Source organism: Kitasatospora sp. NPDC057936 (assembly GCF_042887525.1).
Lineage (GTDB): Bacteria > Actinomycetota > Actinomycetes > Streptomycetales > Streptomycetaceae > Kitasatospora.
In genome coordinates this window covers 1-40,927 of the sequence record NZ_JBHVPD010000058.1, presented here as the reverse complement: position 1 = coordinate 40,927, position 40,927 = coordinate 1, and the positions used below count along the sequence as shown (strand labels likewise).

At 72.1% G+C, this 40,927-nt stretch carries 38 protein-coding genes, 5 pseudogenes and 1 riboswitch; of the genes and pseudogenes, 24 read left to right on the top strand and 19 right to left on the bottom strand.

Going from position 1 to position 40,927, the window contains the following annotated elements; genetic code table 11:
• Window positions 1–174 precede the first annotated feature (174 nt).
• The gene (locus ACFVU9_RS27195; RefSeq protein WP_387597712.1) at window positions 175–660 is read left to right on the top strand and encodes a hypothetical protein; all 486 of its coding nucleotides are present in this window, start codon (window positions 175–177) and stop codon (window positions 658–660) included.
• 17 nt (window positions 661–677) lie between these two features.
• Here the strand turns inward: ACFVU9_RS27195 and ACFVU9_RS27190 are convergent, their stop codons facing one another.
• Window positions 678–2,081 (bottom strand): short-chain fatty acyl-CoA regulator family protein, encoded by a 1,404-nt coding sequence (locus tag ACFVU9_RS27190; RefSeq protein ID WP_387597710.1) that lies wholly within the window; start codon window positions 2,079–2,081, stop codon window positions 678–680.
• Between the two features lie 346 nt (window positions 2,082–2,427).
• On the opposite strand from ACFVU9_RS27190, the gene aceA reads away from it, so the two are divergent.
• The 3 genes from aceA (at window position 2,428) to ACFVU9_RS27175 (ending at window position 6,422) form a co-directional block, all read left to right on the top strand.
• The gene (gene aceA, locus ACFVU9_RS27185; protein ID WP_387597707.1) at window positions 2,428–3,720 is read left to right on the top strand and encodes an isocitrate lyase; all 1,293 of its coding nucleotides are present in this window, start codon (window positions 2,428–2,430) and stop codon (window positions 3,718–3,720) included.
• Between the two features lie 109 nt (window positions 3,721–3,829).
• Window positions 3,830–5,440, top strand: a complete 1,611-nt coding sequence (gene aceB / locus ACFVU9_RS27180) for a malate synthase A (RefSeq protein ID WP_387597704.1) — start codon at window positions 3,830–3,832, stop codon at window positions 5,438–5,440.
• 124 nt (window positions 5,441–5,564) lie between these two features.
• On the top strand, window positions 5,565–6,422 hold the full coding sequence (locus ACFVU9_RS27175; protein WP_387597757.1) for a 3-hydroxybutyryl-CoA dehydrogenase: 858 nt from the start codon (window positions 5,565–5,567) through the stop codon (window positions 6,420–6,422).
• Window positions 6,423–6,511: 89 nt separating this feature from the next.
• On the opposite strand, the gene metE is transcribed toward ACFVU9_RS27175, so the two are convergent.
• From metE to ACFVU9_RS27160, 3 genes are all read right to left on the bottom strand, one after another.
• Window positions 6,512–8,827, bottom strand: coding sequence for a 5-methyltetrahydropteroyltriglutamate--homocysteine S-methyltransferase (metE, locus tag ACFVU9_RS27170; RefSeq protein ID WP_387597701.1), 2,316 nt, complete (start codon window positions 8,825–8,827; stop codon window positions 6,512–6,514).
• Between the two features lie 151 nt (window positions 8,828–8,978).
• Window positions 8,979–9,216: riboswitch (cobalamin riboswitch) on the bottom strand.
• Between the two features lie 175 nt (window positions 9,217–9,391).
• Window positions 9,392–11,392, bottom strand: a complete 2,001-nt coding sequence (locus ACFVU9_RS27165) for a putative Ig domain-containing protein (RefSeq protein ID WP_387597698.1) — start codon at window positions 11,390–11,392, stop codon at window positions 9,392–9,394.
• Between the two features lie 443 nt (window positions 11,393–11,835).
• The gene (locus ACFVU9_RS27160) at window positions 11,836–12,249 is read right to left on the bottom strand and encodes a carboxymuconolactone decarboxylase family protein (RefSeq protein ID WP_380490876.1); all 414 of its coding nucleotides are present in this window, start codon (window positions 12,247–12,249) and stop codon (window positions 11,836–11,838) included.
• Between the two features lie 185 nt (window positions 12,250–12,434).
• Here ACFVU9_RS27160 and ACFVU9_RS27155 point away from each other — a divergent pair, with 185 nt between their 5' ends.
• The 3 genes from ACFVU9_RS27155 to ACFVU9_RS27145 all read left to right on the top strand — a co-directional run bounded on the left by ACFVU9_RS27155 (window position 12,435) and on the right by ACFVU9_RS27145 (window position 15,023).
• Window positions 12,435–13,415, top strand: a complete 981-nt coding sequence (locus tag ACFVU9_RS27155) for a pirin family protein (RefSeq protein ID WP_387597695.1) — start codon at window positions 12,435–12,437, stop codon at window positions 13,413–13,415.
• 462 nt (window positions 13,416–13,877) lie between these two features.
• Entirely contained in the window at window positions 13,878–14,516 is a 639-nt protein-coding gene (locus ACFVU9_RS27150) for a hypothetical protein (RefSeq protein ID WP_387597692.1), read from the top strand.
• 99 nt (window positions 14,517–14,615) lie between these two features.
• Entirely contained in the window at window positions 14,616–15,023 is a 408-nt protein-coding gene (locus ACFVU9_RS27145) for an ATP-binding protein (protein WP_387597689.1), read from the top strand.
• A gap of 214 nt (window positions 15,024–15,237) precedes the next feature.
• On the opposite strand, the pseudogene ACFVU9_RS27140 reads toward ACFVU9_RS27145, so the two are convergent.
• Window positions 15,238–15,408 (bottom strand): annotated as a pseudogene (locus ACFVU9_RS27140) (plasmid stabilization protein); the annotation flags it as partial.
• Here ACFVU9_RS27140 and ACFVU9_RS27135 point away from each other — a divergent pair.
• From ACFVU9_RS27135 to ACFVU9_RS27105, 7 genes and pseudogenes are all read left to right on the top strand, one after another.
• The gene (locus ACFVU9_RS27135; protein ID WP_387597686.1) at window positions 15,386–15,835 is read left to right on the top strand and encodes a sigma-70 family RNA polymerase sigma factor; all 450 of its coding nucleotides are present in this window, start codon (window positions 15,386–15,388) and stop codon (window positions 15,833–15,835) included. The pseudogene ACFVU9_RS27140 and the gene ACFVU9_RS27135 overlap by 23 nt on opposite strands.
• An 85-nt stretch (window positions 15,836–15,920) precedes the next feature.
• Window positions 15,921–16,115 (top strand): annotated as a pseudogene (locus tag ACFVU9_RS27130) (thiamine pyrophosphate-requiring protein); the annotation flags it as partial.
• An 87-nt stretch (window positions 16,116–16,202) separates the two neighbouring features.
• A complete protein-coding gene (locus ACFVU9_RS27125) occupies window positions 16,203–16,550 on the top strand; it encodes an STAS domain-containing protein (RefSeq protein WP_387597683.1) in 348 nt (115 codons plus the stop codon).
• A 220-nt stretch (window positions 16,551–16,770) separates the two neighbouring features.
• Window positions 16,771–20,865: a HAMP domain-containing protein gene (locus ACFVU9_RS27120; RefSeq protein WP_387597681.1), complete on the top strand. Its 4,095-nt coding sequence runs from the start codon at window positions 16,771–16,773 to the stop codon at window positions 20,863–20,865.
• Entirely contained in the window at window positions 20,862–23,114 is a 2,253-nt protein-coding gene (locus tag ACFVU9_RS27115; protein ID WP_387597678.1) for a SpoIIE family protein phosphatase, read from the top strand. Before ACFVU9_RS27120 ends, ACFVU9_RS27115 begins: the two co-directional genes overlap by 4 nt.
• A gap of 98 nt (window positions 23,115–23,212) precedes the next feature.
• Window positions 23,213–23,641 (top strand): hypothetical protein, encoded by a 429-nt coding sequence (locus ACFVU9_RS27110; protein ID WP_387597675.1) that lies wholly within the window; start codon window positions 23,213–23,215, stop codon window positions 23,639–23,641.
• A 75-nt stretch (window positions 23,642–23,716) separates the two neighbouring features.
• Window positions 23,717–24,142, top strand: a complete 426-nt coding sequence (locus tag ACFVU9_RS27105; protein ID WP_387597672.1) for an ATP-binding protein — start codon at window positions 23,717–23,719, stop codon at window positions 24,140–24,142.
• A 335-nt stretch (window positions 24,143–24,477) separates the two neighbouring features.
• Here ACFVU9_RS27105 and ACFVU9_RS27100 read toward each other — a convergent pair whose 3' ends face one another.
• Complete coding sequence (locus tag ACFVU9_RS27100) at window positions 24,478–25,068, bottom strand: trehalase-like domain-containing protein (protein ID WP_387597669.1); 591 nt, start codon at window positions 25,066–25,068, stop codon at window positions 24,478–24,480.
• Between the two features lie 15 nt (window positions 25,069–25,083).
• Window positions 25,084–26,037: a TIGR03557 family F420-dependent LLM class oxidoreductase gene (locus ACFVU9_RS27095; protein WP_387597667.1), complete on the bottom strand. Its 954-nt coding sequence runs from the start codon at window positions 26,035–26,037 to the stop codon at window positions 25,084–25,086.
• A 418-nt stretch (window positions 26,038–26,455) separates the two neighbouring features.
• On the opposite strand from ACFVU9_RS27095, the gene ACFVU9_RS27090 reads away from it, so the two are divergent.
• From ACFVU9_RS27090 to ACFVU9_RS27080, 3 genes and pseudogenes are all read left to right on the top strand, one after another.
• The gene (locus tag ACFVU9_RS27090; protein ID WP_387597664.1) at window positions 26,456–26,764 is read left to right on the top strand and encodes a hypothetical protein; all 309 of its coding nucleotides are present in this window, start codon (window positions 26,456–26,458) and stop codon (window positions 26,762–26,764) included.
• 107 nt (window positions 26,765–26,871) lie between these two features.
• Window positions 26,872–27,114 (top strand): DUF6296 family protein, encoded by a 243-nt coding sequence (locus tag ACFVU9_RS27085; protein WP_387597661.1) that lies wholly within the window; start codon window positions 26,872–26,874, stop codon window positions 27,112–27,114.
• 18 nt (window positions 27,115–27,132) lie between these two features.
• Window positions 27,133–27,516, top strand: a pseudogene (locus tag ACFVU9_RS27080) (SRPBCC family protein); the annotation flags it as partial.
• Between the two features lie 72 nt (window positions 27,517–27,588).
• Here the strand turns inward: ACFVU9_RS27080 and ACFVU9_RS27075 are convergent.
• The 3 genes and pseudogenes from ACFVU9_RS27075 to ACFVU9_RS27065 all read right to left on the bottom strand — a co-directional run bounded on the left by ACFVU9_RS27075 (window position 27,589) and on the right by ACFVU9_RS27065 (window position 29,508).
• Window positions 27,589–28,290, bottom strand: coding sequence for a catalase-related domain-containing protein (locus ACFVU9_RS27075; protein ID WP_387597659.1), 702 nt, complete (start codon window positions 28,288–28,290; stop codon window positions 27,589–27,591).
• Window positions 28,287–28,877: pseudogene (locus ACFVU9_RS27070) on the bottom strand (catalase); the annotation flags it as partial. The pseudogene ACFVU9_RS27070 and the gene ACFVU9_RS27075, both read right to left, overlap by 4 nt.
• The gene (locus ACFVU9_RS27065) at window positions 28,870–29,508 is read right to left on the bottom strand and encodes a catalase (protein WP_387597754.1); all 639 of its coding nucleotides are present in this window, start codon (window positions 29,506–29,508) and stop codon (window positions 28,870–28,872) included. The pseudogene ACFVU9_RS27070 and the gene ACFVU9_RS27065, both read right to left, overlap by 8 nt.
• Between ACFVU9_RS27065 and ACFVU9_RS27060 the strand changes: the two genes are divergently transcribed.
• From ACFVU9_RS27060 to ACFVU9_RS27050, 3 genes are all read left to right on the top strand, one after another.
• Window positions 29,492–30,001, top strand: a complete 510-nt coding sequence (locus ACFVU9_RS27060) for a hemerythrin domain-containing protein (protein ID WP_387597656.1) — start codon at window positions 29,492–29,494, stop codon at window positions 29,999–30,001. The genes ACFVU9_RS27065 and ACFVU9_RS27060 overlap by 17 nt on opposite strands.
• A gap of 28 nt (window positions 30,002–30,029) precedes the next feature.
• Window positions 30,030–30,590 (top strand): hemerythrin domain-containing protein, encoded by a 561-nt coding sequence (locus ACFVU9_RS27055; protein WP_387597653.1) that lies wholly within the window; start codon window positions 30,030–30,032, stop codon window positions 30,588–30,590.
• Between the two features lie 258 nt (window positions 30,591–30,848).
• Window positions 30,849–31,007 carry a MarR family transcriptional regulator gene (locus ACFVU9_RS27050; protein WP_387597650.1) on the top strand — a complete coding sequence of 53 codons (159 nt, stop codon included), beginning with the start codon at window positions 30,849–30,851 and terminating at the stop codon, window positions 31,005–31,007.
• Between the two features lie 97 nt (window positions 31,008–31,104).
• Here the strand turns inward: ACFVU9_RS27050 and ACFVU9_RS27045 are convergent, their stop codons facing one another.
• Window positions 31,105–31,293, bottom strand: a complete 189-nt coding sequence (locus ACFVU9_RS27045) for an STAS domain-containing protein (RefSeq protein ID WP_387597648.1) — start codon at window positions 31,291–31,293, stop codon at window positions 31,105–31,107.
• A complete protein-coding gene (locus ACFVU9_RS27040) occupies window positions 31,253–31,447 on the bottom strand; it encodes an STAS domain-containing protein (RefSeq protein WP_387597645.1) in 195 nt (64 codons plus the stop codon). Before ACFVU9_RS27040 ends, ACFVU9_RS27045 begins: the two co-directional genes overlap by 41 nt.
• A gap of 108 nt (window positions 31,448–31,555) precedes the next feature.
• On the opposite strand from ACFVU9_RS27040, the gene ACFVU9_RS27035 reads away from it, so the two are divergent.
• The gene (locus ACFVU9_RS27035) at window positions 31,556–31,903 is read left to right on the top strand and encodes a hypothetical protein (protein ID WP_387597642.1); all 348 of its coding nucleotides are present in this window, start codon (window positions 31,556–31,558) and stop codon (window positions 31,901–31,903) included.
• A 234-nt stretch (window positions 31,904–32,137) separates the two neighbouring features.
• On the opposite strand, the gene ACFVU9_RS27030 is transcribed toward ACFVU9_RS27035, so the two are convergent.
• From ACFVU9_RS27030 to ACFVU9_RS27015, 4 genes are all read right to left on the bottom strand, one after another.
• Window positions 32,138–32,671: a DUF1360 domain-containing protein gene (locus ACFVU9_RS27030; protein WP_387597640.1), complete on the bottom strand. Its 534-nt coding sequence runs from the start codon at window positions 32,669–32,671 to the stop codon at window positions 32,138–32,140.
• Window positions 32,672–32,700: 29 nt separating this feature from the next.
• A complete protein-coding gene (locus tag ACFVU9_RS27025; RefSeq protein ID WP_387597637.1) occupies window positions 32,701–32,868 on the bottom strand; it encodes a hydrophobic protein in 168 nt (55 codons plus the stop codon).
• 162 nt (window positions 32,869–33,030) lie between these two features.
• A complete protein-coding gene (locus ACFVU9_RS27020; protein WP_387597634.1) occupies window positions 33,031–33,300 on the bottom strand; it encodes a hypothetical protein in 270 nt (89 codons plus the stop codon).
• 224 nt (window positions 33,301–33,524) lie between these two features.
• Complete coding sequence (locus tag ACFVU9_RS27015) at window positions 33,525–33,710, bottom strand: hypothetical protein (RefSeq protein WP_387597631.1); 186 nt, start codon at window positions 33,708–33,710, stop codon at window positions 33,525–33,527.
• A 463-nt stretch (window positions 33,711–34,173) separates the two neighbouring features.
• Between ACFVU9_RS27015 and ACFVU9_RS27010 the strand changes: the two genes are divergently transcribed.
• Window positions 34,174–35,214, top strand: a complete 1,041-nt coding sequence (locus ACFVU9_RS27010; protein ID WP_387597628.1) for a PHP domain-containing protein — start codon at window positions 34,174–34,176, stop codon at window positions 35,212–35,214.
• Window positions 35,215–35,654: 440 nt separating this feature from the next.
• Entirely contained in the window at window positions 35,655–37,274 is a 1,620-nt protein-coding gene (locus tag ACFVU9_RS27005) for a cytochrome bc complex cytochrome b subunit (protein WP_387597751.1), read from the top strand.
• On the opposite strand, the gene ACFVU9_RS27000 is transcribed toward ACFVU9_RS27005, so the two are convergent.
• Window positions 37,246–37,635 carry a cytochrome c oxidase subunit 4 gene (locus ACFVU9_RS27000; protein ID WP_387597625.1) on the bottom strand — a complete coding sequence of 130 codons (390 nt, stop codon included), beginning with the start codon at window positions 37,633–37,635 and terminating at the stop codon, window positions 37,246–37,248. The genes ACFVU9_RS27005 and ACFVU9_RS27000 overlap by 29 nt on opposite strands.
• Window positions 37,632–39,323: a cytochrome c oxidase subunit I gene (ctaD, locus tag ACFVU9_RS26995; protein WP_387597622.1), complete on the bottom strand. Its 1,692-nt coding sequence runs from the start codon at window positions 39,321–39,323 to the stop codon at window positions 37,632–37,634. Before ctaD ends, ACFVU9_RS27000 begins: the two co-directional genes overlap by 4 nt.
• 379 nt (window positions 39,324–39,702) lie before the next feature.
• On the opposite strand from ctaD, the gene ACFVU9_RS26990 reads away from it, so the two are divergent.
• Window positions 39,703–40,347, top strand: coding sequence for an HAD-IIIA family hydrolase (locus ACFVU9_RS26990; protein ID WP_387597619.1), 645 nt, complete (start codon window positions 39,703–39,705; stop codon window positions 40,345–40,347).
• Window positions 40,348–40,702: 355 nt separating this feature from the next.
• Here the strand turns inward: ACFVU9_RS26990 and ACFVU9_RS26985 are convergent.
• Window positions 40,703–40,927: pseudogene (locus tag ACFVU9_RS26985) on the bottom strand (metallophosphoesterase); the annotation flags it as partial.

Here is a 40,927-nt window from a genome sequence, read left to right as displayed (position 1 = left end):
CTTTTTTGTTGGTGGTCGTTTTTTTTTTTTTAATTTCCCCGGCCCCCCGGACGGGGGGGGTGTCGTACCCCTTTATTACACTTTTTACGCGGGGCCCGGCGGCCGCGGCAAAACTCCCGCGGCCGCCGGGCCCGCACCGCACCACACCATCGCGCTGACGAGAGGAGACCCGTGATGACCGCGGCCTTCGAAGAGTTCGCCCGCCGCGCCTACGGCAGCCTCGACCACCCGACCTACCACCGGATCGGCAAGCTGCTCGAACAGGACCCGTACCGCCCGTTCCGGGCGTCCCTCCCGTCGTCCTGGCAGGTCGAGGACATCACCGACGACAACTGCGACGTCGGCTCGGTCTGGCGGATCGGCTGGGCCGGCGGCGGAGCCGTCCTGCGCCTGTCCGTCATCGGGCCGTACGCCACGGCCTTCGCCCTGCACCCCGACGGGTACGAGACCGACCGGTGCCTCTTCCCCGCCCCCGGTGCCCCGGCCCCCCGGGCGTCCGCCGCGGAGCCCGGCACCGAGGTGCACCGGCTCGCCGCACTCACCCGCGCAGCCGGCTTCGCCCTGCTCTCCGCACCGGAGCTGGCCCGTACCGTCCCGCTCCGGCTCCCCGACGCGGACGGCCCCGTCACCCTCTACGAGGCGCTGTTCTGCTTCGCCTGACGGGCGGCCGTCCTGCTTCAGCGTTCCGCGTCGGCCCGCACCGCGTACGGGACGAACGTGCTCGTGTGCTCGTCGACGGCCAGCGGCCGGCCGATGGCCGGGGCGGAGCGCTGGGGGCAGGCGGGGCGCTCGCAGACCTTGCAGCCGAGGCCGATGGGGGTCGCGGCGGCCTCGTCGGCCAGGTCCAGGCCGGTGGAGTAGACGAGGCGGGCCGCGTGCCGGAGCTCGCAGCCGAGGCCGATCGCGAAGGTCTTGCCCGGCCGGCCCCAGCCGCCGGGTGAGCGCGTGACGGCGCGGGCGGTCCAGAGGTAGCGGCGGCCGTCGGGCATCGCGGCGACCTGGACGTGGACGCGGCCTGGGGAGGCGAAGGCGTCGTAGACGTTCCACAGCGGGCAGGTGCCGCCGGTGCGGGAGAAGTGGAAGGCCGTGGCGGACTGCCGCTTGGAGACGTTCCCGGCGCGGTCGACCCGCACGAACGAGAACGGCACCCCGCGCAGGCCGGAGCGCTGCAGGGTGCTGAGGCGGTGGCAGACCGTCTCGTAGCCGACGCCGAAGTGGTCGGCGAGGTGCTCGATGTCGTAGCGGGCGGACTCGGCCTCGGCGTGGAAGGCGGCGTAGGGCAGGACGAGGGCGGCGGCGAAGTAGTTGGCCAGGCCGATCCGGGTGAGCGAGTGGGCCGCCGAGCCCCCGGGGCAGTCCTGGGCGGCGAGTTCGGTGAGCAGCGCGTCGTGCTCCAGGTACGCGAGCTGGGTGGCGAGGCGGAAGGCCTGCTGACCGGGGCGCAGCCGGTCGGAGAGCCGCAGGATCCGTCGGCCCGGGTCGTACCGGTGCAGCTGGTCCCCGCCGGCGGCGATCCGGACGCCGTGTACGGAGGTCAGCCGGTCGGCCAGCACCGCCCTCACCTCGCCGCGCCTGAGTCGGATGACGCTCGCCAACTCCTCGGCCGCGGTGTCGAGTTCATGGATGTAGTTCTGACGGCGGTAGAAGAACTCGCGGACCTCCTCGTGCGGGGTGCGGGCGTCCGCACCCGGTCCCCGGTCGCCCGCGAGCACGGCGAGCTGCTCGGCCATCGTGCTGCGCCCGCGGCCCAGGTCCGTCAACAGCCGGGCCACGGCGGGCAGTCGGGCGGCGAGCTCGTCGAGGTCACCCGGGGTGATGCGGCCGGCCGCGAGGTCGTCGCCGAGGGCGTCGCGCAGCTCGGCGGTGAGCCGGGCGCTGTCCGGCGGGGCGAAGTACCCGGCCTCGACGCCGAACGCCTCGGTGAGGCGCAGCAGGACGGGGACGGTCAACGGGCGGGCGTCGTGCTCCAGTTGGTTGAGGTAGCTGGGCGAGAGGTCGACGAGCCGCGCCATGCCGGCCTGACTCAGTCCGCGTTCCTCCCTGAGCCGGCGGAGTCTCGCACCCGCGAAGGTCTTTCCCATCGTCCTGGCTTCCCCTCGGTGTCGACGATCGGCGTGGCTCGGGCAGCCTAGCCGCGATGAGGCGCGGAGGGCCTTCGCAACCTTCGCGGATCTGCCGGCGACGCTTCGCAGAAATTGGCCCGGCTCCATCGGTGACGGCGGCGGCACCGGGTGCCAGAGTCGGTGCTGCGGCCGGGAGGCGTACAGGACGGCACCGAAAGGGGCAGGTCAACTGCTCTGCTCTGCCGTCCGGGCGACCACGTCCCGCGGTGTTCCATCGCTGCCCGGCGCCGCCCGGCCGCCCTCTCACCCGTGCGGAGAGAGGTACCTCACATCCTTCGCAAGACACCCCCGGGAGCGGATCACCATGACCCAGTCGGTTCGGCAGCAGCAGGAGCAGCAGGCGGCGGAGCTGGCCGCGCGGTGGGCGTCCGACCCCCGCTGGGCCGGCGTCGAGCGCACGTACACCGCGGCCGACGTCGTCCGCCTCTCGGGCACGGTGCGCGAGGAGCACACCCTGGCCCGGCGCGGCGCGGAGCGCCTGTGGCGCCAACTGCACGAGCGGGACTACGTCCACGCGCTCGGCGCGCTCACCGGCGGCCAGGCCGTCCAGATGGTGAAGGCCGGGCTGCAGGCGATCTACCTGTCCGGCTGGCAGGTCGCCGCGGACGCCAACCAGGCCGGCCAGACGTACCCGGACCAGAGCCTCTACCCCGCCAACTCCGTGCCCCAGGTGGTGCGTCGGATCAACAACGCCCTGCTGCGCGCCGACGAGATCGACGCCGCCGAGGGCACCGACGGGCCGGACTGGCTGGTGCCGATCGTCGCCGACGCCGAGGCCGGCTTCGGCGGCCCGCTGAACGCCTTCGAGCTCACCAAGGGCATGATCGCGGCCGGCGCGGCGGGCATCCACTACGAGGACCAGCTCGCCTCGGAGAAGAAGTGCGGGCACCTCGGCGGCAAGGTCCTCGTGCCCACCGCCCAGCACATCCGCACCCTCAACTCCGCCCGCCTGGCGGCCGATCTGGCCGACGTGCCGACCCTGATCATCGCCCGCACCGACGCGCTCGCCGCCAACCTCCTCACCACCGACGTCGACGAGCGCGACGCCCGCTTCTGCACCGGCGAGCGCACCGCCGAGGGCTTCTACCGGGTCGAGCCCGGCATGGCGCCGGTGATCTCCCGCGCCCTGGCCTTCGCCCCGTACGCGGACCTCATCTGGGTGGAGACCGGCACCCCGGACCTCGCCCAGGCGCGCGAGTTCGCCGAGGCGCTCAAGGCCGAGTACCCGGACAAGATGCTCGCGTACAACTGCTCGCCGTCCTTCAACTGGAAGGCCGCGCTGGACGACGACCGGATCGCCAAGTTCCAGCGGGAGCTGGGCGCGATGGGCTACCGCTTCCAGTTCATCACGCTGGCCGGCTTCCACGCGCTCAACCACTCGATGTTCCATCTCGCCCGCGGCTACGCCGAGCACGGCATGACGGCGTACGTCGACCTCCAGGAGGCCGAGTTCGCCGCGGTGCCGGACGGCTACACCGCCGTCAAGCACCAGCGCGAGGTCGGCACCGGGTACTTCGACCTGGTGTCCACCGCGCTCAACCCGCACGCCGAGACCCTCGCCCTGACCGGCTCCACGGAGGCCGAGCAGTTCCACTGATCCACCCCGGCGGCCTCTTCGGGGAGAGGACGCCCTTCACCCCGCAGCCCGGGGCCTCGTTGAGGGACGAGGCCCCGGGCCCCACCCACCCCGCCTCCTGGAGGACCGGATGAGCCAGCCCACCCGTACCGAGGTCCTCGGCGAGCACGAGGACCGCTTCGACGAGATGCTCACGCCCGAGGCACTCGCCTTCCTCGCGCGCCTGCACGACGAGTTCGCCGTCCGACGCGCCGGCCTGCTCGCCGAGCGCCACCGCCGCGCCGCCGCGCTCGCGGCCGGCGGCACGCTCGACTTCCTCCCGCAGACGCGCGCCGTCCGCGAGGACACCACCTGGCGCGTGGCCGGCGCCGGACCCGGCCTCGCCGACCGCCGGGTGGAGATCACCGGCCCGCCCGAGCGCCGGATGACGGTCAACGCGCTCAATTCCGGTGCGAAGGTGTGGCTCGCCGACTTCGAGGACGCCACCGCGCCCACCTGGCACAACCTCGTCTCCGGCCAGCTCAACCTGATCGACGCGATCGAGCGCCGGATCGACGACACGACGCCCGGGGGCAAGCGCTACCGGATCGGCGACGACCCGGCCACCATCGTCGTCCGCCCCCGCGGCTGGCACCTCGACGAGGCCCACCTGCTGATCGACGGCCGCCCGGCCATCGGCGCGCTGGTCGACTTCGGCCTCTACCTCTTCCACTGCGGCCGCCGCCAGATCGAGCGCGGCAGCGGCCCGTACTTCTACCTGCCCAAGCTGGAGAACCACCTCGAAGCCCGCCTCTGGAACGACGTCTTCACCTTCGCCCAGCGCGAGTTGGGCATCCCGTACGGCACCGTCCGCGCGACCGTCCTGATCGAGACCATCACCGCCGCCTTCGAGATGGACGAGATCCTCCACGAACTGCGCGACCACGCGGCCGGGTTGAACGCCGGCCGCTGGGACTACCTGTTCAGCCTCATCAAGAACTTCGCCCACCACGGCCCGCGGTACGTCCTGCCCGACCGCGCGACCCTCACCATGACGCAGCCCTTCATGCGCGCCTACACCGACCTCCTCGTCCGCACCTGCCACCGCCGCGGCGCCCACGCCATCGGCGGCATGGCCGCCGCCGTCCCGCAGCGCGACCCGGCCGCCAACGAGGCCGCCCTCACCAAGGTCCGCGCGGACAAGGAACGCGAGGCCGGCGACGGCTTCGACGGCTCCTGGGTCGCCCACCCCGGCCTCGTCGCCACCTGCCGCACCGCCTTCGACGCCGTCCTCGGCGACCGCCCCCACCAGCTCGACCGCACCCGCGAGGACGTCGACGTCACCGCCGCCGACCTGCTCGCCGTCCACCGCCTCTCCCCCGGCCTGCCGACCGACCACGGGCTGCGGTCCAACGTCGCCGTCGCCCTGCGCTACCTCACGGCGTGGCTCGGCGGCGCCGGGGCCGTCGCCGTGTTCGGCCTGATGGAGGACGTCGCCACCGCCGAGATCGCCCGCTGCCAGATCTGGCAGTGGCAGCACCACTGCACCCGGCTCACCGGCGGCTCCCTCGCCACCCCGGACCTGGTGCGCCGCCTGATCGACCGCGAGCGGGCCGCGCTCCTCGGCGAGGGCGTCGAACCCGAACTGCTCGACCACGCGGTGCGGATCCTCGAAGAGACCGCCCTCGGCGACGAACTCCCCGCCTTCCTCACCACCGAGGCGTACGCCCGCCACCTCGTCCGCGTCCGCGCCGCGGCCTGACCCGCCCACCCGTACGGAGGCAGCCTTGAACGAGATCCGCCGTCACGAGACCAGTCATGACGAAGCCAGCCGTGGCGAAGCCGGCCGTCACAAGACCGGCCGTGACAAGACCAACCGTGACGCGATCCGCCGCGTCGCCGTCGTCGGCGCCGGCCAGATGGGCTCCGGCATCGCCGAGGTCTTCGCCCGCGCCGGCCTGGACACCATCGTCTGCGAGAGGGACCCGGCCGCACTCCGGGCCGCCCGCGGCCGCATCGACCGCTCCCTGCACCGCGCCGTCGACCGCGGCCGGATCAGCCCGACCGACCGCGAGGACACCTGGGCCCACCTGCTGTTCGCCGACAACCTCGAAGCGCTCGCCGACCGCCAGCTCGTCGTCGAGGCCGTCATCGAGGACGAACGCGTCAAAACGGACGTGCTCACCGCGCTCGACAAGGTCCTCGCCGACGACGACGCGGTCCTCGCCCCCAACACCTCGTCCATCCCGGTCACCCGCCTCGGCAACACCACCGGCCGCGCCTCGCACGTCCTCGGGCTGCACTTCTTCAACCCGGCCCCGGTGATGCCCCTCGTCGAGCTCGTCTCCTCCCTGCACACCTCCCCACCCGTCCTGGCCCGCGCCGAGGCCTTCGCGCGCGACGTCCTCGGCAAACACGTCGTCCACTCCCGCGACCGCGCCGGCTTCGTCGTCAACGCCCTGCTCGTGCCCTACCTGCTGTCCGCGATCCGGATGGCCGAAGCCGGCCACGCCACCCCCGAGGACATCGACGCCGGCATGGTCCACGGCTGCGCCCACCCGATGGGTCCGCTCCGACTCGCCGACCTCATCGGCCTCGACACCGTCGAGGCGATCGCTCGGTCGATGTACGACGAGTACAAGGAGCCGCTCTTCGCACCCCCGCCCCTGCTCTCCCGCATGGTCGAGGCGGGCCTGCTCGGCCGCAAGACCGGGCAGGGGTTCCACCCGCACCGCGGGGTGTGACCGAGCCGGCCCCGCCGGTGTCCAGGCCTCTGTCGCGGAGGGCCGGACACCGGCGGGGCCTTGTGCTGTCCCCGGGGAAGGGGGTCGGATCAGCCCGCCAGTTCCTCGCGCAGGTGGCGGGCGGCGGCGACGAGGCTGTCGAGGGAGGCGCGGGTCTCCGCCCAGCCGCGGGTCTTCAGGCCGCAGTCGGGGTTGACCCACAGGCGCTCGGCCGGGATCGCCGCGAGGCCCGCGCGCAGCAGCGCCACGGCCTCCTCGGTGCTCGGCACGCGCGGGGAGTGGATGTCCCACACCCCCGGACCGACCTCGCGCGGGTAGCCCGCCCCGGCCAGTTCCCCGGCCACCTCCATGTGCGAGCGCGTCGCCTCCAGGGAGATGACGTCCGCGTCGAGCTCGTCGATCGCCGTCATGATCGCACCGAACTCGGCGTAGCACATGTGCGTGTGGATCTGGGTGTCGGCGCGGACGCCGGAGGTGGCGACGCGGAAGGCCTCCGTCGCCCAGTCCAGGTAGGCCAGGCGGCCGGCGGCCCGCAGCGGGAGGGTCTCGCGCAGGGCCGGCTCGTCGACCTGGACGACGGCCGCGCCGGCGGCCTCCAGGTCGGTGACCTCGTCGCGCAGGGCGAGGGCGACCTGGCGGGCGGTCTCGGCGAGCGGCTGGTCGTCGCGCACGAAGGACCAGGCGAGCATGGTGACCGGGCCCGTCAGCATGCCCTTGACCGGGCGGTCCGTCAGGCCTTGCGCGTAGCGGAACCAGTCGACGGTCATCGGGTACGGGCGGGAGATGTCCCCGGCCAGGACCGGCGGGCGGACGTAGCGCGTGCCGTAGGACTGCACCCAGCCGTGCCGGGTGGCGAGGTAGCCAGTGAGCTGCTCGGCGAAGTACTGGACCATGTCGTTGCGCTCGGGCTCGCCGTGGACGAGGACGTCGAGGCCCGCCTTCTCCTGGTAGGCGATGACCTCGCGGACCTCCGCCTCCATGCGCTCCCGGTAGGCGGCGGCGTCGATCCGTCCCGCGTTCAGGTCGGCGCGCGCGAGGCGCAGTTCGGTGGTCTGCGGGAAGGAGCCGATGGTGGTGGTCGGCAGCAGGGGGAGGCCGAGGCGGGCGCGCTGGGCCTCGGCGCGCTGCGGGTAGGCCTGGGCGCGGCGGGTGTCGTCGAGGGTGACGGCGGCGGAGCGGGCGCGGACGGCCGGGTCCCGGGTGATCGGCGAGCCGGCCCGGGAGGCGAGGTCGGCGCGGTTGGCGGCGAGGTCGGCGGTGATCGCCCCGGTGCCCTCGCGCAGGCCGCGGGCCAGCAGCGCCGCCTCCGCGGCCTTCTGCTTGGCGAAGGCGAGCCAGCGCAGGATCTGCGGGTCGACGTCGCGTTCGGCGGAGGCGTCGATCGGCACGTGCAGGAGGGAGCAGGACGGCGCGACGTCGACCCGGTCGGCGAGCCCGAGCAGGGTGGCCAGGGTGGCGAGCGACTGCTCCAGGTCGTTGATCCAGATGTTGCGCCCGTCGACCACGCCGGCCACCAGCCGCTTGCCCGGCAGCCCGCCGGCGGCGGCGAGGTCGTCCAGGTTGGCGGCGGCAGGTCCTGTGAAGTCCAGCGCCAGACCCTCGACCGGGGCCTTGGCGAGGACCGGGAGCGCCTCGCCCAGGCGGTCGAAGTAGCTCGCGACCAGCAGCTTCGGACGGTCGGTCAGCGTGCCCAGCTCGCGGTAGGCGCGGGCGGCGGCGTTGAGCTCGGCGGGGGTGCGGTCCTGGACGAGCGCGGGCTCGTCCAGCTGCACCCACTCGGCGCCGGCGGCCTGCAGAGCGGCGAGCAGCTCCGCGTACACGGGCAGCAGCCGGTCGAGCAGGGTGATCGGCCGGAAGTCGTCGTCGACGCCGGGGGCGGGCTTGGCCAGCAGCAGGTAGGTGACCGGCCCGACCAGCACCGGGCGGGCGGCGTGACCGAGCGCGAGGGCCTCCCGCAGTTCGCCGACCGCCTTGGCCGGATCGGCGGCGAAGGCCGTGCCCGGCCCCAACTCGGGTACCAGGTAGTGGTAGTTGGTGTCGAACCACTTGGTCATCTCCAGCGGCGCGACGTCCTGGGTGCCGCGCGCCATGGCGAAGTACCCGTCCAGCGGGTCGGCATCGACGGCGTCCCGGTGGCGGGACGGGATGGCGCCGACCGCGACGGTGGTGTCCAGCACGTGGTCGTAGAGCGAGAAGTCCCCGGTCGGGATCTCCTCGATGCCGGAGTCGGCGAGCTGCTGCCAGTTCCCCCGGCGCAGGTCGGCGGCGGTGGCGAGCAGCGTCTCGGCGGTGACGGCGCCCTTCCAGTACCCCTCGATCGCCTTCTTGAGCTCCCGGCCCCGGCCCTGGCGGGGGTAGCCGTACGCGGTGGCGAGGGTCGCCGCGGCTGCGGACTTCATGGTCAAGGGACTCTCCTTCGCGAGTCTGTCTCTCAAGTACCCGGCGACGGGACGAGGACGCGAAGGGATGACGCACCGGGCGAACCGCTGCACGGGCAGCTCCGCCTGGTGTGGTCGCCGACCCGCCCTCGAGGTCACCGGATGGCCGCGCGCGAACGGTCGCACGCGGGCAGCGGGCAGGTCTTCGGACTCGTGGGCACGGCCGGCCCTTGAAGGGCGGTCACCTACTGGCCGTCGCTTCCCAGACCCGGCCCGGGCCCAGTGCGTATGACGGCGGTCGTTCCCACTCACCGCTGCGGGGCAGTCCCGGACTGGCCAGTTGAAAGGCGTCACCGGGTTCCCTCTTGCGACGCCCCGCCTGGCGGACGGGGCGAACCAGCTGCACGGCCAGCCTACGGCCTATCCGCGGTCGCTTCGTCGGGGATTCGGCCATTCGTCCGGATGCTGAGACGACGTCAGGAGACGACGTCGGGATTCGGCGCCACCGCGGACGTGCCGGTGGGGCCGCAGTCGGCTGCGGCCCCACCTGTCGTACCTGTCGTACCTGTCGTACCTGTGGTGCTCGGTCGGTCAGGAGGCGTTGAGGGCCGTGTCGTCGATCACGAAGCTGGTCTGGAGCGAGGCGTCCTCGGTGCCGGTGAACTTGATGGTGACGCTCTGCCCGGCGAAGGAGGAGAGGTCGTAGGTGTGCAGGGTGTAGCCGTTGGCCGCGTTGACGTTGGAGAAGGTGGCCAGGGTGGTGGAGTTGGCCTGGACGGTGAGCTTGTCGTAGGCCGTGGTGCCGGTCTCGGCGGTGTCGATGTGCAGCCAGAAGCCGAGCGACGCCTTGCAGCCGGCCGGGATCGTGACGGTCTGGCTCAGGGTGTCGGTGTGGCTGCTGCCGTAGCCGTCGAGCCACGCCTTCCAGGAGCCGGAGCGGGCGGCCTCGCTCGCGGAGTTGTCGATCACGCCGGCGGTCGCGGTCCAGGGCGAGGCGCTACCCGTCTCGAAGCCCGGGTTGCCGAGCAGTTGGCCCGCACCGGTGCAGCCGCCGCCCTGGGCTGACACGGCCCAGGTGAAGCTCGTCGAACCGGAGGCGTTGGTGGCGTCCTTCGCCGTCACCGTCACGTTGTACGTGCCCGCCGTCGACGCCGTGCCGCTGATCAGGCCGCTGGAGGCGTCGATGGACAGCCCGGTCGGCAGGCCGCTCGCGCTGTACGTCAGGCTCTGGCCGGAGGCGGAGTCCGTCGCGCGGATCTGCAGGGAGGCGGCGCTGCCCGTGGTGGTGCTCTGGTTGCCCGGGTTGGTGACCGTCACGGTGTTGCCCGTGCTGGTGCCGGCCCGGAAGGCGGTCGGGCCGTTCGGCGTGCCGAGGCCGGTCGGGCCGTCGTAGCCGGAGCCCGCGGTGCACAGGTAGGACGGGGAGCAGGTGCCGTTGGCGCCGCTGGTCACGTCGTTGAGCGCACTCGTGTGCTGGTACGGGTACTGGGACGGGTAGTCGCTCGCGCCCGGGGTGCCGGCGTCGGCGTAGACGGCGGCGATGATCGGCGACGAGGCGCTGGTGCCGCCGTAGACGGCCCAGCCGCTGCCGCCGTAGGTCTGGTAGACGGCGACGCCGGTGGCCGGGTCGGCGACCGCGGACACGTCGGCGACGGTCCGGTTGGAGCAGCCGCTGTCGCTCTGCCAGCTCGGCTTGGGGTCGTAGGCCGAGCAGCCGGAGCCGGCGCCGTTGCCGCCCGAGCTGGAGCCCCAGACGGTCTCGTGCCAGCCGCGCGCGCTGGAGTCGCGGGTCAGCGAGGTGCCGCCGACGGCGGTGACGTACTGGGAGGCCGCCGGGTACTCGGTGCCGTAGCCGGAGTCGCCCGAGGACACGGTGATGGCGACGCCGGGGTGGTTGAAGTACTGGCTGTCCGAGGAGGTGTCGGTGGAGTCCTCGGGGCCGCCGTAGCTGTTGGACACGAACTTCGCGCCCTGGGCGACGGCCTGGTTGACGGCGGCGCCGAGGTCGGCCATGTTCGCCGAGCTCGCCTCGACCAGCAGGATGTGGGCGTTCGGGGCGGCGGCGGAGACCATGTCGACGTCGAGGGAGATCTCGCCCGCCCAACCGGTGTCGCCGGCCGGGTAGTTGGTGCCGCCGTTCTGGTCGATCTTCTTGAAGCAGCCGTTGGCGGTGGTGCACGCAGGCAGCCCGTACTGCGCGCGGTAGGTCGCCAGGTCGGACTCGGCGTTGGGGTCGTCGTTGGCGTCGACGATGGCGACGGTCTGCCCGGCGCCGCCGTTGGTCGACAGGCCGTAGGCGCTCTGCAGGTCGGTCGGCCCGAGGCCGGACGGGTTCACGTCGGGCGAGACCGCGCTGAGGGAGAACGCGTGCGGCTGCACCACGTCGGTGCGCACCAGGGCGTCGCAGGACTTCTGGTGACGCTGGGCCGGCTGGGCGCAGGAGTGCCTGACGTTCGCGCCGGAGGTGGCGGCCGTGGCGCCGGCCGGCGCCGCGACGGCGAGGCCGGCGGCCACCACGGCACCGACGGCGAGCGTCGCGGTGGTGGCGCGGAGTCCGCCGTGCCGCAGGGCGGTGTGGATGAGCTTGTGCAACGGAGCCCTCCCGGATGGGGGTCGGCCCCGGGCGTGCGGACACGCCGATGTGAGGCGGCGGGGTCGCGTGCAGGCCCGGGATGAGGGGGAAACGCGCACGTGCAAACGGCTGCCCGGGAGTTCGGTACGGCCGTGGGGCGTCGGCCCGACGGGGTGACGGAGGCCGTTCCGAGCTGAGGATGTCCAGGACATGCCAGGGGATGAGTTGCGGGAGCCGTCATGGCTCCGGCGCCTGAAAGGTAGCGAAGCCCGGACCTGTGGACAAGGTCGGCGTCCATGCCATGACCGAGGCTTTGACCGCCATGACCTGGTCTTGACCAGGCGTCATGCCGCCACTGGCGGTCGCCCGCCAACGCGCCGGACCGGCCTGGGGTTTGCCACGCACACGGATCGCCCGAGGTCCGCGCGGGTTGCGGGAGCCGCGCCGGGCCCCCGCCGCACCGTCAGCGCACCGCCACCGGGCGCACCGGGTGCTTGCTCAGGATCGACACCCGGTTGAAGGCGTTGATGGCGATGGCCACCCAGATCACCGCGGAGATCTGCTCGTCCGTCAGCGCCTCGCGCGCTGCGGTGTAGGCCTCCTCCTGGAGCGCCGCGTCCGCCGGGGTGGTGGTCGCCTCGGCGAGGGCGAGTGCGGCGCGCTCCTGCGGGCTGAACAGCTGGGTGTCGCGCCAGGCCGGGAGGGTGCCCAGGCGCTGTGTGGTCTCGCCGACCTGCAGGGCCGCCGCGGTGTGCACGTTGAGGCAGTAGGCGCAGCCGTTGATCTGGGACACGCGCAGGTTGACCAGTTCCACCAGCCGCCGGTCCAGCCCGGCCCTCGCGGCGGCCTCGCCCGCCGCGTCGGCCGTGGCGCGCATGGCGCGGAAGGCCGCCGGGCTCTCCTTGTCGACGAACACCCGGCGGCGTGCGGGGGCGGCGGTCACGGTCGTAGTCACATCGCTCACGGGAACTCCCTGGACGTTTTCGCTGTCGGGCGGCACTGCGCCATGGCATGATAGTCGAAGATAGTTGAAAGTAGAACTTCTTAGGAAGCGAGCACACCGTGACCACCACCGGCACCAATCCTGCCGAGCCGCACGCCGGAACCGGGGAGACCCGCCCCCGGGTGGAGATCCTGCCCGCCCGGGACGTGCCGCTGGGCGGGCCGCGGGCGATGACGGTGCGCCGGACCCTGCCCCAGCGCGCCCGCACGCTCATCGGTGCCTGGTGCTTCGTCGACCACTACGGCCCCGACGACGTCTCCGACACCGGCGGGATGGACGTCGCCCCGCACCCCCACACCGGCCTCCAGACGGTCAGCTGGCTGTTCAGCGGCGAGATCGAGCACCGGGACAGCCTCGGCGTCCACGCCTACGTGCGCCCCGGCGAGCTCAACCTGATGACGGGCGGGCACGGCATCAGCCACTCCGAGGTCTCGACCGCCGCGACCACCGTCCTGCACGGCGTCCAGCTGTGGGTGGCGCTTCCGGAGCAACACCGCCACACCGCACGGGACTTCCACCACCACGCACCGCGGCCCGTCACCCTGGACGGCGGCGAGGTCCGCGTGTTCCTCGGCACCCTCGCCGGCGACGCCTCCCCCGTCCCCACCTTCACCCCGCTGCTCGGCGCCGAGCTCACGATCCACCCGCACGCGACCCTCACCCTCGCCGTCGACCCCGCCTTCGAGCACGCCCTGCTCGTCGACCGCGGCGACATCACGCTCGCGGACACGCCGGTGCGCCCGGCCGAACTCGGCTACCTGGCCCCCGGAGCCACCACCATCACCCTCGCCAACACCGGCGACGAGCCGGCCCGGACGGTCCTGATCGGCGGCACGCCGTTCGAGGAGGAGATCGTCATGTGGTGGAACTTCATCGGACGGTCTCACGAAGACATTACCCGAGCGCGCGAGGAGTGGATGAGCTCCGCGAACCCCGACCGCTTCGGCGCCGTCGAGGGCTACCCGGGCGACCGCCTGCCCGCCCCAGAGCTCCCGGGAATCCCCCTCAAGCCCCGGGGAAACGTGCGCCGACCTGCGTAGTTACCGGTCGGGGGTGTGGCGGCCAGGTCCGCCGCACCCCCGAGCTGGAGTCCCCCTACGTCCACCTTGAAGCGCTCCTGTCGACACTCGGCTCGGCACTCGACGCGTGACACCGTTCGACCATCCGCGACAGCGCCTGACAGGACCAATGCTGACTCAATGCTGGCTTTGCTGACGGTCTATCAGGAATGACCGGGGCACTCACGGAGCCCGGGGAAGTCATCGCCGGGTGCCACCGCGAGAATCGGCGGAGGCCCTGCCGCGGCCCCCTCGCCGGTTGCCGAAGGACGGCCACCACGGGAGCGGCGCGGGCCGGAGAAGACAGCAACCATGCCGTCCGTTGCCCTCACCGACGATCTTGCTTCAAGCCAGTTATCAGACCCGGCCCCTGCGGGACATTCCCAGCCCCCTCTGTCGGCAAGAGCCCGCCCACCCACCCCGACCCGGCGCTAGGGTGACCTCATGGCGGACGCCCCGACGACAGCAGCACCCTCGGTCGAGGCGCTGGACGGCCTCGTCGAGCGTGCCTGCGAACCGCCGACCGGCAGGTCGCGGGCGAAGCAACTGCGCTGGGTCGCCGGTGAACTGCGCACCGCCCTGGAGCGGGGAGCGATCGTGCCCACGACCGTCGGCTCACTCGCCCTGCTCCTCTCGCCGAACACCCTCGCCGCCTACCTCACAGCCGCCGAGCGGGGCCTGCTGCGGCGCAAGCCCGGCGCACGACCGGGCCAAGCCTCACCCGCGTCCATGCGCGTCCGGGAGGACTGCCTCCGCATCCTCGGCGCCCTGGCCGGCATCACCGTCACGCTCCCGGACCGCAACCCGCCACCGGTCGAGCTCCGCCCCGTGGTCGCCGCCCGCCCGCGCAGCATCCTGCTCGGGCACCTGGAACACTCAGCCCGCCCTGGCCGGTCCGATGCCCGTAGTCGGATCCTCGCGATCATCGGCACGGTGCTGGACACCGGGTGCCGCGCCGGCGAACTCTGCGCCCTGCGCACTGACGCCGACAGCGCGCTGACGGTCCACTCCGATCTCGAATCGGCGCTCAAGGCGCCCGACCAGCCGGGCCCGGCACCCTGCGCGCAGGCCGACCCGGCGTAGGGGTCCGCGATGAGTGAGGGCCCTGCGATGAGACAGCCCGGAGGAGGCGCTTCGCGGGAACCGGCCGGGGCACAAGTCTCCGGGCGGACCAGGCGGCTCGTGCTGACCGGCAGCGAGGGCGCCGTACACCGTGGCCGCGAATTCAGCCGAGAGGCCCTGTTCTCCTGGCACTGGCTCCCCGCAGCCGACGAGGAGCAGCGCGCCGTTGCCGAGGACGTCCTGCTCATGGTGTCCGAACTGATCACCAACGCCTGCCTGCACGCCCCCGGCGGGCCACGCGAGCTGCGCCTGGACTGGGACGGCGCCCGGCTGCGTGTGGAGGTCACCGACACCAGCCCGGTTCCGCCCCGGCTGCGCCCGCGCGTCGATCCGGGTCGGCCGGGCGGACACGGCCTGCGGGTCGTGAACCAGCTGGCCAGGTCCTGGGGCTGCCTGCCCGAGGGGCCCGGCAAGGTGGTGTGGCTGGAGGTGCCGTCCCCGCTCGACCGTCCCGCCCGCCGGGCCTGACTACTGGCCGGGGTGCGGTTCCGGAAGCGGTGCCGGATCGGGGTCCGGGTAGGGCTCGGGCTTCGGGAAGGGGGGAATCGGCGGGGGCACGGGATCGTGGTCCTCGCCCGGTCGCGGCGCAGGATTGGGATGGGGAATCGGCTCGGTGTCCGGGTCCGGGGGTGTCGGGATCGTCATGGTGGCACCTTCGTCGAAGTCGGAAGCGGCGGCAGGGTCAACGGCCGAGCGCGTGCGCCAGCTCGCGCTTGTTCATCTTCGAACGGCCCTTGATGTTGCGGTGCTTGGCCTCGTTGTACAGCTGGTCGTACGTGGGGCCCTGGGCTCCTTCGTGCGAGCGCTGTCCGCCGCGCCGGCCGGAGGAGATGTCGTGGGTCGAGCTGCGGCTCCTAGGCCGCCTCCCCCGGCCCGAGGAGATCGCCGACGACCTTCACCTCACCGTCGAGCAAGCGACCGAGGGCTTGGTCGCCGGCCGCGTCTACCGACCCAACTCCCTGGACGCCCTGCGCGACAAGGACACCGACGAGACCGGCAGCGCACTGCTCGACCGCCTCGGCACCTGCGACCCCGGCATCGAACTCGCCGACTTCCGCACCGCCGTCCGCCCGCTGCTCGCCCACCTGCCCGAGCGCGAGCAGACCATCCTCAAACTCCGTTTCTGGGACGGCTGCACGCAATCCCAGATCGCCGACCGGATCGGCGTCTCCCAGATGCACGTCTCCCGCCTGCTCACCGCCGTCCTCACCCGCCTGCGCGAGCAGTTGGACGACCGGGACGCCCCCGGCTGGACCGACGAACCGGAGGAACCGGCCTGACTTTCCCCTCCCCCGGGCGTTTCCCCGCCCCCCGCAGCGGATAGCCGCGCTGCGCGGGGGGTCGTCAGCGTGGAGGAGGAGCACGGTGTCCCCGAAGGTTTCCGACTACATCCTGGAACGGCTGCGCGACGGGGACGTCGAGTACGTCTTCGGCTACCCGGGCGACGGCATCAACGGGCTGCTCGCGGCCTGGGGCCGGGCCGCGATCCACCTGCTCAACGGGCTGTACGACGCCAAGCTCGACCACGTGCCGGTGGTCGCGATCGTCGGGCAGACGGACCCTCGTTCCCGCCCGGGCCGCCGAGTACCGCACCGCGTGAACCCGCCCACCGGACACGACGACCCTCGACGATAGGAGTCCGGAATCATGACCCGCCGACCACCGAACGAGCAGGGGTTCACCGTTGATGTCCAGCCGTGGGCCGAAGGAACCGTCCTGGTGCCGTACGGGGAGCTCGACCTCGACACCGTCGCCGACCTGGAGGCGGCCCTCACCCCGGCCCTGGCCCGGCCCGGCACCGTCATCGTGGTCGACTGCGCCAGCCTGGAGTTCTGCGACTCCACCGGGCTCAACGTCCTGCTCCGTGCCCAGGCCCGCGCGACGGCGGACGGCAGCCGGATCGACCTGGCCCGCCCCCGGCCGCTGATCCGGCGCATGCTCGAACTCACCGGCGCCACCCACGCGCTCCCGATCCGCGACAGCGTCCCCGGCTGATGACGGGAGGCGCCTGGCGGACCGGAGCGACCGGGAGCGTCGAGTACCCAGTCGACCCGAAGGCCCGCGTTTTCGCCCGCATCCTGCGGCCCGACACCTGTCACGGCTGTCACCCTTCGGCCTCCGGTGGCACAGTGGGATCAGGCGACGGCGCTGCCGTCGCCGGGCCGGGCGCAGTGCGCGGCGCCCCGGCCGCAGGGCGATCCGGACGGTGGGACGGATGGACGAGCAACTGGCGGCAGGGGGAGAGCAAGCGCTCCGGCAGCTCCTGGCCGGGCTGACGGCCGTCCGCGACGGCGATTTCCGCATCCGGCTCACCCCGGGGAAGCCCGGAGTGCTGTCAGAGATCGCGGAGGTCTTCAACGGCATGGCAGATCAGCTGGCCCGGGTGACCTCCGAAGTAACCCGGGTGGCCCGCGAGGTCGGCACGGAAGGCCGGCTCGGCGGCCAGGCCCAGGTGCCGGGCTCATCGGGCACCTGGTCGGACCTCACCGACTCGGTGAACGCGATGGCGGGCAACCTGACCGGGCAGGTGCGCAACATCGCCCAGGTGACGACGGCGGTGGCCCGCGGCGACCTCACCCAAAAGATCGACGTGGACGCCCGCGGCGAGATACTGGAGCTCAAGAACACCGTCAACACGATGGTCGACCAACTGTCCGCCTTCGCCGACGAAGTCACCCGGGTCGCCCGCGAGGTCGGCACCGAGGGGCAGCTCGGCGGCCAGGCCCGGGTCGAGGGCGTGGCGGGGACCTGGCGCGACCTGACCGACTCGGTGAACTTCATGGCCGGGAACCTCACCGCCCAGGTCCGCAACATCGCCCAGGTCGCCACGGCGGTCGCCGAGGGCGACCTCACCCGCAAGATCGACGTGGACGCCCGCGGCGAGATACTGGAACTCAAGACGACCCTCAACACGATGGTCGACCAGCTGTCCGCCTTCGCCGCCGAGGTGACCCGGGTAGCCCGCGAGGTCGGCACCGAGGGCCGCCTGGGAGGCCAGGCGGACGTGCGGGACGTCTCCGGCACGTGGCGCGACCTCACCGAGTCCGTGAACGTGATGGCGGACAACCTGACCGCCCAGGTCCGCTCGATCGCGCAGGTGACGACGGCCGTCGCCGAGGGCGACCTCACCCAGAAGATCCGGGTGGACGCGCGCGGGGAGATCCTGGAGTTGAAGGAGACCATCAACACGATGGTCGACCAGCTGTCCGCCTTCGCCGACGAAGTCACCCGGGTCGCCCGCGAGGTCGGCACCGCCGGTAACCTGGGCGGGCAGGCCACCGTCCGGGGCGTCTCCGGGACGTGGAAGGACCTCACCGAGAACGTCAACGTGATGGCGTCCAACCTCACGGGCCAGGTCCGCTCGATGTCGGAGGTGGCGACCGCCGTCGCGCGGGGCGACCTGTCGAAGAAGATCACCGTGGAGGCGAAGGGCGAGGTCGCGGCGCTCGCGGGCGCGATCAACACCATGGTGGACACGCTGTCGGTCTTCGCCGACGAGGTGACCCGGGTGGCCCGCGAGGTCGGCACCGAGGGAGTCCTCGGCGGCCAGGCGCGGGTGCCGAACGTCGCTGGGACGTGGAAGGACCTCACCGACAACGTCAACTCGATGGCGCACAACCTGACCAGCCAGGTCCGCAACATCGCCCAGGTCACCACGGCCGTCGCCGAGGGCGACCTCACCCGCAAGATCGACGTGGACGCCCGCGGCGAGATCCTGCAGCTGAAGACGACCATCAACACGATGGTCGACCAACTGGGCTCCTTCGCCGCCGAGGTGACCCGGGTGGCTCGCGAGGTCGGCAGCGAAGGCCGGCTCGGCGGCCAGGCCGAGGTCGAAGGCGTCTCCGGCACCTGGAAGCGGCTCACCGAGAACGTCAACGAACTGGCCGGCAACCTCACCCGGCAGGTCAGGGCGATCGCCGAGGTCACCAGTGCCGTCGCGGCCGGCGACCTGACCCGCTCGATCACCGTGGACGCCTCCGGCGAGGTCGCCGACCTCAAGGACAACATCAATGCCATGGTGGAGTCCCTGCGCGACACCACCCTGGCCTACCAGGGGCAGGACTGGCTCAAGACCAACCTGGCCCGGTTCTCCGCCGCCATCCAGGGTCGACGGGACGTCCGGGCTGTCGCTGACATGATCACCGACGAGCTGACCGCCCTGGTCGGCGCGCAGTTCGGTGCGTTCTACCTCTTCGAGGCAACCGAGGACGACCCCGAACTGGTCCTCATCAGCGCTTACGGCCGCTCCCTCACGGGCCTCCCGGAACAGCGCCTGCGGCTCGGGGACTCCCTGGTCGGCCAGGCCGCCCGCAGCCGGCGGATCATCGCCGTCGACGACCTGCCGCCCGGCTACGCCGTCATCGGGTCCGGAGCCGGGCGGGCGGACGCCCGGTCCCTGGTCGTGCTGCCCATCACCCTGGAGGAACGGCTCCTCGGTGTCCTGGAGTTCGCCTCCGTCCACCCGTTCACCCAGGTCCACCGCGACTTCCTGGAGCAGTTCACCGAGAACTGCGGGGTCAACATCGGCACCCTGCTCGCCAACGCCCGCACCGACGAACTGCTCGGCGAGTCCCGTCGCCTGACCGTCGAACTCCAAGCCCGGTCCGTCGAGTTGCAGGAGGGCCAGGAGGAGCTGCGGCGCTCCAATACCGAACTGGAGGAAAAGGCCGCCCTGCTCGCCCAGCGCAACCGCGACATCGAGGCCAAGAACCTGGAGATCGAGCAGGCCCGCCAGGAACTGGAGGAAAGGGCCAGGCAGTTGAGCCTCTCCTCGATGTACAAGTCCGAGTTCCTGGCCAACATGAGCCACGAGCTCCGCACCCCGCTCAACAGCCTGCTCATCCTCGCCCAGTTGCTCGCCCAGAACGCCGGCGGCAACCTCACCCCCAAACAGGTCGAGTACGCGGGCGTCATCCACTCGGCCGGCACCGACCTGCTCCAGCTCATCAACGACATCCTCGACCTGTCCAAGGTCGAGGCCGGAAAGATGGAGCTCACCCCCGAGCCCTTCCCCGTACGCGAGCTCCTGGAGTACGTGGAGTCCACCTTCAAGCCCCTGGCGGACCAGAAGGGACTCGCGTTCGATGTCGCTCTGGACCGCAGCGTGCCGGGCGAGATCGTCGCCGACCAGCCGAGACTGCGCCAGGTCTTGCGCAACCTGCTGTCCAACGCCGTCAAGTTCACCGACAGCGGCCGGGTCGAGCTGCGGATCAAGCACGTCGAGGGACCGGACGTGCCGGCCGAACTCGGCCGGACACCGGCCGCGGTGGCCTTCGACGTCACGGACACCGGCATCGGGATAGACCCCGCCCACCTGGAAACCATCTTCGGCGCCTTCCAGCAGGAGGACGGGACCACCAGTCGGCGCTTCGGCGGCACCGGGCTCGGTCTGTCGATCAGCCGCGAACTCGCCCGGCTGCTCGGCGGAACCCTCTCCGTCACCTCCGCGCCCGGACGGGGCAGCCGCTTCACCCTCTGCCTGCCGGTCACCGACCCGCGGCACGAGAGCGACGATCCGGCCGATCGGCTGATCCTGGTGGTCGAACCCGACCCTCCGGGCCTGCTCACCCTGCTCACCCGGGCTGCCGTCGGATCCTTGGGCGCGGCCGAGACGGTGGCACAGGTCGTGAGTGCCGGAGACGCGACAGGGCTTCGGGCGGCCCTGACCGCCCCCGGCCCGCGGTGCGTCGTCCTGGACCTCGCCCGCTCCGGCGAACTCGCACCGACCCTGCTCAAGGAGCTGACGGACGGCACCCCCGTCCTCGGCTACGCGGGCGACGGCAAGGGCCGGCACCTCGGTGACACGACCGGAGGCGTCGACCTGGTCCACGGGCTGGACGACCTGCGGGACCGCGTGGTCCAGCTGCTGGGCGGCCCTCGCCCCGCCGCACAGACACCCGAGCCGTCTGCCGCGGCCGCAGACGAGGCGCTCGCCGGGCGGACCGTCCTGATCGTCGACGACGACGTCCGCAACGTCTTCGCCCTGGCCGCCGCTCTCGAACAGGGTGGCCTGAACGTCCTGCACGCCCCGGACGGCGACACCGGACTCGACCTGCTGCGAGCCCACCCCGAAACCGCGCTCGTCCTGATGGACGTGATGATGCCCGGGCTGGACGGCTACGCCGCCATCGCCGCCATCCGCGCCGACGAACGCTTCGCCCACCTGCCGGTCGTCGCCGTCACCGCCAAGGCGATGCCCGGGGACCGGGAGAAGAGTTTCGCGGCGGGCGCCGACGACCACGTCACCAAGCCCGTCGACACCAGCGACCTACTCGACCGGATACGGCAGTGGACGAACCTGCCATGACCACCGAGGAGGAACCCGCGAAGACCACCGCCCGGGCCCTGGCCGCGACTGTCCGCCAACTCCAGGACGCCGCAGCGCGGACCCGGGAGCAGGCCCGACGCCGAGCGGTCGTCGACGTGGCCACCGGCATGCTCGCCGAACGCCTCGGCCTCCTTCCCGCCGAAGCCTCCGCACGCCTGGCCCGGCTCGCCCGTGAGGCGGGCGTGCCGGTCCCGGTCCTGGCCGCCGACATCGCCGGCCTGGACAGCACGCCCTCGGCGCCCGAGGGCGGCCCGGCCACCCCCCCGAACCTGACACCCGCCCTCGCCGCCGAAACCGACCTCCAAAGGGCCGCCGACACGATCCTGGAACAGACGGACACGCTCGGCGTCCAGACCGTCGCACTCTGGCAGGTGCTGCCCGGCGGCGCGCTCGCCCTCGCGGCGCACGCCGGGCTCACGGCCGACGAATCCGACTCCTGGAGCCGGGTCCCGCCCGGCGTCGGTACCCCTGCCCAGCACGTCGTCGAGGGCGGGGCGGACCTGTGGCCCGGTGACCCTGCCACAGCGCTCCCTTCGATCGGTTCCGGCAGGTCCCGGGCCGTACTCCCGCTGCTGGACGCGGGCCGCCGCCGCGGCGCGTTCGAGGTGCTGTGGTCCGGCGCCCCTCCCACCCTCGGCCCGCCCCAGCGCCGCCGGCTGCTCGCACTCGCCGACCTCTGCGCGACCCTCCTCTCCCCCGTACGGGAGCCCGAGCCGCCCAACGAACTCGCCGTCCTTCTGGAGGGGATGCTCACACCCGCACTGCTGCTGGAACCGGTGGTCCGGGGCGGGCAGGTCACCGACTTCACGCTCTTGCGGATCAACGCCCGCTTCGACGACCCACTGGGCCGCCCCCGGGAGGCGCTGGAGGGCACCTCGCTCCTGGAGACCTACCCGCTCGCCTGCGCCACCGGGCTCTTCGAACGGCTGCTGCGGGTCCACCGCACCGGCGCTCCGCTGCCCGGCGAGTCCGTGGAGCTCGTCTTCGGTACCGGCCGCCTCGCGCTTCCCGCCGACACCCAGCTGGCCATCGCCCCACTCGGCGGCCGGCTGGTCGTCGGATGGCGGCTGGAGACCACGCCGTCCGGCGACGACCAGCAGGTCACGCTGCTGCGCCAGGCACAGCGGCTGGCCCGCGTCGCCGGATTCGAGGAACTCCCCGACCAGGGCGCGATCCGCTGGAGCGACGGCCTGCGCGAACTCTTCGGCCTGCCGCCCGGGGCCGCACCCGTCCCACTGCGCCACCTGGCCGGTCACGTCCACCCGGACGACGAACCCGCCGTCCGCCGCCTGCTGGACACGGTCCGGCGGCGGCACCGCACCGCCTCGGGAATCTTCCGCATCGCCCTCCCGGACGGCACGCACCGCTACGCCCACGTGATCGCCGAGCCGGTCCTCGACAACAACGGCCGGCTCCTCGCCGTCCGCGGCGCCTACCACGACGTCTCCGCCCAGCACCGCACGGAGGTCGCGCTCGGCGCCACCCAGGAGCGCCTGATCGACAGCGAGCAGCAGACCGTCGAGGGCGAGCAGCTGGCGCTCAGGTTGCAGCAGGCCATCCTGCCGGCCGCCCCGCCGCCGCTCGGTCCATTCGGTCTGAGCGCCGCCGTGCGCTACAGGCCGGCCGCCCAGCGCGACCGGGTGGGCGGGGACTGGTACGACGTGCTGCCGCTGCCGGACAAGCGGGTGCTCCTCGCGGTCGGGGACGTGGCCGGCCACGGCGTCGGCGCGGCCACCGGCATGGTCACCCTGCGGCACGCGCTGCGCGGCCTCGCCGTCACCGGGGCCGGGCCGGGCCAGCTGCTGGAGTGGGCGAATACGGTCGCGCTGCGCGAGCCGGGGCAGGTGACCGCCACCGCCGTCTGTGTGCTCTTCGACCCGGCCGCGGACCGACTGCGCTGGGCCCGGGCGGGGCATCTGCCACCGATCCGGTTCAGCGGCGGGGACGCGGAGGTCCTGCCGCTTCCCCACGGCGTGCTGCTCGGCGCCCTGCATGAGGCCCGCTACGAGGAGCGGACCACCCAGCTCGGCACTGGCGACGTGCTGCTGCTCTACACCGACGGTCTGGTCGAACGGCGGGACCGCCCGGTCGAGGAGTCGGTGGACGAGCTGATCCGGAACGCAGGCTCCCCCGGCCCCGACCTGGAGCGCTACCTCGACCGGCTGCTGGCCCTCAGCCCGGCCGACACCCAGGACGACACCTGCCTGGTCGCCGTGCGGGTCGAATAGAGCGGGGCCGCCGTGTGCGCGCAGCGTTAGGACCGGACGGGTCCGGGTAGGCGCGGCCGAGTGCGGGGGCCGATACCGGGACCGGAAGGAACTCCCCCATGTTGCTGCTAGGACTACTGCTGATGGCGGCGTCCGGCACCTTCTCCGGACTGCTCATCGCGGACAACCTCTCCGGCGGACCTGACTACCAGGTCACGATCCTGGGCAACGACCTCGTGACGCTCAACAGCCTGGGCGTCTTCCTGTCCGGCGCCGCCCTCTCCCTGCTCTTCTGCCTCGGCCTCGCCCTGATCGGGCTGGCCAGGCGGGCCTCCCGACGCCCGCCGCAGCCGATCACGCACCGGGCGCCGCACCGCCGGGCCCGCCCGGCGCAACCCGCCTGGCCCGTCGAGCCGCTCGCCCCGCCGGTGGGAGTGGAAGCCCCTGCGGCGGAGCAGCGGGCCGCCGAACAGGGTGATCGGGCAGCCGGGATGCCGGAGGCCGAGCCCGTGCGGGGCGGCCGGATTCGGCACCTGTTCGAGCACTGATAACCCGGGAGCGGTGCGACCCGGGAGCGGTGCGACCCGGAAGGGTAGCCCAAGGAGCACGGGAGGTACTGACGGATGACCAGAGCCCGGCTGTCCACCGCTTCGCGCGCCCCCAGCGGGGCGCGGGCGCGATGGCTGCGGCTGTCGGCGAACGCGGGGGCCGCGGCCGAGGCCCGCGCCCTGACCGCCGCGTTTCTGGCCGACGTGGCCGATCCCATCGCGGTCGGCGACGCCGCGCTCCTGGTGTCCGAACTGGTGGGCAACGCCGTACGCCACACTGGCCGGCCGGGCTGGCTCCTCCTGGTCCGCTGCCCCGGCCTCCTGCGGATCGAGGTCAGCGACTCCAGCCCCCGCCCGCCGCTGCCGCGTCGCCCGAGCGGGCCCGGCACACCGGGGGGCCACGGCCTGTTCCTGCTGAACCGTCTCGCACTGCACTGGGGCTGGCACCGGCGGGGCGCAGGCAAGGTCGTCTGGTGCGAGCTACGAATTCCGGCCGGCTGACGGTCCGGCCAGCCGCGCCGAGCACTCCAGCATCATCGCGCGCACGAATGCCTGCGGCAGGTTGCCCCGCTGCTGACGCTGCCGCGATGTCGTACTCCTCCGAGAACAGCCCGGCCGACCCGCACAGGCCCGGGTCGCCTCGAACCAGCGGGCCGCCTCGACGGGGTCGCCCTCCTGCTGCTCGGCCAGGGCCATCAGCAAGCCGCAGAGCACGAAGGCTCCCTCGGCCTCGGCGAGCGGGCGGTCGTCGTCCCGGAACCGGTAGACGAAGTGCCCGTCCGTCAGCTCGTCCCGGCAGGCCCGCAGGGTCGCGGACGTGCGGGGATCGCCCGCCGTCAGGGCGCCGCGCAGCGAGGGCAGCAGGAGGGATCGGACACCTCCGGCACCAGGTCCAGCCGCTCGCCCGGGGCGAGGACGACCTCCGCCATGGGCCGCCCGCCCGGCCCGGGGCGGGCGCACCCCGCACCGGTCCAGCGCAACCACAGGCGGTCGGACCTCACCGTCCAGCCGTCTCCGAACCGGTGTGCGACGCCCGGACGGCCCTGGCCGAAGCCCGTGCCCGGCTCCAGGACGAGCCTCGGACGGGCCGGCCCGTCCGCGGCAGTGAGCCGCCGCAAGAGGACCAGCCGGTGCGGATCCGCGGGCAGGGCCAGCGCTTCGCGCCACTCCACCTCACCGTCCCTGGTGACCCAGCCGCTGCGCCTGATGAGTCCGCCGTCCTCGTAGTAGCCGCCGGGCACGAACCGCCCGAGCGGCGTGGCCGCGTACACCCCGGTGCCTCCGATCAGACCGGCGAAGACGGGTTCGGACTCCCAGCGAGGCGCGCAGAGCCAGGCGACCTCGCCGCGCGGGCCCACCAGCGCGGCGCGCTCCCCGTCCGCGAGGAGGGCGTACTCGCGCAGGTTGAAGGGCGGGAATGCCTTCACCGCGCACCAGCCGGGTCAGCCCACCAGCGGCAGGATCTGCTCGCGGTAGAAGTCGAAGAAGCCCTCCTGCTCCTGGCCGATCTGGCCGACGTACACCTCATCGAATCCGGCGCCCACGTACGAGCGGAGCCGGTCGGCGTGCACCTGCGGGTCGTCTCCGCAGGTCACCGCACGGGCGACCATGTCCTGGGAGACCAGTTCGGTGGCCTGCTCGAAGTGCTGGGGCGTGGGGAGGATCTGGGCGAGTTCGCCTGGCAGCAGCTCGCTCGGCCAGAGTTCGTGAGCGGTCTTGATCGCCCGCTCGCGGTCCTGGGACCAGCAGACCTTCACGCCGCCGACGACCGGCCCGCTGCCGCCGGCCGCACGGTAGCGCCCGATCAGGTCGGTGTCCGGGGTCATGGTGACCAGCCCGTCCGCGTACTGGGCCGCCAGATCGGCTGCCTTGGGACCGAACGCCGAGACGTACACCGGGATTCGGCCCTCCTTCGGTGACGTGTAGAGCCTCGCGTTCTCGACCGTGTAGTGCGAGCCCTGGTAGGAGATCTGCCGTCCGGTGAACAGCTCGCGCATCAGTGTCACGGCCTCCTCCAGCATCTCGGCCCGCACGTCGAACGGCGGCCAGCGGTCGCCCAGCACGTGCTCGTTGAGCGCCTCACCGGTGCCCACCCCCAGCCGCAGGCCACCGGCGAGCTGGACGTCCGCTGTGGCCGCCGCCTGGGCGGTGACCGCCGGGTGCAGCCGCACGGTCGGGCACGTGACCAGTGTGGTCACCGGCAGCCGGGTGACCTGCGACAATGCTCCGATCACGCCCCAGACGAAGGGGCTGCTGCCCTGGGGGTCGTTCCATGGGTGGAAGTGGTCGGAGATCGCCAGCCGGGTGAAGCCAGCCTGCTCGGCCGCACGGGCCTGGTCGACCAGTTGGGCGGGCGTGAACTCCTCGCAGGACAGGAAGTAGCCGAACGCGGTCATGGCACTCTCGGTTCCTCGGCGGGTTCTCGGTTCCCTCCACCCGGCGGCTTTCCGATCCGGACGCGGCGAAACCCCGCACCCGTTTTCGGGACGACGCATCGGGTAACCGCGCGGAGTCCAGCCCACTGGCCCGGAGGCCCCCATGAGCACCCGAGAATCCGGCGGCGCGACCGGCCGTGACGACCCATCCCCGCCGCCACCGTGGTACCCACCAAAGCCTGCGGCCCGGCGCCCCGTCCATCATCGCCCCGGCCGCCGCTGGCCAGGCCCTCCTTCGGCGGCACGGCGGCCCTGGTCCGGTCAGGTCGCCGCTGCCCACAGATAGTCCGAACGGCGTCGTTGGGGTGGCGTCAGGCCAGCCTATCGACGGTACCCGCCACGGCTGACCAGGAACGCGACCGTACAAGGAGCGATCACCATGGGCCGGAGAGAGAGCGCGGCGCTGCTCGGAATCGAGCAGGATCTGCGCAGCGGCGACCACACGCTGGACGTCATGCTGCGCCGGTTCGGCCAGGGACTGCGGGGTCGCGCGTGGAACATCATGTGCGGGGTACGCCCCCGCACGGTGCTGGCGCTGGCCGTGCTGTCGCTCGGTCTGCTGGCAGCCGGTCTGTGCACGTCGGCCGTGCCCGTGTTCTGGGCGTTCACCGGGTGCTGGGCGCTGACGCTCGCGATCGCGTTCGCCTTGCTGCGTGCGTGCGCGGAGGGCCGTCAAAGGGGTCGCTGACCTTCGGCGACCGCGTTGCTACTGCCGGTACTGCTGGTGTACACGCGCGCCGGGGCGGGGGAGAATCGGCCGCACAGGGCGGGGATGCCCCACGAGGAGGCCGCATCATGAGAAGCCTCAGCCGCCGCTACGCGGTGACCCTGCCCGGCCCGGTCGGAGCCCACGGCCCGCCGACCGTCGTCGTCGTGTACGAGACGGAGGAGGTCGGCCCGGACGGTGGCTCCGTCTGGGAGAGTACGGACGGTGACCTGCGCGTGGAGATCAGAGGAGAGGTCGCCGCCGTTGTCGGCACGCCCCCGGACGGCGAGCCCCGGCAGGACTCCTGCCTGCACGCCGTCCTCCTTCCGTAACGCCTTCCGCCAGGCCGTCAGTTCCCCCGGTTCATGGAGGGCGTCGACTCGGTCACCCAGCTGGACGACCGGCACAACCACTGGCGCACGAGCATCGGCGGCGTCAGCCGTGAGTTCGACACCGAGATCGTCGACCAGCTGCCCGACGAGCGGATCGCCTGGCGCACCATGGACGGGGACGTGCAGCAGAAGGGCGTCGTGACCTTCGAGCGGGTCGACGACCGGCACACCCGGGTCAACATGGCCATCGACTTCCAGCCCGAGGGCATCGCCGAGCGGGCCGGCGACCTGCTCGGCGTCGTGGACCGCAGGGTGAAGGGCGACCTTCACCGGTTCAAGGAATTCATCGAGCAGCACGGCCGGGAGGAAGGCGGCTGGCGGGGCAGGATCACCCCCGCCTGAACCCCTGACAGCGCCCACGACGTCCGGTGGCGCCCGAGCGATCGCGCACCACCGGACGTGGCCTGTGCGGGGTCAGCGCTGCGGGAAGCGGTGCTGCTCGACGAGGCCGGCGAAGTCCTCCCAGAACGCCGGGCCGGCTGCCTCGTCCGCACGGCAGACCGCTACGCCCGCCGTCGCGTCCGGCACGTCGAGGCCGGCGGCGCGGGACAGGTCGGCGCCGGACCCCAGCAGCGCGACGGGTTTGCCATGCCTCCATGCCTCGGCGAGGAACCTGACGGCATCCGGGTCGGAGCACAGGGCGCGGTCGCCGCTGTCCGGGACGACCAGAGCGTCGTAGAGGACCGAGGCGACGGTCGGCAGCGGCCGGTCCACCGGCAACCGGGCACCGTCGCCCGCGAGTACGTCGCCGCCGTACGCGGCCAGCGTCTCCACCACGGCGCCCCGCGCACCCAACTGCTCGTGCGCATCACGGACCTGCTCCCCGTCCACCCCCGGTGCGGCCAGGACGGCGACCTTGCGGGTGCGGACGCCGGACCCGCGCTGGTGTTCCAGGCTCAGCGCAGGCGAGGTCCGGGGACCGGCCGTGTCGTTGCCCTCCGATGCCGTCGCGGCCTCGGGTTCGGGCTCGCCGACCCGCCGGGCGACCTCCGCAGCCAGGCCCGGGTCGACGTGGACCAGGTTGCCGACCATGCGCCGCCGGACCCCTTGGTCACCGACCTTGCCCAGCTCGAACGCGAACGCCGAGGCGATGTGCTCCTGCTCCCAGTCACTCATGCTGCGCCAGAACAGACCGGCCTGGCTGTAGTGGTCGGCGAAACTGGAACTGCGCCGACGGACCGCCGCGCCGTCGGCCCTCTCCTGGTAGTGCTCGAAGACGCCCTCGGGCAGCCGGCCACCCCCCAAGGTGAAGGGCAGCCCCCGCCGACCGAGTTGGGCTCGTAGCTGGTGCCCGGGTGGATCACCTGCTGCCCGTAGCCGTCGCGGTGGTTGGTGCGCACGTCGGCGAGCGGGCGATTGACGGGCAGCTGGGCGAAGTTGGGGCCGCCGAGCCGGATCAGCTGGGTGTCCAGGTAGGAGAAGTTGCGGCCCTGGAGCAGCGGGTCGTTGGTGAAGTCGATGCCGGGCACGATGTTTGCGGTGTGGAAGGCCACCTGCTCGGTCTCGGCGAAGAAGTTCCGCGGGTTGCGGTCGAGGACCATCCGCCCGACCGGCCGCACCGGCACCAGTTCTTCCGGGACCAGCTTGGTAGGGTCGAGCAGGTCGAACGGGAAGGCGAACTCGTCCTGCTCCGACACAAGTTGGACGCCGAGCTCATACTCGGGGAAGGCGCCGGCCGCGATCGTCTCCCACAGGTCACGGCGATGGAAGTCGGGGTCGCGCCCGGCGGTGAGCTGGGCCTCGCTCGGGGATGCGCTCGTGGTCGAAGTGGGTGAGCTTCTCGCGCAGGTGGAAGTCCTCCAGCAGGGTGGGTCCCCGGTCGCCGACGGCGAGCGAGTTGTCGGTGTCGTCGACGCGCACGCCCTGGTCGGTGGTGAGCGAGCCGTGCGGGTACGGCGCGCGGGCGGCGCCGAGAGCGGATTCCTTGCCGTCCCGCTCCGGTTCCTCGGGCTGCTCCTCGGGGGTCGGCTGTGCGCCCGGGCCGCAGGGCGGTCCGTGCGGGTTCTGCCAGAGCCGGATACACCATGCCCTGCGGGTTGCCGCCCTCGAAGGAGCCAAACGGTGACCAGCCGGTTGATCACGGCGGGCTGCCGCAGACCCTGAGGGTCGGCCGCCGCGCTGCGCGGCGGCCGAGCGCGGCGCTCTTCTGCCCCACCAACACCGGCGTTGGCCGCCCCGGCGGTCGTTCCGGAACCGGGACGTACCACGAGGGTGCCCAGAATCGGCACGACCAGTCCGCCCGACGACCGGCGTTTGACCCGGCACGGAGCGGGGACACGCGCGGGCGGGCGGGGAACCCGCTGAAGGGAGACCAGTGATGTCCCACGATGCCATCGTCCTGCTGCGGGAGGACCACAAGGAAGTCAAGCGCTTGTTCCGCGAGTACCGGGACATCGCCGAGGACGGCGACGACGGCGACCATGCACGCAAGGAAACGGTCCAGCGAATCGTCGAGGCGCTGACCGTCCACACCTATCTGGAGGACGAGCTCGTTTACCCCCGCATCCGCCAGGAGGTGCCCGGACTCGCCGAGGACATGGACCGCGCCAAGGAGGAACACCACGTGGCCGACCTCCTCTGCGAGGAACTGGCCAAGATGGATCCCGACGACGAGGGATACGACGCCAAGACCTCCGTCCTGATCGACGCCGTTGAACGGCACATCGAGCAGGAGGAGGGATCGTGGTTCCCGATGGTCCGCGCTGCCCTCGGCCGCAAGGAGCTCCAGGAGATCGGCGAGCGGATGCAGGCCGTACGCGAGACCGCGCCGCGCCGCCCGTCCGCCGGTGGCGTACTGCACCGCATCGCCGACGCCCTGGAGGGCTGACGACGGGCCACCGGGAAAGGAGGACACCGTGCACCACGACGAAGACCTGCTGGACCAGCTCACCGCCGACCACCACGCCGTGCTGATCCGCTTCAGCGAACTCAGCGGCATCCCCAGCGGGGACCCGCAGCGTAAGGAGTTGGTCGACCTAGTGACCGACAGGCTCGTACGCCACACCCGCGCCGAGGAACAGCACCTGTACCCGCTGGCCCGGGAGCGGCTGGCGGACGGGCCGGCCGTGGTGGCCCGCGAACTCGCCGACCACCACGCTGTGGAGGCGCTCCTGGAGGAACTCCGCCCGACCCCCGTCGACTCGCCGCGCTTCGACCGCCTGGTGGCCCGCCTGGCCGAGGAGGTCACCCGGCACGCCGGCGACGAGGAGGCGCGGCTCTTCCCGGCCGTTCGCGCCGTCGCCACCGGGGCCGAGCTGCGCGCCCTGGGCGCCCGAGCACGCGCGACCAAGGAGTCCGTCTCCGGACGGCCCCGCCACCAGCGTCCCGACGCCCGGCCGGCCGACCGCCTTCCCGAGCCCGAGCGCTCACTCGGCGAGCGGCTGCGGGCCTTCCTGACACCGGGGGAACCCGGTTGACCGGCCATCGGCTCACCGCCCCATGAGGGTCACCGACAGTGTGGCGGGACCCGTGTCCCCGGTGGCACCCGGGTCAGCGGTGGTGGCCACGATCCGGGCCGGGGAGCGGCTGTAGAGGTACGGGCGGACGGCTCCGTCCACCATTCGCCCGGCGAAGTTCCCTGTCAAGCGTTGCACGAATCCGGACGTGTGCTTCCGCACCCGGCGGACCAGCCGACAGGCCCGGGACGGTGGACCTTCCTCACCAACCACGCCCGCGTGCTGGTCCAGATCGCCCGGGACGCGGGAATCAGGGTGAGCGAGATCGCCGCGCGCTGCCTGCTCACCAAGCGCGCCGTCCAGCGGATCATCGTCGACCTCGAACAGGCCGGCTACCTGACCCACGAGCAGCAGGGCGGGAGCATCACTACCTCGTGATCGCGAGCAAGCAACTGCGGCACCCGGCCGACGCGGGCCCGACGCTGGCGGAACTGCTGGCCGTCCTGCTGCGCTGAAGCGGCCGCTGCCGTCCGGGTCAGCCCGGGAAAATGCTGGCGCCGACTGCGGCCTGCAGGCTCGCGCGCACCGTGAAGACCTGATCGGTTCCCGTGATCGCGAGAAGCCGCCTGATCTGCCGCCCGGGCCCGGCCAGAACCAACCAGACTCCTGCGGCCTCGGCGTTCTCACGGGCCCGGAGGAGCGCGTTCAGCCCAGGCGGAATCACAGAACGTGAGCGGCGCGACGTCGACCACCAACAGATCGGGCCCAGCGGCCACCGCCTCGGCCAGGGCTTCGTCGAGGGCGGGCCTCGTCTCGTGGTCCGCCTCGCCGGCGACCCGGCACACCGAGGCACGGACAGCCCGCTCGCTCGCGGTCACCCGTGTCGACGATCACGAAATTCCCCGCTTCGTGTGGTGTCGCGTCACGTAATGCGGCAGGTCGCCTCGCCGGCTGACGATGTCGGTCCGAGGTGAGACCGTTCATGCATGGCTGATATGGACGGCACAGGAGCGGAAACGGGCGTTGAGCACGCCGTCATCGCGCGCTATCGACTGGCGGAGGACGGCTACGGCGGGCAGAACCAACGGGCGGCTGTCCGCCATGCCCAAGCGCTCTTGACCGAGGCGATCGATCAAGCCGGCGTTGGCGAGTTCGACGGAAATGAGTTCGGGGGCGGCGAGGCCACGCTCTACGCATACGGCCCCGATGCCGATGCGCTCTTCACCGTCATGGCACCCGTCCTGCGTGACCTTCCGTTCCGCCCGGCGCATGTCATCCTGCGCTACGGATCAGCGTCCGATCCTTCGGCAACCCAACACCGCGTGGATCTCTGAGCCAGGCGAGAGTCTGGGGATTACGTGAACGCAGGCCTGGGGAATTACGTGATCGTCCACACACCCGCAATCGCGCGTCGGCCTGCCCAGGCGTGTCGTGCCGGTCCGGTTGGTCGGACATGAGCTCCGATCCCGTTCGTCGACGTCCGTCTACGATCATCTCCCCGGGAAGCTACGGACGCATCACCCGGGAAGCCGCGTACCCCGCCGGCTTCGGGCCGCGGGGTACGTCATCTATCGCGATGCGGCCTCCTGAAGCCCGGCCCGGGCGAAGTGCAGCAGGTCGGAGAGCGCGAGCGCGGACAGCCCAGAACTGACGAGCCGGGTCGCCTGCGGAGCGAGGACCTGTCCCGCCGTGAGGCCGGTGGAGATCCACAGGCCGGCACAGAACGGACAGGTGATCAGCTCGCCGATGGCACGTCGCACCCCCTCGCCCCGGACGTCCTCCGCGAGTTCGGCCGGACCTGCCTGGCCGCGGAAGCGGGCGAACGGCAGCCTGACCGGACTGGTCACGGAATCCTTCGCCACCAGCCGGGACAGCCGGTGCACAGCGCCGGCAGTGAGCATCACGTCCCACGGGCCGGGCGTCGGTAGCGGCCGTTCCGCCCGCCGGGCGAAGGCCGTGAGCACGCCGACGCAGCCCAGGTAGGCGCCCATGACAGTGAGGTAACCGCCGATCGGCTGTTCACCCTCCGGCTCGTACGCCGTGCGTTCGCGGCGGAGCGAGGAAGCAACGGCGTTGGCGGCGGACCTTCCGGAGCCGCTCACGGTCGGATCAGGGTACGCGTGGAGGCCGGTCACCATCGGTACCACCGGCGACCGCCAGCGGCTCCGCCGCCGGTGAGGACGAAACCGAGGACCCAGACGACGAGGACGGCCAGGGCGATCCACCACAGGATGTGGATCGCGAAGCCGGCGCCGCCCAGGATCAGTGCGAGCAGTAGGACGAGGACGAGGAGAAGCATGGGAGTCGACCTCTCACGGGTAGCGGGATGTTTCCGGACACCGCGCCTGCCCTATTCGGCCAGTCCTATGCCCCGATGCCCGTGCCGCGCGAGTCCAAGGCGGTGCCGTCATCGGCGGCTCGAAGAGGTGTAGCCCTGCGGCGGGCGGCCAACGGTCCCTCGTCACCACTCGATGCGTCTCGGCTCATCTGGGTGGTAGAGGTACTGGCGGCGCCCCGCACCGTCGGTGCCGACCGCCTGGATGTGGCCGCCCGGTTTCGGGCAGATCCACACCTGCGTCCATGCCGGCGGGATGGCGAGGGCCTTGAGCCTGGCCAGTACCTCGGGATCGCGCAAGGCCGCGCCGTGGGCGTCGCGGTACTCGAAGCCCCGGCCGCGGCGGACACGAGTCCAGCCGGGCCGGTGCGGATCACTGGTCGACAAGCGCGCCATAGCGCCTCCTGTTCTCGGCGCAGCGCCGGCTCCGGTTGCCACCGACCACAGCGCCGCAGAGCTTCGTGGGGCGGGTACCCGTTTCGGGCAGCGGCTCGCGGAACGTTGCCCGCAGGGTGGTGTCGGCGAACCGTGTGAAGGTGGTACTGAAGCCGATCTGACCTCCGCCCAGGCCGGGCAGTCCTGCGACTCCTGTGGGTGGTCGCCTTGCGCTGGGCGGGGACTCATTCCTGGGATCTTTCCTGTTGGCCGTCGTCGCTCTCAGCGTCAGGGGAGTTGGCGTCGTCCTCCTGCTGCCGGGCGCGCTCGATGAGTTCACTGTTCTTTTCGTCCACATCGTCCTTGAGATGCGACAGATCTTTGGACTTCCGGTGGGCTTGCTCGCGGTCGAAGGCGTTCGACGAACGCACCTTCCTTTGTCGACGGCAGGAGCGTCGGTGTGACCAGCACCGCCCCTGTCCGGCAGGGGCAGGTCGAGCGCACTGCGGGCCGTCATCCGCGTGAACGTGTGAGCGATGTATCGGCTGCGGTGCTCACCCGACCGGCCAGTCGCCACGGCTTCGGACGCCTACGGATCCGCTGCGACGACATCCCGCGAGACCTTCCTCAGACTGGCCTGCTGCGTGATCACCTACAGACGCATCCGAGCCTTGTGTCGGCTCCTCTTGCTCGGCGTTTGCCCGTGCCGAAAGCGGCTACACGCCCGGATGCGGGGCAGTCCGACTCCGTTCCGCCCTCATCTCCTGCGCCACCTCGACCCGGCGCGCTCCGCACACCAGCACGCCTACCACTACCACGGCCGCCTGACCACCGTCGTCGACCTGGTCGCCGCGCTCGTTCGCCGCGGCGTCCCGACCGGAAGGCCACCCTGCGATGGACCCTGCCGAAGCGCTCCGGCGCATCGCCTTCCTTCTGGAGTGGAACGCCTCCGAGCGGAACGGCCCAGAGCAGAAGGGTACTTCGTACCGGGTCCGCGCGTTCCACGCGGCCGCCGAGGCCGTCTACAGCCTGGCACCCGGGCCGGTGGAAGCAGCAAGAGCCCAGCTGCTCCCCGGCATCGGCCCCGTCACCGCCGAGGTGATCGCCGAGGCCTCCGCCGGCCGGACACCCGCCTACCTCGCCCGCCTGGAGGCAGCGGCCGGGCCTGCCGCACAGGCCGCTTGGCAGCTGGCATCAGCGGCGCAGGGCGACTGCCACCTGCACTCGGACTGGTCGGACGGCGGCCACCCGATCGAGGAGATGGCCGACGCGGCCCGCGCCCTCGGACACAGCTGGGCCGTGCTCACTGACCACTCCCCCCGTCTCACGATCGCCCACGGGCTGAGCCCTGAACGCCTCCGGTACCAGCTCGATGCTGTCGCCGCCTACAACGGCCCCGGCCGCAGCAACGGCTTCCGGCTCCTCAGCGGGATCGAGTGCGACATCCTGGATGACGGCGCCCTCGACCAGGAACCCGACCTGCTCCGGCAGCTCGACGTCGTGGTCGCCTCGGTGCACTCCAAGCTCCGCTCCGAACCGGAGCCGATGACCGCCCGGATGCTGGCGGCGGTCCGCAATCCCCGAACGAACGTCCTGGGGCACTGCACGGGCCGGATCGTCACCGGGCGCGGCAGACCGCGATCCCGCTTCGACGCCGACGCCGTCTTCGCTGCCTGCGCCGAGACCGGGACCGCCGTGGAGATCAACTGCCGCCCTGAGCGCCGCGATCCGCCCGACGACCTGCTGCACCTGGCTGCCGAGGCGGGTTGCTTGTTCGCCATCGACACCGACGCCCATGCGCCCAGCCAACTGCACTGGTACACCACCGGATACGCCCGCGCCGCACGCCTGGGCCTCCCCCCGGAGCGCCTGGTCACCACCTGGCCGTGCGAACGTCTCCTCTCGTGGACGGTCCGGGAACAGCCACCCGGGTGAGTGGACGTTCGACCGGCCCCGCACGACGGTCACCCATCTCGGGGACGGGCAACGCGTTTGCCAGCTCTGGCCGGTGTCCCGCCCAGGAGCAGCGGATAGCGAGGCGTGAACGCCGCCCGGATTCGACGCCGAGCACCCGTTCGCCGCAGCGCTGCACCGCTTCTCGAAGAGCTGGCTCCGCCTGCGGAGGGTGGCTTCGACCGCGGGGGTTCAGGGGCCACGGCCTTCTGGGCCAGACGCACCCGCCGGCCGAGATCTCGGCGTACGCCGTTGGAGTGCTCTGCCACTGCCCGACGGCAGAGCCGCAGCGCTCGGCCACCCCGCGCACCGCGGGTCGCACTAGGTTGCCTCGCGTGGAGCCAACCGAGTCACCCGAGGTCACGAGCAAGCCACCGGCAGCAGAGCGTGCCGCCACCGCCCTGGACGGGCGCCTACCGGTCATGGAGGCGGGCCGGGAGTTCCTGCGCAAGGTCTTCCCGGACCACTGGTCCTTCCTGCTGGGCGAACTCGCGCTGTACAGCTTCGTCATCCTGCTGCTGACGGGCGTCTACCTGACGCTCTTCTTCCAGCCGAGCATGAGCGAGTCCGTGTACGACGGCTCCTACCTGCCGCTACGCGGCGTACGATTGTCCGAGGCCTACACGTCGACGCTGCGCATCAGCTTCGACGTGCGCGGCGGCCTGCTGATCCGGCAGATCCACCACTGGTCGGCGCTGCTGTTCACCTCGGCGATCGGTGTCCACCTGCTGCGGGTGTTCTTCACCGGCGCCTTCCGCCGCCCGCGCGAGCTGAACTGGGTCATCGGCGTGACGCTGTTCACCCTCGCCCTGCTCGAAGGGTTCTCCGGCTACTCGCTGCCCGACGACACCCTCTCCGGCACCGGGCTGCGGATCGCCGAGGGCGTCCTGCTGTCGTTGCCCCTGGTCGGCACCTACCTCACGTTCTTCGCGTTCGGTGGCGAGTTCCCCGGGCAGGCGGTCATCCCCCGGCTGTTCACCGTGCACATCCTCCTCGTGCCCGGTCTGCTGCTGGCACTCATCGGGGCGCACCTGACCCTCGTCGTCGTGCTGAAGCACACGCACTGGGCCGGGCCCGGGCGCACCAACCGGAACGTGGTCGGCATGCCCTTCTTCCCGCAGTTCCTCACCCGGACCACGGGCCTGATGTTCGCGGTCGGCGGCGTCATGACGCTGTCGGCCTTCCTCGCGGAGATCAATCCGATCTGGCGCTACGGCGCCTACCGGCCGGACGTCGCCGGGTCCGGTGCCCAGCCCGACTGGTACATCGGCTTCATCGAGGGCGCGCTGCGGATGATGCCCGCGGTGGAGACGCGCGTGTTCGGCCACACGGTGTCCTGGAGTGTCCTGCTCCCCGCCGTGGTCCTGCCCGGCCTGATGTTCGCCCTGCTGTACGCGTACCCCTTCGCCGAGCGGTGGCTCGACCCCCACCCGGGCGAGCACCACCTGTGCGACCGGCCGCGCAACAAGCCCACCCGCACCGGGTTGGGGGTCGCCGGGATCACGTTCTATGCGGTGCTGCTCGTCGCCGGCGGCAACGACGTGATCGCGTTCGAGTTCGGCGTGTCCGTCAACGCGCTCACCAACGTGCTGCGCGGCTCCCTGATCGTCCTGCCCGTCCTGGCGTTCATGCTCACCCGGCGGCTGTGTCTGGCCCTCCAGGCCAGAGACCTCTCCCGGCTCCTGAACGGCGACGAGAGCGGCCGGATCGACCAGTCCATCGACGGCGGTTTCGAGGGCCACCACCGGCGCGTACGACCCGCCGAGCGCCAGGTCATCCTGGTGCGCGACGCGCCGGTCCCGCCGCCGGCCCCGGAAGGGGCACCGCGACGGGAGCGGGCGCGGGCCGCCGCGAGCTCCTGGTTCTACCGCGACCGGGTCGAACTGCCCGCCTCCGAGCGGGAATCGGAGCGGGTCGCCGCCATCCTCACCGCCCCGGAACACCCCCGCACCCCGGCCGAACGGGCGCCCCGGGCGGCCGCGGCCGGCCCCCTGCGCCGACTGCTGCGCCGGATCACGCTCCGTCGCGGTACTGGAAGATGAACCCGAACACGGCCACCGCGAGCAGCACGGCGCCGACGACGACCAGCCACAGGGCGAACACCACGCCCAGTGCGAAGACCGTCACGGCCACGGCCGCGAGCACCGGGTAGCCGCTGCGGGGCGGGAAGAACCCGATCGGGCCCGCGGTCTCCGCGATCTCGGCGTCCTTGCGGTCCTGCGGCCGGCCGTGGCCCCGCCGCTGGTGCTGGATGAACCAGAAGAGGGCGATCAGGGCCGACATCAGGAACCCGACCGTCAGGATCGCCTTGCCGGCTGGTTCCCGCGCCCAGAGTCCGTAGACGAGCCCGGTCACGGCGAAGAACGCCGCCATGATGGAGAACAGCCATCCTTCGGCCTTCATCGCGTGTTCCCCCTCTTCTCGGAGACCCCGGACGACCGGCTCTCGCACTCCTCCGTCGGGACCTCCGGATGGTGCAGGTCGAAGGCCGGGGATTCGGAGCGGATGCGCGGCAGCACGTGGAAGTTGTGCGCGGGCGGCGGACAGGACGTCGCCCACTCCAGCGACCGGCCCCAGCCCCACGGATCGTCCCGGTCGACCATGCGACCGTGCCGGGTGGTGATCCAGACGTTGTAGAAGAACGGCAGGTTGGAGATCCCGAGCATGAACGCGCCGCACGAGGCGAGCACGTTGAGGGCCGTGAAGCCGTCCACGTCCAGGTACGTCGCGTAGCGGCGCGGCATGCCCTGGGCACCCAGCCAGTGCATGACGAGGAAGGTGGTCTGGAACCCTACGAACAGGATCCAGAAGTGCACCTTCCCGATCCGCTCGTCGAGCATCTTCCCGGTCAGCTTCGGCCACCAGAAGTAGAAGCCGCCGAAGGTCGCGAACACGACGGTGCCGAACAGGACGTAGTGGAGGTGCGCCACGACGAAGTAGCTGTCGGTGACGTGGAAGTCGATCGGCGGCGCGGCCAGCAGCACCCCGCTGAGCCCTCCGAACAGGAACGTCACCAGGAACCCGATCGACCAGAGCATCGGCGTCTCGAAGGACAGCGAGCCTTGCCACATCGTGCCGACCCAGTTGAAGAACTTCACCCCGGTGGGCACCGCGATGAGGAACGACATCATGGAGAAGAACGGGAGCAGCACCTGACCGGTGGCGAACATGTGGTGCGCCCACACGGACATCGACAGCGAGGTGATGGCGATCGTCGCGCCGATCATCCCGTAGTAGCCGAACACCGGTTTCCGGCTGAAGACCGGGATGATCTCGGTGACGATGCCGAAGAACGGCACCGCGACGATGTAGACCTCCGGGTGCCCGAAGAACCAGAAGAGGTGCTGCCACAGGAGCGCACCGCCGTTGGCCGCATCGAAGACGTGCGCGCCGAACTTCCGGTCGGCCTCCAGGAGCAGAAGGGCCGCGGTCAGCACCGGGAAGGCCAGCAGCACCATGATCGACGTGAACAGCACGTTCCAGGTGAAGACGGGCATCCGGAACAGCGTCATGCCGGGGGCCCGCAGGCAGGTGATCGTGGTGATGAAGTTGACCGAGCCGAGGATCGTGCCGAGGCCCGCAACGACCAGCCCCAGCGCCCACAGGTCGCCGCCCGTGCCGGGCGAGAACACCGGACCGTTCAGCGGCGCGTACGCGAACCAGCCGAACGCCGGCGCCCCCGTCGAGGTGAGGAAGCCGCTCAGGACCAGCAGCCCGCCCAGCAGGAAGGCCCAGTAGGTGAAGGCGTTCAGCCGGGGGAACGCGACGTCGGGCGCCCCGATCTGCAGCGGCATGATCGCGTTGGCGAAGCCGGCGAACGTGGGAGTCGCGAACAGCAGCAGCATGATCGTGCCGTGCATGGTGAACATCTGGTTGTAGCGCTCATGCGACAGGAACCCCGTGTCCGGCCCCATCAACTGGACGCGCATCAGCAGCGCCATCACCCCGCCGACCAGGAAGAACCCGAAGGCCGTCACCAGGTAGAGGTTCCCGATGACCTTGTGGTCCGTGGTGAACAGCCACCGCAGCACGGTGCTGCCCTGGTGGAGCCGGGTCCGGACGCGGGGCGGCGCGGTGGCCGGAGCAGTCATGGAACCTCCGCAGCGGAACGGGCGGCATCCGCGAAGACGGGCGGGCTTTCGCACGCCACCGGCGACCCTAGCGGCGCCCGACGGCCCGCCCGGCCCGCCACGCTGCACGCCCTCCGACCAGCCCATTCACCGGGGGCGCGACCGGGCCCCCTCAGCTGCTGAGGACTCGGTCGAGGTGCAGCGCTGCTCGCTGCGGGTACGCGAGGCCCCCCGCCGACCCCGCCCCGGACCGTGTGGGGGATTCCGCCCGGCGCCGACGCGATCGCCGCCGTCCGGGACTACCTCACCGGGCACGTATCGCCGGAGCAGTGACGCTCGCCCTGACTGGAGAGAGCCCGTAGGCCGTTTGGCGGCGAGCCCCGCGGTAACCCGCAGGAGTATGGCCTACCTAGGAGAACCCGTACCCACCGTCCCGCAGCTCCGTCCGAGCACCGGCTGCCCGGACCTCACCGGCTCGTGGCTGTTCACCCGCCCCGGCCGCATCTCGGCTGACGAGCCGACGGGCGCCGTGCTGTTCGGCCGCGACGGCACGCTCCTCCAGGACGTCTCCTGCAACGGCGACCCCGCCCTCGTCCTTCCGATGGCGGGCGTCCGAACCGCGCTCACGGCCCTGCGCGGAGCCGGTCTCGCCATCGGCGTGCTGAGCAACCAGCCGGGCGTCGCGCGCGGGCTGATTGCGCGTCACCAGGTCGAGGCCGTCCAGGCGCGCGCCGAATTCCTGCTGGGCCCGTTCGACGTGTGGGCGGTCTGCCCGCACGGCCCGAAGGACGGCTGCCCATGCCGCATGCCCGCTCCCGGCCTGGTGGCCGCCACGTGCCAGGCCCTCAGCCTTCCGCCCGCCCGGGTCACCGTGATCGCCTCTGGCGGCGCCGTCGTCGCCGCCGCCCTGGCCGCCGGGGCGCACGCGATCCGCGTGCCCGAGGCGCCGTCCCGGGCGCGCGTGCCGTGCCCGCCCTGCCTGCTGACCACCTGCCGGGCCGCGGCCGGCCCGACCGAGGCCGCCGATCTCGTGCTGCGGCACTGACCTCTGAAATCCCCACCCACCGCGCCCACCACCAGGGCGGAGAACGCTATGAGCATCAATCCCCGCTCTCCCGAGCACCCGCCCGCCCACAGCCCCGGGATCCAAGGCCCGCATCCCCGGCCCGCCGGAGCGGCGGCTCGGGGACAGCGTGGAGGCCGCCCTGGAAGCGGACCGTGCACCCGCCCCGGACAGCCGGACCGCCCGGAGCGGCCGGAGCGGCCGGAGCCCCCGGCGGCCGGACACCGCCGCGGCGTGAGGACGGAACCGTAACAAAGCACCGGCTGGTGGAACCAACCGGACCGACGCGGTCAGGATCGGCCCCTACGGGGTCGCATCTACCCGGGCCGCCGCATACCTAACGGTCCGCTACGGAGGGCTTGTCCACGTCGCCGTGCAGCCGGTAGACCGCGAACGCCCGGCCGATGACCGGCTGCGCCACGTTCCGCACGCGCACGCCGCAGGCCGTGAAGCCGCGCTCGGTGCCCAGGTGCGCGTGGCCGTGGACGGCGAGGTCGGCCCCCGCCGCGTCGATCGCCTCGGCGAGCAGGTAGCTGCCCAGGAAGGGGTAGATCTCCGGCGG

Excerpts from the sequence above, each read along its gene's own strand:
- ACFVU9_RS27195 (WP_387597712.1), top strand. The coding sequence starts at position 175 with ATGACCGCGGCCTTCGAAGAGTTCGCCCGCCGCGCCTACGGCAGCCTC.
- ACFVU9_RS27190 (WP_387597710.1), bottom strand. The coding sequence starts at position 2,081 with ATGGGAAAGACCTTCGCGGGTGCGAGACTCCGCCGGCTCAGGGAGGAA.
- aceA (WP_387597707.1), top strand. The coding sequence starts at position 2,428 with ATGACCCAGTCGGTTCGGCAGCAGCAGGAGCAGCAGGCGGCGGAGCTG.
- aceB (WP_387597704.1), top strand. The coding sequence starts at position 3,830 with ATGAGCCAGCCCACCCGTACCGAGGTCCTCGGCGAGCACGAGGACCGC.
- ACFVU9_RS27160 (WP_380490876.1), bottom strand. The coding sequence starts at position 12,249 with ATGCGCGCCACGGCCGACGCGGCGGGCGAGGCCGCCGCGAGGGCCGGG.
- ACFVU9_RS27150 (WP_387597692.1), top strand. The coding sequence starts at position 13,878 with ATGGCGGACGCCCCGACGACAGCAGCACCCTCGGTCGAGGCGCTGGAC.
- ACFVU9_RS27135 (WP_387597686.1), top strand. The coding sequence starts at position 15,386 with ATGTCGTGGGTCGAGCTGCGGCTCCTAGGCCGCCTCCCCCGGCCCGAG.
- ACFVU9_RS27125 (WP_387597683.1), top strand. The coding sequence starts at position 16,203 with ATGACCCGCCGACCACCGAACGAGCAGGGGTTCACCGTTGATGTCCAG.
- ACFVU9_RS27120 (WP_387597681.1), top strand. The coding sequence starts at position 16,771 with ATGGACGAGCAACTGGCGGCAGGGGGAGAGCAAGCGCTCCGGCAGCTC.
- ACFVU9_RS27115 (WP_387597678.1), top strand. The coding sequence starts at position 20,862 with ATGACCACCGAGGAGGAACCCGCGAAGACCACCGCCCGGGCCCTGGCC.
- ACFVU9_RS27110 (WP_387597675.1), top strand. The coding sequence starts at position 23,213 with ATGTTGCTGCTAGGACTACTGCTGATGGCGGCGTCCGGCACCTTCTCC.
- ACFVU9_RS27105 (WP_387597672.1), top strand. The coding sequence starts at position 23,717 with ATGACCAGAGCCCGGCTGTCCACCGCTTCGCGCGCCCCCAGCGGGGCG.
- ACFVU9_RS27095 (WP_387597667.1), bottom strand. The coding sequence starts at position 26,037 with ATGACCGCGTTCGGCTACTTCCTGTCCTGCGAGGAGTTCACGCCCGCC.
- ACFVU9_RS27090 (WP_387597664.1), top strand. The coding sequence starts at position 26,456 with ATGGGCCGGAGAGAGAGCGCGGCGCTGCTCGGAATCGAGCAGGATCTG.
- ACFVU9_RS27085 (WP_387597661.1), top strand. The coding sequence starts at position 26,872 with ATGAGAAGCCTCAGCCGCCGCTACGCGGTGACCCTGCCCGGCCCGGTC.
- ACFVU9_RS27075 (WP_387597659.1), bottom strand. The coding sequence starts at position 28,290 with ATGAGTGACTGGGAGCAGGAGCACATCGCCTCGGCGTTCGCGTTCGAG.
- ACFVU9_RS27060 (WP_387597656.1), top strand. The coding sequence starts at position 29,492 with ATGTCCCACGATGCCATCGTCCTGCTGCGGGAGGACCACAAGGAAGTC.
- ACFVU9_RS27065 (WP_387597754.1), bottom strand. The coding sequence starts at position 29,508 with ATGGCATCGTGGGACATCACTGGTCTCCCTTCAGCGGGTTCCCCGCCC.
- ACFVU9_RS27035 (WP_387597642.1), top strand. The coding sequence starts at position 31,556 with ATGGCTGATATGGACGGCACAGGAGCGGAAACGGGCGTTGAGCACGCC.
- ACFVU9_RS27025 (WP_387597637.1), bottom strand. The coding sequence starts at position 32,868 with ATGCTTCTCCTCGTCCTCGTCCTACTGCTCGCACTGATCCTGGGCGGC.
- ACFVU9_RS27020 (WP_387597634.1), bottom strand. The coding sequence starts at position 33,300 with ATGGCGCGCTTGTCGACCAGTGATCCGCACCGGCCCGGCTGGACTCGT.
- ACFVU9_RS27010 (WP_387597628.1), top strand. The coding sequence starts at position 34,174 with ATGGACCCTGCCGAAGCGCTCCGGCGCATCGCCTTCCTTCTGGAGTGG.
- ACFVU9_RS27005 (WP_387597751.1), top strand. The coding sequence starts at position 35,655 with ATGGAGGCGGGCCGGGAGTTCCTGCGCAAGGTCTTCCCGGACCACTGG.
- ACFVU9_RS27000 (WP_387597625.1), bottom strand. The coding sequence starts at position 37,635 with ATGAAGGCCGAAGGATGGCTGTTCTCCATCATGGCGGCGTTCTTCGCC.
- ctaD (WP_387597622.1), bottom strand. The coding sequence starts at position 39,323 with ATGACTGCTCCGGCCACCGCGCCGCCCCGCGTCCGGACCCGGCTCCAC.
- ACFVU9_RS26990 (WP_387597619.1), top strand. The coding sequence starts at position 39,703 with ATGGCCTACCTAGGAGAACCCGTACCCACCGTCCCGCAGCTCCGTCCG.